Genomic DNA, 57,671 nt, shown 5'->3' with positions numbered 1-57,671 from the left:
GGTCATAAAAGGGGTCGTCCAGAGCCTGCAGGATGGAAGAGAATAGCGACCTGGCGGTGCCGGTGCTCATGAGCTTGACGATTAGGACGGGCCGGCTGCCTTCGGGAAGTTCGCCCAGGCGTTCGATGCCGTCCCGGAAATGTTCGGCTGCTGTCGTTTTGCCGGAACCGCTTTCAGCCAGGAGGGTGATGCCATATTGCCGCTCGCCACGGGTGGCGATGCCAGAGCGCCGGACCTCATCCAGCCCTGCAATGATAGTCTCTTGGCGAGGATGAACAATTTTGATCTGGCGGAACGCGCTGCGGGCATCTGCCACGCGCTGAGAGCGGGCAGCGGCTTCATTCGGCCGTACAACGGGCGGGTTTGATGTAGTGGTAGTCATGAGTTGCCTTTCGGGTAAGGGTTAGAAGTAGCTGCTGTCGTTCGAGCGCTTTTTGCGTTCACGGCGTGGTTCGGAGTCGGTGGTCGATGCGTCCGGGGTGGCTGGCGGCGCAGGAGCACGTCGGTCGCGATCCGGCATGTCCTCGGGCGTCGCCTCTCGGGCATTGGCAGCTTTCGCCTTCTGCCGGTTGCTCCGCCGTTTAGATGCGGTAGGGGCAGCTTTCTGTGGAGCGGGGCGACGAGACAGGGTGTCGGCATCGTGCATCTCGTGCTCGATCACGTCTGCATAGATGATCGGGATCTCGACCGGCTCGGGGCGCTCGCGCTGCAGGCTGGCGAGTTCACCGGTGATGCTGCGGATGCGCTTGTTTTCGTACAGCTTGGCCAGAAGCTTGCGTTCACGCTCCTTGGCTTCGGGCGTCAGCTGGTCGATGGCGTCGAGAAGCTCGGCGCGGCAGGCGTCACGCCATTCCCGTGAGTTGAAGTCGGCGGCTTCCGCCTTGGCTTTCTCACGGATCTGCTCGTGCATCCACAGGCTAATCGGCTCGTCGGTATAGCCGGCCGTCTGGCAGTACAGCTCGACGTCCTGATTGGTTTTGCGGTTGATCACCCAAATCTTGCGCAGATCGTACGGGTCATAGCGGAACGACACCGTTGCAGTGGCATTCTTCAGGCGCTGACGCTTGCCTTCCAAAGGGACAAGATCGGCGAGCAGGTCAGGCACGGCTTTATAATCGCCGAAGCGCAGGCCATTCCACTCGATGCCAGCGTGGGTCAGCCGGTGCGAATTGATCTTGGGGAGGAGGGCCTTCTCGAAGATGCGAGGGTCACGCGGTAGAACGATCCCGTACTGGGCGGTGCCCTGTTTCCAACAGAGCAGAGGCTGTTTCTCGTTCAGGCCGCCATGCGGGGTCGTGTGATAGACCGCGATGGCGAACATGATGAGTGCCTCGAGTTCGTCGAGCGTCAGCACGGCATCCACGGCGGGGTCGTAATCATACTCGCGGGAGAGGGCGATCGGCAGATGGGCGCCGGCCACCTTCGATGACACGTAATTGTGGATGGTGAGGAAGATGCGCTCAACAAGGGCTCGTTCGCGCGGCTTCTTCCGACCACTGATGCGGACCGTTGCACCGGTCGCCTTGCTCATGCTCTCCATATCGTGGCTGCGGAATTCCATGCCGCCATCCACGTGATATGTGCTGCACAGGCCGCAGACGTCCTGGGCTTCAGGGTGCTTGTTCTTGATGATCGGCGGCACGATCTTGGGCAGAACAGACCGGCGAAGCAACTCCGACACGGTGGCGTATGATGGAGCATTGAAGGACAGCATGTGCGAGAGCACGACCCTGCTGAACCCATCAACAAGTGCGGAGAAAGTGGGGCGGCCCAGGATGATGGCGCGTTCCACGTCGATGACGAGGAGAGCGGGTATGGGTGTGTGATCCATAAGCCCGAATTCCAGAGGACGCTCCGCCTCATGGCCTTTCCCTGCGCCTCGCCACCGAGAGTAGGCCGCCTGCTTGCCGTGGCGGGCCGCAACCGTCTGTTCGCACTCAAGCATTTTGATGTCGCGATATGTGGTGCTCAGGCTCACCGGGAGGAGCGGCTCCGTAGGCATCTCGTATTCGAGCGAAGTGTCATCGTTGACGCGGCTAATCTCAGCGTTGGTCAGCACATTGATATCGGTGACGCTCTTCTTCGACACATAGTAGGTCAAAGCCAGGCGCTGGCGGATTTCCATGCGGATGCCATCATCATCATGGCAATGGCGCCCCTGGGCGCTCATGGCCTCACGAGCATCGCGGTCGCCGACTTTACCGCGCTTCCGCATCCAGCGTTTCACGGTGTGCGGATTGGGTGCTTCGCCATATTTGGTGTGCAGCTCGGGGGTCCAGTGCTCGGCAAGTCCTTCAGAGATTGCCTTCACGCCGGTCATTACGCCGTTCCGATCGAGCAGCCGTAACGTTGCCAGCCGGAGCGCGCTGTCGGCGTCGAGTTCCTCGCATTCGGCAGGCGTCAGATGTGATTCAGCGATCTTGTTCTTGGCCGGCGACTGCCCACGGTCTGCCATCTGGAAGAATTGACCGTTCTGAAGTAGCGTCCGGAAGCGATCCTGGTCCATTGGACGGACGACGCCGGCGTCATCGATATATTCGACGGGCTTGCCTGTGGCGGCGTGCTCGAAGTTCAGGCGGGTGCCATATCCATGTGATGTAAAAACACAGGGTTGACCTTCGATACTGTATAGCTGATTGCGTTTGAGCTTATAGGGGAAGTAATTCACGTATCTCTCCCGAGATTTGGGCATTCTGAGGGCGCGCAAAATCCATCAGCAGTAGATATTTCTACGCTGCGAATGGCATTGCTTCTGTTGTGATGGGTGCCTGCGGGTTCGTCAGGCAGTTATGATTTCACTCTAGGTCATGGTTGAATCCTTCCTGGGGTATTTGATCTATGATCGGATGAAGCTGACAGGCATCTCATCGATGAGATGCTGCGTGAGATCGAGCGACACGATGCGCCTCACCAGCATGGCGAAAGTGATTGCCCGCCCTTGGACAAAATTTCCGGGCGCCATCAGCTCAGCGAATTCACCCAACTGCATGTCATCGCCTTTGCTGCGGAGGCTTTCGACGAGCCGCTTCTGCGACGATGAGATGGCCGTGCGGCGCATCGAGCTGGCGAGGCGTACGTTGAAGCGGTGGCGGCTGTTCTCGAAAATTTCGGAACCGAAGGTGATGCGGAACTCATGGCCTACCCGGCGGCAAATCTCTGCGACGCCGGCAAGCTTCAGCCGATATTCTGGATCTCGCAGGTCCGCATCGTCGCCTTTGACTTCGACGACCGCTAGGCGTCCATCGGCGTCCAGTATGTCGACGTCGCTTGTGTACCGCTCCTTCTTCCTCAGGATGAATTCGAAGCGGCGAGCTTCTGATTGGTAGTGGACAACATTGGGATCCGTCTCGCATCGCTCGATCAGTGCAAGCTGATGCAGGCTCTCATAATGCTGTGTGCGGCCGACCTTCACGGAAGGGTACCAGCCGCTCGCATGGTGCGTTCCGCCAGAGACTGTTCGGAGCGATCCATTGTCGTTGGCGACCACAATGCGAGCCATGGTGTTGACCAGGCTGTTGTGCTTCCTCAGCAAGGTTTCGGCGCGCAACCGGCCAGCGGAAGGCTCGTATGACGGGTTGCGCAGCATGAGGTTGATAGCGGCGCGAACGTCGATCTCAGCCAGTTCTTCATACGCGTCAGTCATGCCAGAACGTCCAACCGCGACGGTTGCTGTTGGGCCATTTGGAGCGAGAACGACTCCACGTCTTAACGCGCTGCTGTCGTTCAAAATGTCGGATGATCTCGATCAGATACTCTGTATAAACGATTGAAACGAGGTTGTTTCGATCTGCACTTCGCGGTTTAGTCGTCATCGCACTGTCTCCATGTTGGTCACGATACTGTGCATTTAGGAACGCTAAAATGACCGTGATGGCAACAGGAATGTGGTTTCAACTGCACAGTATCGTGACCAACTCACTTGACGATGCGTGCCTTACTGTTCTAATAAGTCATGGATGAACAGTAAGAAAAACGGCACGCGCGACGTTGGTTCGGACCGGTCGGCCCTCGAAACTGACGAGGAGTTGGTCAAACGGCATGCCGCTTCAGGCTTTTCTGGCGAATCAGAGTACGCCCTGTTCCTGTCTCTGGATGATTCTAAGCGGGAGGCGGTGATCGCCAGACTGAGGACGATGGACCTCTATCTTCGCGACGATGACCCCATGCCCGTGGGCGACGCGTGCAGCGCGCTCGATATGGAGCAGCGCAATTTTTACCGACTGCTGAAGAAGCTGAAGGATCTGGGCCCGACACGAGGTCTGTCACCGAGCTTCCGGGTGAAGGCTGTCGCGGCACCAGCACAGAAAGGCTTCGCACCCGTTGCCGAGCGTGCGCTGCGCTGGAAACTGCAGCATGAGCCCGCGGCTTCGCCCGCGTCGATCATACGCTGGATATTTGAATCCTGCGCGGACGCGGGCGAGGCGCCTCCGTCTGCATCCTCGATCCAGCGACGCATAAAGGTACTCCGCCGGGAAGGTGTCGCAGAGCCGGCGGCTGGGGCTGCTGGTCTTCAGATCCTGGTGGACCAGACCGCAGTCGATGTGATGGTTCAGATCAGCGGCCGGGTGGAATTGGCTACGGCTACGTTCATTGTCGATACCAGCTCTAGGATGATCCTTGGATTGGGGGTGGGCGATCCGCTGATTCCGGAAGACGGGCTCATGCGCGCTACCCGCAATATGGATGACGACCTCATGCGCCATCTCGTGCAGCACACGCAGGTGCATTTCGATCGCGTGGAGTCGATCGACTTTATCGCGCCTCCAGGCGGGGCGCGGCAGAGCAAGCAGTTGCAGAAGCGCTTTCGGGTCTTCAACCGCCGAGTGTCGTTTGACATTCATGCAGGCGGAAAGTGGCGTCACGGCACACAGCTGGTCCGCTACCTGGGCGACACGCTGGGGCCGTATCAGTTCAAACCGCGGTTTACAGAGGAGGGGGCTCCTCTCAGCAGCTCGATCAGCGAGGGGATTGAGCAGGAGATCATAGAGCGGGCGTTGCTCGTGGAGGCGATGCGCTGGAACGAAAGCCAGTGGCAGCAGGTGGAGCCGACGGTCGAAAAGTCGCAGCGCATGCGTGAAGAGCGCGCGAGCGCGATCACGGCGCTATTCCGCGATGTGGTGATGCGGCCAGAATTTTGATCGAAGCTATTAATCGGTAGTGCGGCATGGAGTGGATCAGACTGAAATGCTGTTCAACTTCATGCCCCACTCGAGTTTCTCGACCGTGATGGCCGTACATATGCGAGCTTTGAGGCTGGTAGACAGATTGTTAGGTGCTGCGTAGCCGCCGCAGGATCCTACCTAAATGTCAAAGCCATTGTGAGCCTGGGATCTCGCTAGTCCCTTTGACGGCGACAAATTCTACGCTGCCTATTTTAAGTCGGCCCCACCCGCCATCGGGATCGATGGCATTCAGGCGGTCGATAAGCGCTCGCCATTCTTGACCTGCGCTCGTTGACGGAATGGCCTGAATAACGGGCGCGTCTGAGGCATAACGCGCCTGCATCTTGCGGTTCATGGCGAGAGCGTAGGCAAAGCTGTCAATTAAGATGTCGAAATCTGACTGACTCATATGTTTTTGCTACCTTATGTATTGCGCCGGATTGCTGGAATGCCAGTTTTGGCCTCTCAATATTACTCTGCCATTTCGATAAGAAGCGCGATCGTGTGTCCCATGGCGGTCACTGTAACGGTTTCAACATCATTGATGAGGATACCGTCATTGCGGTCGGCAATCACATCGCCGACTTGCACCCTTCCGGAGAGCGGCACGACATAGCCGAAATTGCCTGCCTCAAAGCGGTAATCCGTAGCGCCGCCATCAGCCAGCACAACTCGCGATAGACGGGCGTTGGCTCGCATCGGCAGTGAATTACCTTCATTGTCGAACCCGCTGGCTAATGTAGCGAACTGGCCCTGCTCACGATCGTCAGCGAACCCCCTTACAACAGAGAAGGGCTCGCCGCCCTGATGGTTGGGTATCAGCCAGATCTGGACGAATTCGACCGGGTCGGCCTCGTCTGGATTGCCGCGCCGGATAGCGACGCCCGTACCAGCGGATATGACTTGGCAATCGCCTGCTTGAAGCGCCCCGACATTGCCCAGGCTATCTTCGTGATAGAGCATTCCGCTCGTGACGTAGGTCAGTATCTCGGTGTCGGAATGCGGAGTTTGCGGCAGTCCGGCACGGGGAGAGATCGCCTCCTGATTCCACATGATCATATCGCCCCACTGCATCGGGTGTCCGCCACAGCTTTCAGGCCCGAAATGCTGGAGGCTTTGGAAATGCTCCAGGCGGAATATGCCGAAGTCACGGGCCGGGCGTAAGGCGATCATCAGGGTTCCAGTGCGAATAGGTGTGGCTAAAGCGGGTTTGAAAAATCCCCTCAAGCTTTGGACAGGCAGTTGCTATGCAACTGCGCTGCATTTCCGGGTGGACGCGCAGCTAGACGCTGGCGTTGGGCAAAGCCTTGCCCACCCTGCGACCCAAAGCGGCCGCATGCGCAGAGAGTCCGCGCGCAAGGATGTTGATTGCATTGTTGGTGCCTCGTGGGACATCGACGCCGCAGGCACAGATGTGCCGCTCACCGTCATTGCTTTCAGAGGATGGTGATCCGCATGCATTGCACGTTGGCGCAATGCGTCTCGGATCCACAATGATGACCGCGCCGCCAGCCTTTTCAGCTTTGTAGCGGATCATTTCGAGAAGGCGCTTTGGTCTCACCTCCGCCAATACTTGACCGTTTTCCCGCGTCGCGATCGCACCGGCGCCATCTGACGGGTGTCGTGTGCGTGATGGACAGGACAATTGCCTGAGGTCGAGATCTTCGACCACGATCGTTTCAAACCGATTGGTGATCGCCGCCGAGATCTGATGCAGCCGCGTGGAACGGCAGTTTATCACGCTTTGACTGGCGCGGTCTCGGCGTTCGCGCAGCTTTTTGCTTCGGCGGGAGTCTTTCTGGCATCTCGCCAGTGCCCGGTGGGCCCGCCGCAACGCAGCATTTTGAGTCGTCCATCGGGCTGTATCGTTGAAGAGCGAGCCGTCCGATAGCGATGCCAGGTGATCTATGCCGAGATCGACGCCACACGCGCTACCAGGATTTTGGTGCTCTTGGCCGCCGGCTTTGTAATCAACCAGGATTGTGACATGCCATCGACGCGCTCTGCGGGTGAAGGTAAGTCCGGCGAGGCGAGCGTCAGCTGGCCACGGGCGATGCATGCGCACCCGCAATTTGCCCACGATGCCATCGACCGACAGGTAGCCGTCCGCGACGACACAGCCTCGTACGCCGTGGACGCCAAAACTGCGCCAACGCTCTTCGGAGCGGAAGCGCGGGAACCCGGCGTTGGGGTTGGCCGTCAGGCGATCGCGATACCTCGTCATTGCGGTATCGACGCAGCGCAAGGTCCAGTTGTTAATGCCCCAGGGCAGGGCAGTATGCTGGCGGTTGGCCATTCTATACGCAGGGAGAGACTTGGTATCGTCTTCGTATGTGAGATGAACGCCGCGTTGAAAGGCTGCACGCCGGTTTTGGAGGGCGTCATTGTACAAATTTCGCTGCAGCTGCAGGATCGACGCCAGGCGCGCATGTTGCGCCCGACTTGGCTCGATCGGAAATTTATACTGCAAGAACATGTGCTTGCATGTGACGCGCAAAAGTTAACGCAAGGTGGATGTTCGAAAATCAATCAGGCGGAAGGGGGAATGACGGTTGGTATCCCATTCAGCCAGCGCGCTGCGACAATCCCGCCTGCTGCTAAAGTGCTACCTGCTCGGGGACAGAGGTCGGGCATAGGCGACCTCAGTTAGCGTTGCTTTCGTTGGCCCCTTGGTAATCGCTTGGATCGCTGCCGCGGCTGATACGGCGGGCTCGGCCTCGCGATTGATCTGCAGGCCAGCGTGATAGCGCTCCAAAAGCAGAGCAACGGCTGGACGCACGACAGGCAGAGGCAGAGTTTCGCGAATTGCGAATGGGATTGAAGGATTGCGGCGCGGATTGAGAGGCACGCGGCCGAGCTTGGTGCCGAACATAGCAGTGAGGGCCAATCCTGGCCGACGAGAATCCACCTGAACGTCTGACTTGGCGATGCCGATCGAGCGCAACTGGGCTTTCGTGCGTAGGTCATCGACAGGAGCGTTGCGGTATATTGCCAAAGACGTGCGTGCGGGTGATGCGGAACTCATCTGTTCAGCGGCCTCGGTGACCAACTGGAGGATGTCGTCGGCAGTTGGCCTATCTGCAGTCACCACATGGGCAAGAGCGATACCACGGCTGACGTCGATGAACGCGGTGAGGACAGCGTGATAGGGGATGTTATCGGGGCCATCGACCGCCACATCGAGTGGCGACATATCGATGGCGTAGTCGGCATTCATGCCGGTGTAGGACGCGATATCGGTCACTTCCATGGGCAGATTGAGTCTCGTGCGGACTGCCCGTTTGCTTGGTGGACTTATTTTACGCTTCTCGCACAAGGCTTCGGCGGCAGACTGGATCGCCCCTGGCCGAGCGCCCGGGCCGGCGTGCGCGATGGCTTCTTCGAGAGCTGCGCTCGTTTCAGCAGGAAGCTGACGGGGGTAGTTGGACAGAACCTGATCGTTCAGCTGGAGCGAGTCCTTGTACGCCCGAATGATCTTGAAGAAGTTGCGCTCCTTATACCCCAGCCGAGTGGCGGCAGCGGTAACAGCTGCTGCCATTCGCCGACTGCCCTTCCTTGGGAGCTCTTCGACTTCTAGAGCGCGCCGGTAAGCTTCCGGCCACTGCTGAGGCGTGAAGGTCACCATGTAGTGGGCAATGCGATCTTCCATTTTTCTTCACTCCTGAGTTTCGAGGAGCGAAGCTGAGCGTATTCAGAAAATTCAGGGCGTCACTGAGGCCAGACCATTGAGGTATGTGCTGATGGACGACGCTGCGGCTGTATCAGCCCGATAGATCACCTGTTTTCCCGCACGGCGCGAGGAGACCAGGTGGGCACGCGATAGAATTCCCAGGTGGGAAGATAGCGTGTTTGCAGCGACATTGAGGTGGCGCGCAATTTCTCCCGCCGGCAGGCCTTCAGGCGCCCGGGCGAGTAGGCGGTAGATATCATGGCGAGTCGGTTGCCCTAGCGCAGCCAGGGCCTCGACCATTGCTGATGAGTCCATGGGCCAGACTATCAGCGATCCATCCCAACCGGTCAAACGGTTAGTGACGGACAGATCCGTCAGCCAAATCAAGAATGTGCCGGCTGATGTCCGTTGAGACGTCCGTTGAAACAGGAAATCGAACGCCATTCAATTCTATAATTCCAGAATCATTGAAATGAATGTACAAGTCGATAAATGGAGCGTGCGACTCGCGCAGGCTTCTCTTGAAAAGGATGGTGACAGAAAGGGTTTCGCAATGCTGACGCACGAGATGTACGAACAGAGAATAGCTGCACGGACCCAGCGCTCAGCGCTGGATTACTTCACCACTTCAGCTCTGTTGGGACGCCCTGATCCGCTGGCCAGTGATAGCCCTGACGATGTTTCATTCGACTTGACCTACAAGATGGTAGACCGCCTCGTGATCGCGGCCGTCGAAACCGGCGCTCGGTTCGAGCGTGACAGCTTGCAGTCCGATCCATTGGCTTGGCTCTATAGCTCGCAGCCTCCGTTCGGCGGGGCGCGACCGCTGGAAGCGTGCCTGACCGCGCCAGGGTTGATGAGATGCATCATGTTTCATGCCCTGGACTTGGAGCTTGGAACGCCCAGTGATCTGGTCGACCAAATCCTCCGTAGCGACGGTTACATGTCGGGGGAGGCGACGACCGGAGGGCTCTGGAATACCGGCAGGGACCGGGAGAGTGCCGGCCATGGTCGGACGCTGTACACCGCGACGATCGTCGATGTGCGGGTGGATCAGATCCACCATGTCTACCATGCGATGATGGCCTGCGATCTCGCCGAGGCGAGAGGATTGCTCAGACTTCGTTATGGAAGACAGTTGGCGGACCAGGCTGAGGTCCGCAGAGGGTACGACGCGAGCAACCCGCTGGCGGTCTCTATGGTGTCGGACGCGATGGGGGCGATCTTGGCGATGGTAGCCAGCAATCCTCAAAGTGCGTTGGCTGAAGGGCTGGACCTGCAGCTCGAATCTAGGTTCGCGCCGTAGAGAGGCGCGCAGGTCATGATGATCGTCACGATCACAATCTGGCCAGGTGGCGACGAAACAACGGCCTTCGATATCGCTCAGATGAAGATCGAGAACGAGAGTAGGCTGGCCGACGTCAGCGATTACACCGCTCGGATCGTCCAGTGCGAAAACCGCCGACTAGGGGTGCAGGGGATAGATACCCGGGTGCAAATATCGTCACATCCTCGCCGGGATGGGCCTTGGACGTTGCTCAAGAGGATACTCGATCGGGTCGATTTGCCGTCCTGAATGGGACGTTCCTAACTCCTCGCTGACGGCGAAAACCGCCTACTTCGCTAGAACCTCTAAAACCGAAACGGCCGAAATTGGCCATTCTCGCCGCTCAGAGGATCACGAAAATGAAGTAAAGGAGCAGTCTTACTGACAACCGAAACGTGATTGGCGACCCCGGCAGGATTCGAACCTGCGACCATCCGCTTAGAAGGCGGATGCTCTATCCAACTGAGCTACGGGGCCGTGCGCGGGAGCGATAGCGGGGCTTGGGCCGCGGCGCAATCTTTCGCAGCCGTTGCAATCGCCGGTCGGCGGGATATGCACCGAAGGATGAGCGACGTGGGTATACGGAAAATCGACGCGACCGTGCTGGGGGCACGGCCGCTGCGCTATTATGATTTCTTCATGGCGGCCTTCGTCGCCATATTGCTGCTGTCCAACCTGATCGGCGCGGCCAAGCTGTCGTCGCTGGGCGGTGTGACCTTCGGTGCGGGTATCCTCTTCTTTCCGCTCGGCTATGTGATCGGCGATGTGCTGACCGAGGTCTATGGCTATGCGCGGGCGCGACGCTGCGTCTGGGCGGGCTTTGCCGCGATGCTGTTCATGGCGCTGATGAGCTGGGTGGTAGTAGCCTTGCCGCCGGCCGAGGGCTGGCCCGACCAGAAAGCCTATGAGGCGGTGTTCGGCAGCACCTGGCGGATCGTCTTTGCCTCGCTCGTGGCCTTCTGGGCGGGGGAACTGGCCAACAGCTTCGTGTTGGCCAAGATGAAGATCATCACCCAGGGTCGGCATCTGTGGATGCGCACCATCGGATCGACCGTGGTGGGGCAGGGGGTGGACAGCCTGCTCTTCTACCCGCTTGCTTTCTATGGCGACTGGAGCACGGCGCAGGTGCTGACCGTGATGGTCACCAACTGGGCGATGAAGGTCGGCTGGGAAGCGGTGCTGACGCCGGTCACCTATGTGGTGGTGAACGGCCTCAAGCTGCGCGAAGGGCTCGACGTCTATGACGCAGGCACGAATTTCACTCCGTTTCGCACCAGACTCTGAAGCGCTGGCGGCAGTAAATTATGTAATCTAAAGAGAGTCTTTACCTAGTTTGGCGCAGGACGAGCGGAACAAGCCAGGAAAGAATCGTCGCTGATCGTGCCTATTGCCTCCGTCCAGTCCATCGACCCTGATCGCGATCCCGTGATGACGCCGGATGCAGTCAGCCGGATCGACCGCCTGACCCATGTCGCACGGGCGTTGAGCCAGGAAGCGCAGGCGATCCAGGCCAATCTGGCCAATGCCGAGCGCCGTTTCCAGGCGACTTTCCAGCATGCTCCCGTCGGCATCGCCCATGTCGCGCTGGACGGCACCTTCCTGACCGTCAATCCCCGCTTCGAGGAGATTACCGGCTATCCCGCCGCGATGCTGATGCGGCTGGGCTTCCAGCAGATCACCCATCCCGATGATCTGGATGCCGATGTCGCGCTGCTTGGCCGGCTGCATCGGGGCGAGTTGCAGCGTTATACGCTGGAGAAGCGCTATATCCGCGCGGATGCGTCGCTGATCTGGATCAACCTGACCGTGGCGCTGGTCCGCGACGAACGGGATCAGCCCGAATTCTATGTCGCGGTGGTGGAGGATCTGTCGGAGATGCGGCAGGCGCATTTCGATGCGGTCCATGATCCGCTGACCGGCCTGCTCAACCGCCGCGGCTTCGTGGTGCGGGCGCGGGCCTTGTTGCGGCAGGCGGCCGAGACGCATCGCGCCGTCAGCCTGATCTACCTCGACCTCGACGGGTTCAAGCAGCTCAATGACAGCCGCGGGCACAGTGCTGGCGACCGCTGTCTGGTCGATGTGGCGCGGCTGATCGAGGATATGGTCGCCACCCGCCATGTCGTGGCGCGGATGGGCGGCGACGAGTTCGTGCTGCTGGTCGACGAGGAAGGCGCCGAGCTGGGCGAGGCGCTGCGCATCGGGCTGATGACGCTGGGCGGCGCGCATGGCGGTGTCAGCGGCAGCTTTGGCCTTGTCACCCTGATCCCCGACGATGACATCGAACTGGACAGCATCGTGGCGCGTGCGGACGAGGCGATGCTGGCGGCCAAGCGCGCCGGCAAGAATCAGCTGGTGACCACCGCGCTGCTATAATCGGCGCGCACGAAATAGAGGCCGTCGGGCGGCGCGTTGAGCCCCAGCCGCGCGCGATCGCGCGCCTCCAGCGCATTGCGCAGATCCTCCGCGCTCCAGCGGCCCATGCCGACCATGGCGAGACAGCCGACCATCGAGCGGACCTGATGATGGAGGAAGGAGCGCGCCTCCGCCCGAATGGCGATGCGATCGCCCTGTCGCTCCACATCGAGCATCGCCAGCGATTTCAGCGGGCTGGCCGCCTGGCAGTGGGCCGAGCGGAAGGTGGTGAAATCATGCTGGCCGACGAGAATCTGCGCCGCGTCGTGCATCGCATCGGCGTCGAGCGGCTGGATCACGCGCCAGGCGAGGCCTGATTCCAGGGTCAGCGGCGCACGGCGGTTGGCGATGCGATAGATATAGGCGCGGCCGAGGCAGGAGAAGCGGGCATGCCAGTCGGGAGCGACTTCCTCGCAGGCGAGGATCGCGACCGGATGGGGCCGCAGCTTCGCATTGATTGCCTCCATCAGGCGGAACGGCGCCAGCGGCTTTTCGACATCGGCATGTGCGCGCATGGCAAGGCCATGGACGCCGGCATCGGTGCGGCCGGCGGCGTGCAGGATCGCGCGCTCGCCGGTGACGGCATGGATTGCATCCTCGATCGCCTGCTGGACGCTGGGGCCATGGGCCTGACGCTGCCAGCCCATGAACGGACGGCCGTCAAATTCGACGGTGAAGGCGAAACGGGCCATCGGGTCAGGCGTCGACCCGGCTGCCGGTGGGCATGTCGAAGCCGCGCAGCAATTCGCCCGCCGACATCGCCGCCTTGCCCGCGCGCTGGATCAGGGTCGGGCGGATCGCGCCATGGCCGCAGCCGATGAGCAGGCTGTGGTCGAGCAGCTCGCCCGCCGGCCCGGCATGATCCTCGACCGTGGCGGCGAGGATGCGGAAGCGTTCGCCGCCATATTCGAAAAAGGCGCCGGGGAAGGGATTGAAGGCGCGGACCTGGCGTTCGACCTGATGCGCGTCGCGGCTGAAATCGATCCGCGCCTCCGCCTTGTCGATCTTGGCGGCATAGGTGACGCCCTCTTCGGGCTGGACCACTGGCGGATGGCCGGCAAGATCGTCCAGCACATCGACCATCAGATCTGCGCCGGCCTGCGCCAGTTCGGCCGTCAGTTCGCCCGCCGTCTTGTCCTCCACCGGGGTAACATGCTTGGCGCGCATCGCGCCGGTATCGAGCCCGGCCTCCATGTCCATGATGGTGACGCCGGTGACATTGTCGCCGGAGAGGATCGCGCGCTGCACCGGCGCGGCACCGCGCCAGCGGGGCAGCAGCGAGCCGTGGATGTTGAGGCAGCCATGACGCGGCATCGCCAGGATCGCGCGCGGCAGGATCAGGCCATAGGCGGCGACCACCGCGACATCGGCATCGAACGCGGCGAATTCCACCTGCACCGCCTCATCCTTCAGCGAAACGGGTGCGCGCACCTCGATGCCCAGTTGCTCGGCACGGGCCTGCACCGGGGAGGGGCGCAGTGCCTTGCCACGGCCGGCCGGACGGGGCGGCTGGCTGTAGACGGCGACGATGTCATGCCCGGCCTTCACCAGCGCATCGAGCGCTGGAACGGCGAAATCGGGGGTACCCATATAGATGATACGCATAGTTTTTCCGCTTCCCGCACCAGCCCGCTCCCCCACCCGGCCACCCTCAAGATACTGCCGTCGGGTGGCCGGGTGGGGGAGCGGGCTGGCACCGCATTTGAAATCTGCCAGAGGCCTATTTCCAAGATCGCTCTCAAACCTCTTGTCGGGACGACTTGCAAGCCCTTATCTCGGTTCCATGGCATCCCCAGAAATCGAGACGCTGACCCAGGCGCTGTCGCGACTGCCCGGCCTTGGCCCCCGTTCGGCGCGCCGTGCGGTGCTGCATCTGCTCAAGAAGCGCGAGGGCGCGCTGGAGCCGCTGCTGCGCGCGCTGGCGGCGGTCAACGAGCGGCTCGTCACCTGCCAGGTCTGCGGCAATGTCGATACGGTCGATCCCTGCTGCATCTGCGCCGATCCGCGCCGCGATGCGCGCGGCCTGTGCGTGGTGGAAGATGTCGCGGATCTGTGGGCGCTGGACAAGTCGCGCCTCTTCCCCGGCCGCTTCCATGTGCTGGGCGGGCGGCTTTCTGCGCTGGAAGGGGTGCGGCCGGAGGATCTGAGCATCGACGCGCTGGTCGCGCGGGTCGAGGCGGGCGGCATCGACGAGGTGGTGCTGGCGATGAACGCCACGCTGGAGGGGCAGACCACCGCCCATTATCTGGCCGAGCGGCTGGAGCGCTTCCCGATCCGCCTGACCCAGTTGGCCCATGGCGTACCGGTGGGCGGCGAACTCGACTATCTGGACGAGGGCACGCTGGCCCAGGCGCTGCGCGCGCGGCGACCGCTGGGATAGGCGAAAGGCGCGGCGCAGGCGGCGTTCGCGACGCGACAGTGCGAAGTTCACAGTGTTATCGAGCCTGTTTTGGCCATCTTCATCGGTAACGCGCCGGCGAAGCGACAGGCGTGCGCCAGTTGGGTCACACTGACGCGACACTATAGGCATGCCGGCGCTACGATGACGCGACGGCGAGGCGACAATGAAGCGACAATTGAGCGACAGGCACGCCACCGTTGCCGCCCCGTCATGCGCCGGACGGGCGATTCATCGTGCGACCGGGATATCCTTGCATGCCGGGCGGAGAAGGGGGGAGGGCGGCGCTGGTTCATCGGAAGGAGAGATCAGAATCGACGCAAATAGGACAGCCGATATCCAATGCACTGGGGCGCGGCGTTCAGCCGGCCGGCTTGGCCGCTACGATGAGGGGCGTCGCTGGCGCGGCAGACTGGCCCACAAGCAGGTGATCGGGAGTCGGGGTGGATGTGCGGCCGTCATAGCGCTCGATCGTGTCCCAGACCTCATAGAACGACCGTTGATCGGTATCGGCAAGCTTAGGATTGCGTGGAAAATCAAGACGATACTTCATATCTGGCGCCTTAGATTGCCAATACGGCGGGTCGATGACATTCAGTCATGGCGCGGGCTTTGTGCGATGAAGCGAGTGTTTGGTTGCGGAGGATTGCGGAGTGATGATCGTACGGCGATGGCTTGCGTGGGTGGATTACGGACCACCTGTTTGACAGCGTCATCCCCGCAGCGGCGGGGATTGATTTCCCCAGCTTAGTGCTGGACGTAGGGGCAGGAGATGGGTTCCCGCGTTCGCGGGAATGACAAAAAGGGGGTGGTTGCAGAATGGTGGCTTTCAGCCGTTTAAGCGCTACATCCGCCCTTAGTCTTACGACAAACACGGGCCTGCATACGCCATTGCCGCAATAAACGAACAGCAGAGCGTTCACGCCGATGTCGGAACAGCTAAGCTGGCAACCAGCGCTTTCCGTCAGCGGTCCGAACGACAATATGGACAAACAAAACAAGCTGAACGGTTAGAAAGTCAGCACTGCTACCGGACTTCACCATGCGCCAGAAACGACCTGGTCACAGCCGGTAAAGTCACGAAACAAAAGCTGAATGCCGCATGACAAGGCAAATATATCGTGGACTTGAGCATTGTGAGCGGGTTTGGTCGATTGTCGCCCATCAACATTCTTAATTTTTTGTCCGCAATTGAAGCGAACTACAAGAGCGATGACCGCCAATGGTCGGTCCGACCATTGGCGGTCATTTCGAAGCACCGTCGTGGCCGTCCGCTCGCCGGCCTGCAGGCCAGCAGGTGGTGCAGCGCCGCCAGCAGCTTAGGCCCGGCATCGCGACTGCCGGTTTCAGCCCCGGTTCGGGATGCAAACCCGCCAATATCTCGGGCGACACCCCTTCGGGCGCGGCGCGGCTGTGGCACATCAGACATCGGGTGCGATAGGCTGCGCGGGTCAGGCCGGAATGATCCTCCTGCGCATGCGGCGTGATCGGCATGGCGAGCAGTACGCTCGCCATGCCGATGACAATGGCCATGCCCCGCGCGAATATCGCGCAGGGCATGACCATCTTGTTCGGCGACCTGTTTAGAATTTTTGGCCGAACCGGATGCCGAAGAATTGCGGCTTGATCGTGAAGGTGCGCGACGAACCCGAGCAGAAGTCGATCGAGCAGAATGTGTTCTTGGTCAGTTGCCCACGCTTGTCGAAGGCGTTCTGCAGGAACAGGGTGACGCTCCAATTATCCTTCTTGATCCCGCCCGAGAAATCGAAGCTGACAAAGCCCTTGGTATTGCCCAGCAGTTCGTTGCTCTCGACGTTGAGATCCTGCGTCGCGCCGGTCTGATAGAGCGCCGCGCCCTGGAGATAGGCTGCATAGTCGCCCAGGTCGGTATCGTAGCGGATAGAGGTCGTGCCTTTGAAGCGCGGCTGGCGCGGCAGGCGGGTGCCGTTGGCGGCGGCAACTTCAGGTGTGGGCGGCGACGATCCAGGAACAAATTTGTCCAAGGTACAACTGCTCAGCTGTGAGATGGACTCGGTTTGGGTATTGAGCGCGAAGTTGCAGAAATCGCCCTTCAGCTTGGCATCGTTGAACGCGCCGGAGGTGGAGATCGTCACCTTGCCCAACCGCAGGTCGGCATCATATTCGATGCCCTTGACCTCGGCCTTGCCGGCATTGCCGGTCATGCCCGCGCCCTGTGCGCCCGACACGACCACGCCATATTGGATATTGTTCCACTTCTCATAATAGACGGCGGCGTTGAAGCGGAAGATATTGTTCCAGGTGGTCTTCACGCCGACCTCGAAATTGGTCAGCGTTTCCGACTTGAACGGCGCGACATTGACGATCTTGCCCAGGCTGCGGATGCGCAGCGGCCGGTTGAACCCGCCGGGGCGGAAACCGGTCGAATAGTTGAAATAGACCATCTTGTCGGGCTGGAACTGCCAGTCGAGCGCGACCTTGTGGGTTTCGCCATCCTCCTTGTAACGGCCGGTGCCGTCCGCCGCATTGGGGTTGGTGTTGACGCAGGTCAGCCGCTCGTCATCGGGCAGCGGCGTGGTGCAGCCCACGCCCGCGGCCGAACCGGCTACGCCGGCAAAGCCCTTCACCTTATAATCGGTCCAGAAATAGCGGATGCCGCCGGTCAGCTTCAGCGTCGGCGTGATGTTGTAATGGCCTTCGGCGAACAGCGCCTTGTCATGATAGAGCTGGTCCTGCTCGACATAATAGAAGGCGTCACCCTTCACCGCCTGGGTGCCGAGCAGCATGGTGCCGAGCGGATTGCCGTTCGCATTGATTACGGTGTCGGTGAAGTAAGGCACATTATCATCGGCCGTATCGGGTATGCCATCCTGATCATAACCGATTTCATACATGGCCGGCACGCCGATCAGGCCTCCGGCCACGTCGCCACCGCCCGTCTGGGTATAGCCGGTGATCGTGTCGAGCCCGCGAATCGCATAGCTGGTGTTCAGCTCATTCTTCTGCCGCTGGTAGAAGCCGCCGACGGTCACGTCGAACGGCCAGTCCTTGGGCGTCGAGATCCGCAATTCCTGGGTGAATTTGTTGCGGTGCGTGTCGGCATGATAATATTGGGTCGGATTGATCATCTGGCACTGCTGGCTGGCGCCAGAGCCGGTGCAATTATCGAAGAATTGCAGATAGCTTTCATAGCCCGGCCCGAAGCCGTCATAGGTGACCGTGTAATAGGTATAGTCGTTTAGCGTGCGGGTGCGGCGCTTGAAATAGCCGGTGGCCGAGACGATGTCCCAGTCGCCGATATGGCCGTGGATCGACAGCGCGGCCTGATACCAGCGATCGTCATTCTTGGTCTGGTCATAGTCATGGACTTCCAGGTCGCCGACCCGCGGATCATAGCCGAAATAGCCGCGCGCCACCTGCTTCTGGGCCGTGATCTCGGGCGTGATGTCCCAGCCCTCGGTCGGCTGCCACAGCAGCTGGAAGCGGCCGCCAAATTCGCGGATGGTGTTGTAATCATCCTTGGCGATGTCGCTATTGTCGAGCGTGTAGGATGTGTTGGGGTTGTTGTCGCCCAGGCTCAGGGTCGACGAACTGCCATCGTTGAACGTGCCATTGTTGGGCGTATTGTCGATATAGCCGCCGTCGCGGCGATAATAGCCCATGGCGCGCACCGCCAGCGTCGGCGCCAGCGGCACGTTGATGTAGGATTCCAGCTGGCCGCCGAAATCGCCCTTGCCATATTTATTGGCTTCCACGTCATAGCCGAACTCGAACTTGTCGAGCTTGGGCTTGTTGGTGATCAGGCGAATGGTGCCGGCCAGCGAGCCCGCGCCATAGAGCGTGCCCTGCGGCCCGGACAGCGCCTCGACGCGCTCCAGGTCATAGGCATGGATGTCGGGCACCTCGGTGCCGGTGATCGGCATGTCATCGAGATAATAGCCGACCGAGGCATAGGCGCCGCCGGCGGGCACGATGCCGCGGAAGAAGGCGGTGTTGCGGCCGGGGCCAATGCCCTCGAACGAAACTGACGGCAGCAGGGCGGCGAAATCGCTCAGGCCCTTCACCTGTCGTTCCTGCAATTTCTCCGCGCCCAGCGCCTGCATCGAAATCGGCACCTTCTGGATGCTCTGCGCGCTGCGTGTCGCGGTGACGACGATCTCGCCCAGCCCCTGCTCGGCGTCGGCGGCGGCCGCATCGGCTGCGGCCGCATCGGCTGCGGCCGCATCGGCTGCGGCCGCCTGTGGCGGGGCGACCTGCGCCAGTGCCGGCGCGGACAGGATCATCGGTGTGAGGAACGTGCTCGTGCCAAGCGCGCAGAACGTGCGCACTCTTCGCGAGCGGAGACGAATGGCCATACGGATACCCCCTGATACGCGTTGCGACTCGTCCTCTCCCGCGAATTCGCCCGGTGATCCGGGTCTCCTTCCCTGTTCACGCGTTGCATGACCTCGCGCTCCGACGGCCGACAGGGCGAAAGACACCCGCCCGAAAGAGAGACTCTTTCGGGATCGCCGCCAGACGCTGGCCACGCTTTTTATGTGTTCCATAATCCCCGGACAGTTCGCTTTTGCAGCAATCATAACAACTGTCCTAAATTCAATACTGCCACTCGGACACGCGCTGTCAAGCGGCTGTTCGGCGACTTTTTGAAACTTTTACGACAAGCTGACTCGACGACCGCCTGCAGCCGACATAACAATTTGAGCAGTCGCACAAATATGAGGGGCTATGGGGAACGCGTCCGCCGTACCGGCAACCGACAGCATCCAGACGGCGCTGGCACAGGCCGCCGATCTTCTCGATGCCCGCCCCGATGTGGCATTGGCGCAGGCCGAGGCGATCCTGCGCCGGGCCGGCCGCCTGCCCCCCGCCGAACTGCTGATCGGCCAGGCGCTGCGCCGCCTCGGCAAGCCCAAGGCCGCACTGGCCCGACTCGGCCCCCTCGCCCGCCAGCATCCGACCGTCCCGGCGATATTGTGGGAACTGGCCCATGCCGCGCAGGCAGCCGGCGACCAGCGCCAGGCCATCGCAACCCTCGAAAGCCTGACCCGCCAGCAACCCGGCGTACCCGGCGGCTGGTTCATGCTCGCCGGACTGCTTCGCGCGACCGGGCGTGACAGCGATGCCTGGCGCGCCGACCTGTCGGGCGTCCACGCCGCCTCGCGCGATCGCGACCTGCTGGAAGCGGCAATGGCGATGAACGAAGGGCGGCTGGACGACGCGGCTGCGCTGCTGGCGGCGCGGGCCGATCGCCTGCCCGACGATCCCGCCGGCATCCGCCTGATGGGTGAGGTGCAATGGCGGCGCGGCGACATGAATGCCGCCCTCGCTCATGTCGAGCGCGCCGTCACGCTGGCGCCCGGCTTCGACCTGGCACGCGATTTCCTCATCCGCCTGCTGCTGCAGAATAACCGCCTGAGCGAGGCGCTGACCCATGCCGAAACCCTCGCCCGCTCGCCGATCCATAATCCGGGCTATGACCTCATCCGCGCATCGGTGCTGGTGCGACTGGGCGATCAGGACGCGGCGCGCGCCATCTATGAGCGGCTGCTGGCCGACCGTCCCGACCAGCCGCAGGTCTGGCAGAATCTGGGCCATGCGCTCAAGACGCTGGGTCGACAGGCGGACGCCGTCCATGCCTATCGCCAGGCGGTCCATCATCGTCCGACCATGGGCGAAGCCTGGTGGAGCCTTGCCAACCTCAAGACCGTGAAGCTGGACGCCGCCGACATCGGCACGATGGAGCGCGCGCTCGAAACGCTGGCGCGCGATGGCCAGACCGACGGCGAGGATGTCTTCCACCTCCATTTCTCGCTCGGCAAGGCGCAGGAGGATCGCAAGGCGAACGAAGCGGCCTTCCGCCATTATGACGCCGGCAATCGGCTGCGCCGCGCGATGATCCGCCATGATGCCGGTGAATTTTCCGCCGAAGTTGCGGCCACCGCCACGACCTTCAGCGCGCCCTTCATCGCCGCCATGGGCGATGGCGGCTGCCCGGCGCCCGACCCGATCTTCATCGTCGGCCTGCCGCGCGCCGGATCGACGCTGGTCGAACAGATATTGGCCAGCCACAGCCAGATCGAAGGCACGATGGAACTGCCCGAGATGATGATGATCGCCAGCCGCCTGCAATCGCGGGTGGATGAAGGCGAATTTGCCGATTTCGCGACCATGGTGGCGTCGCTCGGCCCGGACGACCGCCGGCGCTTGGGCGAGGAATATATCGAACAGACCCGCGTCCACCGCCAGAGCGGCAAGCCGCGCTTCATCGACAAGATGCCCAACAACTGGCAGCATGTCGGCCTCATCAAGCTGATCCTGCCCCATGCCAGCATCATCGACGCGCGCCGCCATCCGATGGGCTGCTGCTTTTCCGGCTGGAAACAGCATTTCGCGCGCGGCCAGGCCTTCACCTATGACCTGACCGACATCGGCCGCTATTATCGCGACTATGTCGCGCTGATGGCCGCCTATGACGCGGCCGCGCCGGGCCGGGTCCATCGCGTCATCTATGAACAGATGGTCGCCGACACGCCCGGCGAGGTCGACCGGCTGCTCGCCTATCTCGGCCTCGATTTCGAGGCGGCCTGCCTGTCCTTCTGGCAGACCGATCGGGCGGTGCGCACCGCCAGTTCCGAACAGGTGCGCCAGCCCATCTATACCGGCGGCGTCGATCATTGGCAGCGCTTCGAACCCTGGCTGGCCCCGCTGGCCGACGCGCTGGGGCCGATTGTGCAGAGCTATCCGGACCTGCCGCCGGGTTGATCCGCAAGCCGACGGGGCAGAGCGCATGAGGCGCAGCATGCCGGGGCGAGCCCTGCATCACGGTTCGGAATATGGCAGGTCATTCCGCCTCGGCACGGGGAGTTCATTGGAGACACGCATCTCCATCGAACAGGCGTGAAGTGCTGACGGAGGGCTACGTGCCTTCTGACGTTGCGCTATCGGACGGGTGCCCCTCCACCATTTGCAATGCAAATGTCGAACCGAGGCACATGGCTCGCTTCGACCCTCCCCGTACTGGGAGGAATGGCTTGTTTCCTCTATGGCAGACTCTATCGCCCCGAAGACGGAAACATCTGCCTGAGCGAGGCTGGCGCATGGCATTTGCGGATCGCGGTTTCGACATGGCGGGCGCGTTCGGCGGTCAGCGAGGCGGCGGACAAGGCGAAGCGTCGTTCATGGGCAACTTCCTCGGCGGTGAAGGGGGTGCTGCCCTGCGGCACGCTGCCGCCGCCCAGGCCGAAGACGACGAAGTTCATCATGTCGGCCAGTTGCTGATTATCCCTGATCCGGCTGAGCGCGACATTGGGCAGGCGGATGAGATAGGCGCGGGTCTGCGGCGTGCAGAGGAACCAGCCGACGCGGCCGCGCAGTTCGGGCAGAGCCGCAGGCGCGGCGCTGCCCTGGACCCCGTGGCAGCCGCCGCAATTTTCGACATAGTCGGACCGGGCAAGATCGGGATCGGTGATGGCGCTGGGCAACAGGCCCATCGGCGGCAGGGCGGCGCGGCCGATGCCGACTGCGCCGAGCAGCACCAGCGATCCGATCAGCAACGCGTGCCGCATCCCCTGCTTGCCTTAGCTGGCCGCGCCGACCAGCACGGCGGTCGAACAATGATATTCCATGCTGCTGGTGCCGAAGCACCAGATCACGTCATTGTTGAGCTGAGGCATGTAGAGCTGGGTTTCGCGGTCGGTATTGTCGCAGCCGCACTGGCCGCAGGCGGGCTTGCCGCAACAGTCGCGATAGGCGATCAGATAGGCCTTGCCATCATCCGGATTGATGCAGGTGCCGACCCAGGAGACGGGCGAGGGCTCCGAACCCGCCGGGCAGCTGTGGATGCCGCCGCCGCAACAGGTGCAGAGTGCGCCGTCGATCGCGCAATAGCGCCAATAGTCGCACTTGGTCTCGTCCTTGCTCTGCGCGGTGCGGGCAAAGGCGGTCTTGGCCTCGGGCGAACGGTCGGGCTTGGCCGCTTCGGCGCGGCTGACCGGCAGCAGCGGGAAGGCGGGCGCAGCGACCAGGGCAGCCCCCAGGCGCGAGAGCATCGAGCGGCGCGATGTCCCCCCGGCGAGGCGCCGCAGCAGCTTTTCCCCCATGGCGTCGGCGTCGAACTTCTTCATGTCACGGACCCCCTTTAACTTGCGATCAGGCCGCCTGCGCCTTGAGCGAACCGATATAATCCTGCACCGTGGCGATCCCCATTTCATGGGCGACGACAAGGCTTTCGAGATGCTCGCGGCTGTTGACCAGTCCCTTGGACAGGATGGTGCCCTCGGCATCGAGCAGCACGGCGAAGGGCAGCTTGGCGACGCCATAGGCCTGGCCCGCCTCCGGCCCGTTGACGAAGGCATGGCCCTCCAGCCCATGCTGGGCGATCATCGCGCGCTGGGCAGAGATATCATCGTCGCCGACGAAGGTCAGCGCGACCCGCTCGTCCCGCGCGAAGGACTTGGCCATCGGGATGATATTCTTGCACAGCGGGCATTGGGCGGAGACGAACATCAGTAGGCGCAGCGCCGTGCCATGGGCATGGCCGCCGATCATGACGGGTGCGCCGTCGATGGTGCGGGCGTCGATCTTGACGATGGCGTCGCCTACCGCCGGGCCGCCGCTGGTGGCGAGCGCGCCGGCGGGCGCGACCCGGATGTGCAGCACGCCGACCTGCCGCGCGACCGCCAGCAGGGCGATGCCGAGCGCGAAGATGGCGACCCAGGACAGGATCTGCGCGATGATGAGCGAGGTCAGCATAGGTCTATCTCCGGTAGGCGGCAGCGGGCGTGGCGATCAGCGCCAGGATGGCGCCAAGCAGGTGGAAGGCGAGGAACAGGGCGATGCCGCCAGCGGCCGCAGTGGCGATGTCCAGCACGGACAGCGGCGGGGTGGGCAGCAGGCGCGGCGCGACCAGCGCGACCAGCAGCAGGTTGCGGATCACCAGCGGCCAGCCGATCGGATGGCGTAATTGTGAACGTCCGCAGCCGCAGTCGATATGGCTGCGCCCGCGCGCAATGTTGATCGCCATCGCGCCGGCAAAGAGGCTAAGCAGCAGCATGGCGAGCAGCACCGGCACCGGAGCAAGGCCGGCGATCAGCGTGGCGCCGATGGCAAGCTCCGCCAGCGGCAGCAGGATGGCGGCGGGGGCTACCAGCGCCGGCGGTAGCAGCCGGTAATTGGCGATCACGCCGGGCAGCAGGATGCGGTGGCGCAGCTTCGACAGGCCCGCCTGCAACAGGATGAGGCCGATCCCGATGGCAGCCGCCAGTGCGGCGATCGCCAGGCCCTGCGCCATGATCAGGACGGGTCCGCGACCGTGATGGTGCTGCCGCCGGCCTTCTCGATCTTGTGCTTTTCTTCCCAGGTGGCGAGGTCGATGACGAGGGCAGTGCCCTTTTCGCCGTCCATGATGAGCAGCGGCTTGTCCGATTGGGTGACCTCGATATTGTTCATCGGCTCTTCCAGCGGGCGGCGCTTCACCACCTTCTGCGTGGCGAGATCGACCTCCCACACTTCCGTGCCGGACGCCTTGTGCGACCAATATTCGCCCATGTGCATCAGCACGAACAGATGGCCGGTCGCGCGGTGCAGCGCCATCGGTTGGCGCCCGCCCGGATACCAGTTCAGTTCCAGCGGCTTGGTTTCGCCCGGCCGGATGCCGGCGGCGGCCTGGATCGAGAAGGGAGCGGAGATGGTCGGCGCCGGGCCGAGCTTCGCGGTCCAGATCTGGCCGGTGTAGCTCAGCAACGTCGTTTCCTTCTTCTTCCGGTCATAGGTGAAATTGTCGAAGATCGGATCGTCGGTGGCCGAGAAGAAGGGCGCGCTATGGGTGATGTCGGCTTTGCTGCCGGTCAGCTTCACGGTCGCGAGCGATCCGTCGGCGCACAGCGCGGAAAAGCCGACGCCCGGATTGGGCATCATGCTGGCGCAGCCGGGCAGTTCGACATTGGCGACGAACTTGCGCTTCACCAGGTCGACGATGTTCACCGAGGAGGCGGGGCTGAGATTATAGACGAACCCGGTCTTGCCATCGTCGCTGATGATGAAGTTGTTCTTGCGCGATCCGATCAGGATGCGATCGGGAATGGTGATTTCGGTGATCAGCTTCAATTCGCGCGTGTCATAGACCGACACCATGTCCTGCCGCGTGCCGCGATCGCCCTTCGACCAGATGGTTTCGGCGACATAATAATATTTGCCGGCCGGATCGATCGCCATGTCGGCGAGGCGCCGGGTTTCGACCATGCCCACCATCTTGCCGCTGTCGCCGTCGAAGATGCTGGTGCCCGGCATATCCCATCCGCCGTCGACGAAGAACCAGTTGGGCTTGGGCGGTTCCATCGTTACGACATCGGACGTTTCTGGTTCCAGCGCGGCCGTGGTGTCGGCGGGCGCGGCCTGGACGGTGACGGCTGCGCACAGGGCAAAGCCCATGGCGGCGGTGGCGAAAAATCCCCTGACGGCGGCGCTCGACATCTGGCGTGATCCCCCTTGATCGGTGCGGCGGCGCTGGACTCATCTGGTCCGCGTTTCGCCGCTGGAACGAAGGCTGGACAAGTGTCAAGGATTGGTCAAGGGGTGGAAGCGCTCCCTGCAAAATATTTTTGCGCCGCAGCAAAATTACGCCCAGAGTCAGGCCCCGCGTCAGGCAATAATCTCGTTCACGCCCTCGATCCGGGGCAGGCGTAGCTTGTCCGGTGCGGTTGCCACCAGCAGCGCGAAACAGCCGCCGGTGAGGGCGACCAGCGCGCCGTCGACCAGCCCCTGTTGCCCGAGGGCGTCGGACAGCAGCGATCCTGCCACCGGCCCGGCGATCATGCCCAGGCTGTGCACGCAGGCGACGAAGCGGCGGAACAGCGGACTGCCGCCGCCCGCTGCCGTGGCAAGGCCGGAAAAGCGGATGATCGTGGCGGTCGACCCGATATTGAGCAGGCCAATCGCCAGGATGAACAGGGTCGGTGCGCCGGGGCGGGTGAGGGCGAGCGGGGCGAGCAGGCAGAAGGCGGACAGCAGGCCGGTCAGCGGCAGCGGAATGATCGTCTGTTCGCGCATCAAGGCGATCGCGGTCAGCGCGCCGATCACCGATCCGATCGCGACCGCCTCGCCGATCACGCTGTCGTCGATGCCGGCGGCCAGCGCCAGCGCGCCGGAAAAGCTCCAGATCATCATGGTGGCGGCGATGAAGCAGAACAGGGCAACGGCCAGCGCCCAGGCGCGCGGCGGGGTGGGAGCACGCTCATTGGCCTCGCTGGTCAGCGTTTGCGCCGGATCGGCGGCCGGCATCAGCAGGCTGAGTAGCAGGACGCCGATCGGCGCCAGCGCCAGCAGGCGGAGCGCAGCGGCCGGCCCGGCGCTGTCGCTGATCGCCGGCAGTGCCAGCGCGACCAAGGTGGACAGCAGCAGCTGGACCAGGAAGACGGCAGCATAGGCGCCGGTCGGGCGCTGCGAGGCGGCGGCGCTCATCGCATGGGTATAGGCGACGCCCATGCCGACGCCGAACAGGCCGCGCGCGACGATGAGCGTTGCCAGCTCGTCGAGCGCCGGCGTTATCAGGCTGGCGGCCAGGGCGATCAGCGCGGCGAGGGCCGGCGCGCCGGCGGGCAGATGGGCGCCGCCGCGCCAGACCAGGATCGCGCCGATCGCCATGCCGCCCTGGGTCGCGCCGACGATCCAGCCATGGTCGGACGGATCAAGCCCGGTGGCTGCGGTCAGCAGGGTCAGGAAAACAGGATCGATGCCAGGTTGCAGCAGCGCGAGCGCGGCGGCGGCGATGCAGGCGATGGTCCGGTTCGGTGCCCATCCGGGCAATATACGGCTTTGCGTCATGATGGCCCCCACAGCATGAACGGGCGCCGGTGGCGCCCCTGCCGTTCAGACCATCTCTCCCCCTTGGGGCGGCGTCAGGCCGCTTCTGTCATCAGCCCTGCAAGATCGCGCGAAGTCACCGTCTTGGCAAGATGCACGAACGACATCGCCGCCAGGGCGGTAAAGACCGGCATCTTGGCAGCCCAGGGCTTCTGATGGCCCAGGAATGGCGTTGATCCTTCCATCGCCGCGCTGATGAACAGGGCGACGCTATGCACCTCGTCCGGGGCGAGGGCCGGGTTGATCTGCGCCACATATTCGCCGATCACCTCATGCACCTTGCTGTAGAACAGGCGCACCCGGTCGGCGACGAACTCGCTCTGATTGGCAAGCGCCCAGAGTTCGGTGAACAAATGGGTGGTGCGCTTGGTCTGGATATCCTCCAGGCACAGGATGATGACCAGCTTGAGCCGTTCCTCGGCGGTGAGGCCCGGCTTGCGCACCATCTCCTCCAGCAGCTTGTCATAGGATTCCAGCATCTCGTCCAGCATCACCTGGATCAGCATTTCCTTGCGCGGGAAATGATAGCTGACATTGCCGACCTTCATGTCGCAGCGCGCGGCGATGCGGCGCAGGGTGAAGGCATCGGCGCCCTCGTCGATCAGCACGTCCAGCGCCGCCTTGAGGATCTGGTCCACCGTTTCGGACCCGCGGGCATAGATGCCGGGCCGTGAGGGAGCGAGTATCATATCACATCTGCCTTGGCGGCCCTCCTACCACGGCGCGGCCCGGTTCGCCACCCTTTGCGCATCGCTCGCAACGGCGGGCTTGACGAATATTTGAAGACTGTCCAGTATTCGCTCATCCACATAATCTTGGGAAGAGGCGTGAAAATCCGGTGCGGCACCCTGGCGGGGCGGCTTCCGGGGCAAACGTCCATATGTGCGGGGACATTTCAGGCGATGATTCAGGGTATCAAGCGCGTCACACTCTCTCTGCTGGCGGTCTGGGCGATCGGGCTTCCCGGCACAGCGCCGGCGACAGGTCCGCAGACCTTCGCCAACCGCTGCTCCATGTGCCACCAGCCCTCGGGCGCGGGCCTGCCGGGCCAGTTTCCGCGCCTCAATGGCCGAGTGGCGCAGATCGCGACCAGCCCGGAAGGGCGCCGCTATCTCGCCATGGTGCTGCTCTATGGCATTTACGGTCCGATCACCGTGGACGACAGGAAGATCACCGGCCTGATGCCCGGCATGGGCACGATGTCCGACCAGGATATTGCCGATGTGCTCAACCATGCGGTGTCGCTCAAGAAGGCGGCCAAGCCCGCCGCGCCCTTTACCGCGGCGGAGGTCGCCAAGGTGCGCGCTGGCGGCAAGCAGACCGCGGCGCAGGTCGCGGCCGAACGCGGCCGGCTGGCGGGCAAAGGGCTGATCCCGTCCTGATCCGGGCGGCGATCCTATAACTCTATGCTATGGGATAGTCGGTCTTGAGCGGTTAAACGGCGGTGTCGGGCTGTGGGATAAGGGGGCTCCAAGGAGATCCCCCAATGTCCAACGCCATCGCCACCGTCTCGCTGCGCGGCACGCTCGAAGAGAAATTGCGCGCCGCTGCGGCGGCCGGCTTTGTCGGGGTCGAGATATTCGAGAATGACCTGATCGGGTCGGAACTGGCGCCGCGGGACGTGCGGCGCATGCTGGACGATCTGGGCCTGGCCTGTATGCTCTACCAGCCCTTCCGCGATTTCGAGGGGATGCCGGGCGCGCTGCGCCAGCGCGCCTTCGACCGGGCCGAGCGCAAGTTCGACCTGATGGGCGAACTGGGCACCGATCGCATCCTGGTCTGCTCCAACTGCTCGCCCGCCTCTCTGGGCGAACGGGAGCGGATTGTCGACGATTTCCGGGACCTGGGCGAGCGGGCCGCCAAGCGCGGTATCCTGGTGGGCTATGAGGCGCTGGCCTGGGGCCGGCATGTGTTCGATCATCGCGATGTCTGGTCGATCGTCGAGCAGGTCGACCATCCCCATATCGGCATCATCCTAGACAGTTTCCATTCGCTGTCGCGCAAAATCCCGAGCGAGAGCATCCGCGATATTCGCGGCGACAAGATCGTCTTCGTCCAACTGGCCGACGCGCCGCTGCTCGACATGGACCTGCTCTATTGGAGCCGCCATTTCCGCAACCTGCCGGGGCAGGGCGGGCTGGATGTCGCCGGCTTCGTTGCGGAGATATTGGCCACCGGCTATGACGGGCCGTTGTCGCTGGAAATCTTCAACGACCGGTTTCGCTCCAATGCGGCGACTCTGGTGGCGGAGGACGGGCATCGTTCGCTCGACTATGTGCGCGACGCGGCGCTGCGGCAGTTGGGGCGCCCGTCGACCATGCCCGCGCCGGAGCCGGTTCTGGGCGCTGAGTTTGTGGAATTCACCACCGCCGGCGCCGATTCCGCGCGGCTGGGCCGCACGCTGGCGACTCTGGGCTTCAGCCTTGCCGGCGAGCATCGCCAGAAGAAGGTGACGCGATGGCGCCAGGGCGGCGTCAACCTGGTGGTCAATGCCGAGCCCAAGGGCTTTGCCAGCGCCTATCGTGCGGCACATGGATCGTCCATCTGCGCGATCGGCGTGCGGGTGAAGGACAAGGCGGCGGTGCAGGCGCGCGCGGCGGCGCTGGGGATCAAGGCCTATAGCGCGGAAGGCCGCCCCGGCCGGATGGCGATGCCGGCGCTGCGCGGGGTCGGCGGCAGCCTGGTCTATCTGATCGACGATAATGAGGTGGAAGGGCTGTGGGCGCGCGAATTCCAAGCGATCGAGGCGGAGCCCGACACGCCGGTCCATGCCCATGGCTTCGACCATCTCGCCGCCGTCGTCCATAATGACGAGTTCCTGTCCTGGCAGCTTTACTGGCGCGCGCTGTTCGGGCTGGAGGCGAAGGCGGCGCAGGACGTGATCGATCCGTCGGGGCTGGTGCATAGCCAGGCCTTGCAGGCGCCCGACGGCGCCTTCCGCGTGACGCTCAATGCGTCGGACGCGCGCGAGACGCTGTCGTCCCGCTTCCTCGACCAGGGGATTGGCGGCGGCTATCAGCATGTGGCGCTGGCGACCGACGATATCTTCGCGACCGCGCAGACCCTGCGGGATGAGGGCGCGGCGGTGCTGACGATCCCGGCCAATTATTATGCGGACATCGCCGCCCGCTTCGGCTTTGACGACGCGCTGGTGGCGCGGATGCAGGCGCTGGGCATCCTCTATGACGAGGATGCCGATGGTCACGGCTTCTGGCAGCTCTACAGCCGCGCCTTCGACAAGCTGTTTTTCTTCGAGTTCGTCCAGCGCGCGGGCGGCTATACGGGCTATGGCGCACCCAATGCCGGCGTCCGGCTGGCCGCACAGAACCGGTTCCGCGACGAGAACCCGGTCGATTGAGCGGGGTCAGAGGATCAGCTTGATCGTCATGCCGGCCACCACCGCATCGGGATAGCGGCTCGTCGCCCCGACGCGGTGGATATATTGGAGGTTGGGGCGCAGCAGCAGGGCGCGGGTCGCCTGCCAGCCATAGAAGATTTCGCCGCTTGCTTCCCAGCGCTGCGGATCGACATCCTGTCCCAGCATCTGCTGGTCGCGCTGGCGATCGGCGATGCGCGGATTGACCCTGGCATAGACGAGGCCGAGGCCTAAATTGTCCCTGGGCCGATTGTCCCACAGCCCGCGCGCGACGAAGCCGCCGCTCAGGAACAAGGGCACGCGCGCGGTCGCCCGGTCGGACAGGGTCATGGTGCCGAACAGCGACAGGCCGCGCTCGCCGGGGCCGAAGCGGGCGATCATCTTTTCCGCCATGGCCCAGGCGCTCCACCGTTCGCGCCGGGTGGCCGGGGCGAGGCCGGACAGGGCGTAGGAATCGCCATTGGCATCGGCATAGACATCGGGCTTGTCGGTCGTGTCGATCAGGCCGCCGACCCGGACCAGAGCGGGCAATTGCCCTGCGCCCTGGCCAGACTTCCAGCCCAGTTCGACCGGCAGCACGACGCTGTCGAAACGCGGCGCCAGTTGCCAGCCATTGCCGGTCTGGGCGCGGATGCTGTTCACTTCGAAGGCGGCGACGCTGATGCTCAGCCCATGGCCGATGTCCTGCCGGGCGCGCATGCCCCAGCGCGGGATCGGGAAGCCGGAAAAGCCGCTATTGTAGAAGAGCGTGGTCGGACGCGGGCAGAAGGCGAAATTCTGGAACTGGCAGCCCGAGGGCAAGGTCGCGAAATCGTCGCCCGTATGATAGAGGCCGATCTTGAGCGCGGTCCTGCCGCCATTCAGCTGCTGCTCATAGCTGAGTTCCGCCGGCCGCAGATCCTGCCCGCCGCCGAACAGTTCCTGCACCTCGAACAGATTGCCGATGCGGGTGGCGGTCAGATCCTGCCCTTTGCGATGGATGATCGTCGCGATGATCTTGCCGCCTGCAAGGCCGAACGCCTTGCCGGTGTCGACGACTGCCGATGCCAGCAATTGCTGGGTATAGGCCGCGCCCTGATCGCGGCCGCCGCTGATCGATGCGGCGCTTTCGGAGACATAGGAGAAGGTGAGGTTGACGCCCCTGTCCTTGAGTCGCGTGCGCCAGCCGGCCTGGGGCGCGGCCGGTAGCGGGGGTGGGGGCGTCTGTGGTCCGGCGGGCGGCCCCTGCAATTGCGGCGCGGGTTTCACCGCTTCTGCGACCTGGACGGGCAGGACGATGGCGGGTGGGCTGTCTGCGATCATGGCGCGACAGCCGCATCGGTGGCGCGGGCGAAGTCCGCCAGCATGCGGTCGCTGTCCGGTGCGACCCCTGTGAACAGGGCGAAGGCATGGGCCGCCTGCATCACCGCCATGCCGCCGCCGGTCAGTATGGCGCAGCCCTTCGTCTGCGCCGCCATCAGCAACGGGGTGTGCAGCGGGAAATAGATGATGTCCGACACCCATTGATGGGGCGTCAGCAGATCGGGATCGAAGGGTAGGCCGGGATGGCTGAGCATGCCGATCGGGGAGGTCTGGACCACGCCATCGACGTCCGCGATGGCATCGGCCGCATGGGCGATGGCCTGCACCTGTGCTGCCGGGTAGAGCGCGCCAAGCCGATCGGCCAGCGCCGCCGCGCGGTCCTGTGCCGGATCGACGATGGCGAGATGCGTCGCGCCGAGGTCGAGATGGGCATAGCCGACCGCTGCCGCCGCGCCGCCTGCGCCGATCATTGCGATCCGGCCGCGCGGGCGATCCGCAAGGCTGGCGAGGAAATGGGCGCGATAGCCCGACCAGTCCGTATTGTCGCCATGGGCCTGGCCATTGCGGAACAATATGGTGTTGACCGCGCCCAATGCCCGTGCGGCATCCGACAGGCTGTCGAGCAAGGGAATGACCGCCTGCTTGAAGGGATGGGTGACGTTGATCCCGTCAAAGCCCATCGCGCCCAGCATCGGCAGCAGGCGGGGCAGGTCGTCCGCGCCATAGCCCATCCGATCGGCATCGAGGATGCGGTAGACGAGGGTCAGGCCGAGCGCCTTTGCCTCCGTCTCGTGCATCTGCGGGCTGCGCGATCCGGCGATGCCCTGGCCGATCAGGCCGCAGAGAATGGACGCGAGGGGGCGATCCGCGACGGGCGCGGGGGACTGGAACATGGCATTATCCTTGGAAGAGGGGCGGTCAGTCGGCCTTGGGCAGGCGGATCATCGCGGCACAGATGCCCGCGATGACGGCCGGCACGGCGAAGACACCGAAAATGACAGGCAGTGAGACTTTCGCCGCGAGCAGGAAGCCGCCCAGCATCGGCCCGATCACCGCGCCGATCCGGCCGACGCCCATGGCCCAGCCGATGCCGGTGCCGCGTGCTTCGGGCGGATAGAGGCTGGCGGCGAGCGGATAGCAGCCGTTGAAGCCGCCCTGGACGAACACGCCGATGAAGAAGGCGGTGGTGAGCGTCGCGACCAGCGGCATGGCGACCGACCCGAACAGGACCAGCGTGACGGCGGCGGCGGACATATAGCCCAGGATCAGGCGGCGCAGGTCGAAATGGGTGCCGGCGATGCCGATCAGGGTCACGCCGACAAAGGCGCCGATATTGTAGATGGCGCCGGCATAGATGGCGTCCTTGGCCGGCAGGCCGGCTTCGACCGCCAGCTTGGGAATCCAGCTGATGACGAAATAGAGCGTCATGAAGCCCGAGATGGTGGCCATCCACAGCAGGATGGTGCCGGTCGCGCGTCCGTCCGCCAGCAGGCCGCGCACGCCGGCCTTGTGGGCTTCATGCACCTTCTTGGCGGGCAGCGCATCGACCGCCGGCTGGCCCATCGAGCGGAGCAGGCGGTTGGCCTTCTCCAGTGCGCCCCTGGGCTGGCGGGTCAGCAGGAAATCGATGCTTTCGGGCAGCAGCAGCCAGACGAAGGGCAGGGACAGGGCGCAGAGGATCGCCGCGCCCAGCAGCATCGCCTGCCAGCCATAGATGGGCAGCAGGTTGGCGACGACGAAGCCGGTGATGGTCGCGCCGACCGGATAGCCGGCCTGGAGAAAGCCGACCGCGAAGGTGCGGTGCCGGGGTGGGGCATATTCGGCGGTCAGCGCCGCCATGCTGGCGAGCACCGTGCCGATGCCGATGCCGACGATGAAGCGGCTGACGATCAGTTCGCCGATATTGGCGGCCATGGCGGAGCCGAACATGGCGCCGGCCATCATGACGAGCGAGGCGAGGATCAGCTTGCGGCGACCGAACCTGTCCGCCATCGGCGCGATCAGCAGGCCGCCGGCGGCCATGCCGGCCAGCCCGGCGCTGAAGACCACGCCCAGCCGTTCGGGTGTCACCTGCCAGTCGGTCGACAGGGCGGGGGCGATATAGGACAGGATCAGCACGTCCATGCCGTCGAGCATGTTGAGGATGAAGCAGATGGCGACGACCAGTATCTGGCGCGCGGTCCACTGGCTGTCCGATGCGACGGGCGCAGCCTGGCCGTCAACGGTCACATAGGGCCGCACGGACACGCTGCCGGTGGCGGAATAGCTGGCCATTTCGAATAATGCCTTTCATCCTCTCGCGGCGCCCTGCGCCCTTGCCTTGCTGATCCGGTGGCCTGTCGGCTTCTATTCTGCGGATGCCTATGCCTCATCCATTCAATAGGTAATTTCCACCGATCCAGATGCGCTTCGCTATATCGCTATGTTATGGCTTTGGCGGGCGTGGCAGGGCAAGCATCGCGCTGCGGGCAATCTCCTCGAACGTCTCGCCGATGATGGCGCGCGGCGATTCCAGATTGCGGTTGATATAGACCGGCAGCACGCCGGGGTCTTCAAATTCCAGGAAACGGACAGTGTCGGCATGAGGTTGCATCGCGGTGAAGCTGTCGACCAGCGCCACGCCCATGCCGTTGGCGACGAAGGCGACGGCGGTTTCGGCGAAACGGATATAGGTGGAAACGTCCGCTTCCTGGCCGGCGCGGGCGAACATGTCGGCGATGATCCGGCCATGGGGCGTGTCGGGGCGGAAGGATTGCAACTGCGCGCCGGCGAGGTCCGCGACGCCGATCCGGTCGCGATCCGCCAGCGGATGATGGCTGGGCACGGCGCAGACCATGCGCCCGACGCCGATCCGGCTGGACAGGATGTTGGGATGGTCGATCGGAAAGACGGTTAGCGCATATTCGCCGCGCTGGAGGGCAAGATAATCGATCGCCTGCTCGACCGAGAGAATGTCGAACTGGATGGTGAGGCCGGGATAATTGGCGCTGAGGCGGGCCAGCATCTGGGGCAGGATCGAATGGCCGAGCGATGGCGAGGCGCCGACGCGAAAGGTCTTGTCCTCCCCCTTGGCCAGTCGGCGGATGACATGGGCGAGATCGTCGAAACCCTTGTAGATGCGCTCGATCTCCTCGAACAGCACGCCGGCTTCCTGGGTCGGCACCAGCCGGCCGCGGGTGCGGTCGAACAGGCGGAACTGCAGCCGGTCCTCCATATGGCCGAGCATCCGGCTGAGGCCGGGCTGGGACGTGCCGAGCATCCGCGCGGCGCCGCTGACCGTCTTGGTGATCATGACGGCGCGGAAAATTTCTATCTGTCGAACCGTGAGCATCGAACGTCCATGATCCTGCACCGGATGGAAAGCGCGTGCTAGCCCAGCGGGGCGGCGCATGAAAGCCCGCCGCGTGGTTGCCGGTCGTTCGAAGGCGGGTTTTCAATGTGCGCGGGCAGGGGGCAAGGGGGTGCCCGCGCACATCGGTCAGCCAGGGATCAGAAGCGAACCTTGGCACCGACCGTCATGTAACGGCCGATCGTGTCATAGTGGATCGCGCCATAGGTGGTCAGCGGCGGATCGCGGTCGAACAGGTTGTTGACGTTGGCGAACAGGGTGAACTTGTCGACATTCACCTGGGCACCCAGGTCGACATAGACGCGGGCAGCGATGTCGTTGTTGGCGATGTCCAGCGCATGGTTGAACTTGCCGCCGCCGACATAGCGGACGCGGGCGTCGACCGAGACGTCCTGGCTGCTGTAGTTGATCGACCCGGTGGCGCGCCAGTGCGGCGTGCCGAAGCTGACATTGTCGCCCACGTCGCCGGCACGGTCGACGATGGTCTTGCCATCGTTGATCAGCACCTTGTCGACATAGGTGGCGAGGCCACGGAAGCGCATCGTACCGTTCATGCCGCCGCTGACCTTGTTGAGCGGCAGGGTGTAGCTGGCTTCGAAGTCCACACCGCTGGTCTTATATTCGGCCAGGTTGATATAGGTGGTATAGATGGTCGTGGGCGCACCGTCGCTGTCGCGAACGATCTGACTGCACAGATTGTCGTTGCCACCGGCACAACCGCTGATCACGTCCTGCGCAGCCAGCGAGGTGATCGCGTCCTTCAGCTTGATGTTATAATAGTCGACCGACAGATTGAAGCCGGGCAGGAAGGTCGGCGTGAACACCGCGCCCAAGGTCAGCGTGCTGCCGATTTCGGGCTTCAGGTTCGCGTTGCCGCCGCCGTAGCGGGTAATGGAATAGGTGTGGCTCTCACCCTCATCATCGATTTCGGCAACCGTGGTGAAGCTGGTCGTGCTGGTGGTGTAGAGTTCGGCCAGGCTGCCTGAGCGGATGTCCCGCGAACGCGACACGCGAATCAGCAGATTGTCGAAGATACGGTCGGTCAGGCCCAGCTTCCACGACCAGATGCCGCCGCTGGTGCTGTAGCGGCTGTACCGGGCCGCGCCATTGACGTCGAGCTTGCTGAAGGGCTGATCCAGCAGCGGGATGGCGACTTCGGCGAAGCCTTCCTGCACGTTGAACCCACCATTAAGCGGCGAGAAGTTGAAGCGGCTGAAACCGCCGGCTGCCGAGGTGGCGTCCAGGCTGTTGGTAACCTGCTCTTCCCAGCGCGCTTCGGCGCCGACGGCGACCGAAACGGGACCGGCCCAGGTTTCGAACAGGTCGCCACGCAGGCTGGTGCCGGCGCTGTCCATCTTGGTCGTGTAGACGACGCGGGCGGTGTTGCCGAACACATAGTCGATCGCGGCCTGGCTGGCGGTGCCGGTGCCCAGGATGTTGAGCGGACGGCAGGCGGTCGACGGATCGGTCAGGGCGACGCGGCAGACGATGTTGCCGCTCGAATCCTTCACCGCGTCGAGCGCGTTGGTCAGGTTCGTGCCGGTGATCTGGTTGTCATAGCTCTGCATGTTGCGGTTTTCGCCATGGCTGTAATAGGCCGAAAAGCGCCACTTGCCGTCCGCGAAGCTGCCGTCGACGCCGATCGCGCCTTCCACATTCTGGCGATAATAGCCGAAGGTGCGATAGCCATAATCCTCGAACACGCGGCCGATCTTGACGGTGGTTTCACCTGCAGCGGCCAACTGGTTCTGGATGTCCGACGACAGATAGGGGTTGGTGGCCGACAGCGTGTAGGTGCCGCTTTCCGCATAGAAGGGATATTTTGCCCAGATGCGGCTGTAGCTGCCGTCCGCCCAGAAGGTGGCGTCGCCCACTTCAAAGCTGGCGCGGGCATAGCTGTTGACGCGCTGATAGGGGTTGGTCAGCGAATATTCGTCGTTGGTGGCCACGCCTTCGCCGCCGACCATGGTCGTGCCGCTGATCTGGCTGCCATATTGGAAGGCGCGCAGCGTGCCGTCGCTGTTGAAGGTCTGGCCCTTGAGCGAGCCCGCATTGATGAGGCCGCCCAGGCTGGTGTTGGACGCGTTGACGTCGCGCACCAGGATATAGTCATGGTCGCCCGTGGTCGGCGAGAAGAGGTTGGCGCTGCCGACATTCTTGCGCGAGTTGCGGTCGAGAATGCCTTCGTCATTCTGATATTCGGCGCCGATCATGAAGTGGCCGCGGCCGTCGGCGAAGTGGGTGCCGAAAGTGCCGTCGAAGCTGTAGCGATAGCCGTCGCCGCGCGACGACACGCCGTTCTGCGCGCCGATGGTCAGGCCTTCCAGATCATCGTCGAGCATGATGTTGACGACGCCGCCGATCGCGCCCGAGCCCCAGGCTGCGCTGGCGCCGCCGGTGACGATCTCGACCCGCTTCACCAGGCCCTGCGGCACGGTGTTGAGGTCCGACGAACCGGTGAAGCGGCGGTTGTTGAGCAGGGTCAGGGTGCGGGTGACGCCCAGGCCGCGAAGGTCCATCGCCGAGGAGGAGGAATTGGTGTTGGCGACGGTGCTGGCCGGCGACTGGGTCGCACGGAATTGCGGCAGATCGTTCAGCACCTGCGCGATGCTGGGGCGTGCGCCCTGGCGCAGTTCGCTTTCGCCCACGACGGTGGTCGGGGTCGGCGCGTCGAAGCCCTTGCGGTCGATGCGCGAACCGGTGACGACGATCGAACCGGCGTCATCGTCGGCGGCGGGCGTGCTGTCCTGTGCCATGGCGACCTGCGCCGTGGCGAGCGACAGGACCAGGGCGGCCCCGGCGCTGCCCGCCATCAGCAGGCGGCGAAATCCAGTGTCTTCAATACGCATTTCCAATAGTCCCCTTTTGCTCTTGCTTTGTTGTGGCCGCGACCCGAGCGGCTCTTGTGTGATGGCTGAAAATCAGTCGGCGACGCGGCGGAAGGCGACGTCGTAGGCACGCCCTTCGCCAAAGCGCAGCGCGGTGACCGCGCCCGATGCGTCGCGTTCGAACTTGACGGTGATGCGGCCGGCGCCCGGCGCGGCCTCGCCGGTGAAGACGTCGGCATAGGCGGGGCTGAGCGGCGTGTCGTACCAGCGCGGGCCGCTATAGGTCAGCGTGTCGCCCTGCTGCTTGAAGCTGAGGCAGGCGAAGGTGTCGACGCCGCAGAAGCGGCCGACATAGGGCTTGGCGTCGAAGGCGGTGACGGCATCGACCTTGCGATAGGCGATCTTCTCGCCCTCGCGATGTTCCAGCGTCAGGCCGGTCTTGCCGAAGGCGAAGATATCCTCGCGCTGCGCCCAGCGGCCCGGCCCCACCGGGGTCAGCACCCGGCCGTCGGCGCGCAGATTGCCCTTGTCGTCGCTGTCGAAGCGGACCGGGAAGCCGGTCATGCCATCGGCATAGAGGCCCGAGGGCAGCGGCCCCTTGGGCGTATAGGCCCTGGCCTTGTAGGCGGGCAGGAAGATGTCGGCGACATCGCGGCCCAGCATCGGCGTATCGGCATTGCCGCTATTGCAGAGCAGCGACACGGCGAGCTTGTGCTGCGGATAGCGGGCCATCCAGGCGCGGTATCCGCCGGTCGAGCCGCTGTGGCTGACTTCCTGCTGGCCATGATGGTCGAGGTTCACCAGCGCCAGCGCATAGGCGATCGGCGTGCCGTCATTGAGCTTGGTCGGCGTCTGCATCTGCGCGGTGAAGCCGGTGCCGAACGTGTCGGCATCGAGCGCCGCCTGCCACTTCACCAGATCGCCGACCGTGGTCAGCAGGCCGCCATTGCCATATGCGTCCTCGATCACCTGGTCGTTGCGATAGACGCCATCGTCGAATTCATAGGCGCCGGTGCGGCCCGGCACGACATCGCCATGATCGTCGCGCCAGCGGGTGTGGGTCATGCCCAGCGGCGTGAAGATATGGTCCTGGGTGAAGTCTGCGAGCGACTGGCCGCTGACCCGCGCGACGATAATGGCGAGCAGGTTATAGTTGCTGTTGCTGTAGAGATAATGGCTGCCGGGCGCGAAGTTCAGTTCCTTCTGGCGCGCGACGATGTTCAGCATGTCCTGATTGTCGGCGGTGCGGCTGTTGCGCGGCCAGCCCTCGATCGCGGCGACCGAGCCCCAGTCGCGCAGGCCGCTGGTGTGGTGCAGCAGGTGGCGGATGGTGACCGGTGTGCCGTAATCGGGCATTTCCGGCACGACCTTGCGGATGTCATCGTCCAGCGACAGCTTGCCGGCATGTGCCAGCATCAGGGTCGCGGCGGCGGTGAACTGCTTGGAGTCCGATCCGGCCTCGAAGATGCTGTCCGGGGTGAGGGGGACGCCCAGTTCCAGGCTGGCCATGCCATAGGCGCGGGTGGCGATCGCCTGGCCATTGCGCGAGACGGCGATGGCGCAGCCGGGGGCGGTCTTGCTGTTCCAGCGCGCGAACAGCGCGTCGAGGCGGGCGAGCGATGCGGCATCAGCCGGGACTGGGCTGGCCGATTGCGCCATGGCGGCAGCGGGCAGTGCCGCAGCCATGCAGATGAGCGCCCCCGCAAGCGAGGACCGAACGGTCGTCATAACTATTTCCCCTTGTGCGCCCGAAGCGCTCTTGCCGCGCTGCGATCTGTTTTTTCTGGCGGCGCGTACGGCGGAAAATCCGTCGTCGTCCGTCTTTCCTGGCGAGTCCTAACCGGAGTCGCTGTCACGAACCTGACACAGAGAGGGGTGAGGCGACCGATCTTGCAATCAACGGCAAGATAAGGGCTTTTTATTTGGTATTTGCATTCCTGCTGTGGATGCGTATCGCAATTTAATGTCGATCGAGGGTGCCTGCCGGGATCGGTAGGAGTGCTGTAATGCGTTTGTTGCTGGTGGAAGATGATGAGCGTCTGGCGCGGGGGATCATGGCCTCGCTGGAAGGCGCGGGCTTTGCCGTCGACATATTGACCAGCGGCGAGGATGCGCTGCGACTGGCCGATCAGGAACCCTATAGCGCGATCATCCTGGACCTGGGCCTGCCCGACCTGGACGGCCTGGAAGTGCTGAGCCGGCTGCGCGCGCGGGGCGCACGGACGCCGATCATCATCCTGACCGCACGCGACATGATCGACGACCGGATCAATGGTCTGGATCGCGGGGCCGACGATTATATGGCCAAGCCGTTCGACCCGCGCGAACTGGAATCGCGGGTTCGCGCGCTGGTGCGGCGCAGCCAGGGCACGCTCGATCCGGTGCTGCGCATCGGCACGCTGAGCTTCGACCGTTCCAGCCGCACCGTCTATCTGGAAGGCAGCATGATCGACCTGCGCCGCCGCGAACTGGCGGTGCTGGAGACGCTGATGGGCCGGCCGGGCAAGGTGGTGGCCAAGGAAAGGCTGTCGGCCGAGGTGTTCAACTTCGACGATGCGGTCACGCCCAACGCGCTGGAAGTCTATGTCGGCCGCCTGCGCCGCAAGTTGCAGCCTTCAGGTCCGTCGATCCGCACGATCCGCGGCCTGGGCTATATGATCGAAGCGGCCTGAGCGCCGGACTGATCGACAGCCACACATATGCGCAGATTGTCTTCCTCGCTGCGGCTGCGCCTGACCGGCGCGGTGATGATGCCGCTGACGGCGCTGGTGCTGGTCTTTTCCGTCATCACCGCACTGGTCAATCACAATACCGAGGCGGACACGGTCGATCGGGTGCTGGTGGGGTCGGTCCGGACGCTCAGCCTTGCCTATAACAGCCCGCCGGCCGATCAGAAGCGGCTGGTGCCGCTGGTCATCCACCTGCTCCAGCGCCGCGCCCGGCCGGTGGTCCATTACAGCGTTTATCGCGGCGACAGGCTGGTCGCCGGCGATCCCAGCCTGAAGCCACCCGCTGACTATCGCGCCGACTGGGACGGCGTGACCGATCGCCATCCGCCCGCGACCTTCAAGAATGCCTATCGCAAGACGCCGCTGGTGCGCGGCTATCTCGATCCGGCGGACGCCCATTATGTCACCCAGGCGGCCTATCTGCGCAGCGGTACGCTGCACGGCAAGCCGGTGCGGATCGCGACCGAGATGCGCCGCGCCTATGGCGATGACAGGCTGATCGCGATCCAGATTGCCGACTATCTGGATGACCGGTCCGCCTATGAACGGCTGTTTCTGCGCCAGGTGCTGCTGGTCGGCGTCGCGGTGCTGCTGGTCACCGGGCTGCTCTTCTGGTGGGCGATCCGCTGGGGGCTGCGGCCGCTGTCGGACCTGACGGGCCAAGTGGAGGCCGCCCGGCGCGAGGCGTCGCCGGCCTTCCGTATCGAAATGGCCGAAGCCACGCCGGTCGAGATCAAGCCCTTCGTTGCGGCCTTCAACGGGCTGATGGCGCGGCTGGAGCGGGCGACCAATTCGCTGCGGCAGTTCACCTCCAACGCCTCGCACCAGATGCGCACGCCGCTGGCGGTTGCGCGGGTCCATCTCGACGTGCTCGATCGCTATGGCGCGACCTCGCTGCAGGGCAAGGCAGCGTTGCAGGACATCCCCCACGCTATCGACAGCCTGGAGCAATTGCTGCGCCAGTTGATCGCGCTCGCCCGCAGCGAGGAGGATGGCGACATGCGCATGGGGCCGTTCGACCTGTCCGAAGTCGCCGCGGACGTGATCGCCGATCGCGCGGCCCAGGCGCCGGCCGATATCGAAATCGGCTATGACAAGGCGATGGTCGGCCCGGCCATGGCGGTCGGCCAGCCGGGGCTTGCGGCGGAGCTGATCGGCAATCTGCTCGACAATGCGATCCGCTACAATCGGCCGGGGGGCACGGTCACCGTCCACCTCTATCGTCGCGAGGGGCAGGCGATGGTCGATATCGACGATGATGGTCCGGGCATTCCCGAGGCGCAGCGCGAAAAGGTGTGGGACCGTTTCTACCGCATGCCGGGCAACAGCGCGACGCCGGGCACCGGCCTTGGCCTGCCGATCGCGCGTGCATTGGCGGACCGAATGGGCGCGCAGATCAGCCTGGCCGACGGACGGACCGGCCGGGGACTGTGCGTCACCATCGCATTTCGCGCCGAATAGCGCCGCTGAACAGAAAAGCCCGCCCCGGCGACAGGTTCATGTCAGCCCGACCGGCTATCCCCGACACAAAGTTACAAAGGGGAAGTCCGTTGATGCTGTCCAAGATTCTTCGCCGCCGCGCGGTCCGCAGCCTGTCGCTGGCCGGCGCCGCGCTGATGCTGACCGCGCCGATCGCGGCCCATGCCGAGGAAGAGGAAAGCGGCGGCCAGCTGTCGACCAACCGCGTGCCGACCAGCCCGATAGCCGGCGATTTCAGCTTCGCGGCGGTCGGCGACCTCATCTATCTGCGGCCGATGCTGGCGACGATCGAGCAGCAGTCACCCGACATGCTGCGCATCCTGCGCGGCGCGGACGTGACCTTCGGCAATTTCGAGACGACTGCGCTCGACCTCAAGACCTTCAAGGGTTCGCCCCAAGCGGAGTCGGGTGGCACCTGGATGCTGGCCGATCCCGCCGTCCCGGCCGATGTGGCGAAGATGGGCATCGACATTGTCGGCCACGCGAACAACCACGCCACCGACTGGGGCGTGGAGGGGCTGTATGACACGCTGGCGCTGCTGGACGACGCGCATGTCGTCCATGCCGGCACCGGCCGTTCGATGACCGCGGCCCGTGCCCCGGCCTATTATGACGGACCGCATGGCCGCGTCGGGCTGGTGTCGGCCACCACCAGCTTCACGCCGATGTCGCCGGCCTCCGATCCGCTGGGCCAGGTGCCCGGACGCGGCGGCGCCAATGCCATCCGCAGCGTCGAGGTCGGCCTGGTGTCCGACACCGATCTGGCAACGATCGCGCGGCTGGCCGGCACCAAGGCTGACGCGCCAGTCAAGATGAAGGGGCGCGAATATCGGTCGACCGCAACCCCGACCGCGCCGATGACGATCGAATATGATCTCAATGCCAGGGATGTCGCCGCCAACATGCTGGCCGTGCGCCAGGCCAAGCAGAACGGCAATTTCGCCGTCTTCTCGCTGCATAATCATGAGCCCGGCAATGCCAGCCAGACGCCCGCCAATTTCGCCCAGGGTCTGGCGCATCAGGCGATCGATGCCGGCGCGGACGCCTATGTCGGTCATGGCCCGCACCAGTTGCGCGGGATCGAGATCTACAAGGGCAAGCCGATCTTCTATTCGCTCGGCAACTTCGCGATGATGAACAACAGCCTGGATGACCTGCCGGCCGACATGTACGACCAGTTCGGCATCACGCCGGGCAGTGTGACCGCGCCCGAACTGCTGCAGGCACGCGGCGCGAAGGAGTTCGGCGATCCCAACCTCTACGAAACGGTGATCGCGGTCAGCCATTATAAGGATGGGCAGCTTAGCGAAATCCGCCTCTATCCCGTCGACCTGGGCGTCAATGCGACGGGCGCGGGCAAGGGCGTGCCGCACCTGGCCGATGCCAGCGTCGGCGCGCGCATCCTGGAGCGGCTGCAGCGCCTGTCCGTGCCGTTCGGTACGAAGATCGAGACGGTCAAGGGCGTTGGCCTGATCCGCGTGGCGACGACCCGTCCCTGATCGAATAGCGGGAAGGAAGCGTTCACCGCTTTGGGGCGTTGCGGCCCGAAGCGGTGCGTAAATTGGGGTGGTGCGGCGTGAGGCTTTCCTGCTCCAGCATCAGCTCGTAATTGGCGAGCACTTCCCAGAGAGGATAGATCGCGCTGTCCGCCGGTGGCGCATCGGCCTTGCGCAACGCCATGGCGCGGGGCACGCCCTGCGCAATGAGCGTCGCAGAATCCATGAGATGGGGATGCAGGCGCAGCCCGTGATCGGCCAGCGCCTTTTCCAGATGCCTGAAAATACGGATGCCGCCGCCATCCATATCGCCCCAGTGGAGCAGCGGCGCATCGGCGGCGGCCGCCAAACGGACAATCTGTTGTAGATGGGCGTGGGAGGGGAAACCCCCGGTATAGATGATCAGGGCGTCGAGATTGGCATTGATCTCCCGGACATGCCGCACGAAAGAGACGTAATTTTCGATGGTCAGCACATAGGCGACCGGCCCTGCCAGGGCGATGTCGGCCGCCTGCTCCGGTGGTATGCCATAATAGCTTAGCCGAGGCAGCGATTGGTCGCCCAACATGAGCGAACCGCTGAGCAGAAGGGGCTGGGGCATCCGAACGACGCCCAGACCGGTCAGCCAATGTTTCGGCGACCAACTGCCTTCGGGCGCATGATCGGGATGGAGATAGGCGAAGAGCCGCGCCACGATCGGTGTCAGCCGTTCGAGCGCTTTGCTGTCGGTCCCCGCTGATCGCGAGAAGCTGCGATAATCGATCAGGCTGGCGTCGCCCGCGTTCATCCGCGCGGCAAGTGCCTGCACCAGTTCGAGCGCGTCGGCGAGGCCGGTCACATCATGGGGAGTAAGGCCGAAACATCCTACGCCACGCGCCCAGCTTTCGGCAATCTGCTCAAGCAGGGCGATCATTTGTGCTGACGGGCCAGCGCGCGCACGGATCGTCGCCAGCCTTGCATCGACATCGCTACGGGCTGGCCGGCGTCCGACATGGGCGTAAAGGGCGGCGGGCTCTGCCAGGCGGACATGAGCAATGTCCGCCTTGTCCCTTGTCTGCTTGATGCGGAGGCCACCAGTCGCTTCTGCGGCTTTCAGTGCTTGCAGGAAGCGGTCCCGTGCTTCGACGCTGGAAAATGCCTCCTCGTCGACATAGGCCCGCAAGCTGATCGCATGTGGCAGCATCTCATGGCGGTCGAGAAGGTCGTGGATCATCCGACCGACATCACTGAACCGCCTCTTGGTCATTGAGGATCATCCAGCGCGAAGAGGTCGAGCCGTTCGGCCAGCGCGGCATCGTCCAGATGCTGCGGGTTGGCGGCGCGCATCTGGGTGCGGGCATGGGGCTTGATGCGGACGGCTTCGGCGCTGGCATTGTCGCCATGGCGGAACACGTCGATCACGCTGTCGAGATTTTCATAGACGACCGCGCGCTTCTCCGATGGCGCAGCGATCACCACCTGCAGCCCGATATCGTCGTAAAATTCGAGCAGGGTGCGCTGGTTGGGGCCGTCCATCTTGCTGAACGCCTCGTCGAACACGGCAAGGCCCAGGCCCAGCTCCGCGCGCTCATATTGCCGGCGCGCACCATGATAGATGCTGGCCAGCGCCGCGCCGATCACCACATAATAGGGCACCTGCCGCTCCGCGCCGCTCGCCGTGCCCTTGCGCTTGTCATAGCTGGTGGTGCGGCCCTTGTTCACATCCTCCATGCGCAGGTCGAAGGTGAAGTAGTTGCGGTAATCCTGATAGGCCGAGAAATCGAGCGACTCGTCGCTCAGCAGCCGTTCGACCTCCGCCAGCGCCCGGGCATGTTCGGCGTCGCGCGGGGCGGCCCGGCCAAAGAGGGCGTCGAAGGTCAGTTCGTCATGCTCGCTCTCACGCGCGAGCCGGTGGAGCGCGGCGAATTCCTCCTTGGGGCGGGCATGGAGCGTGTAGATCTCACCATGGAGCGGTCGCATCCGCAGCGCGCGGGTGAGGTTGTCCAGTTCCGAGCGCAGATCGTTGAAGCGGGCGTTCAGCTCATGGATGAAGGCGGTGCGGAAGAGCTGGCCGATCTGCTCGGCGGCTTCGTCGGCCTGGCGCCGATACTGGATCAGCTCATTCTCCTCCAGCGCCGCGATATTGGCGGCGAGCCAGGGCTTTACCTCGGTCGCGATCGCGCCGGGCAGGGCAATGGGCGCGCTATTGTCGAAATCGGCGCGATAATGGCCCAGCGTCTCGCGAATTTCGCCCTGCAACGCCTGATAGGCGTCGCGGGCCTCGTCCGCGCGCTTCATCATCTCCTGCACCAGCCGGGGCAGGGGGCGTCCGCGCTGCTGGCGATAGACCTCGCGCAGGATCGATAGGCCGGCCGATGAGCGCACCCGATCCTTGAACAGGGCGCGCCGTGAGCGCAGGCAGAGCCAGGAGCCGGGCTGGGCATCGCCCGCATCCAGCCGTCGCTGGATTTCGATCCTGGCCTGGCCAAGCTGGCCGCGCCGGCCGATCAGCTCTTCCTTTTCCTCGGTGGCGCTGCGCAGTTGCAGCTTCACCTTGTCCAGATTGTGCTGGATTGCCGGGTCGACCGTCATCGCGATCTTGTCGAGCCGGTGCTGCAATTCGGTGCGGCTTTCCTCATGCTGGTCGATCGCGGCGACCAGCAGGTCGAGCCGGTCGGCCGGATCGACATCGCCCATCAGCGGCAGCAGCTTGCGATGAATATCGTCGTGGAACCGCTCGCTTTCGGTATGGACGGCGATCAGCGCCTGCCGATCCTCGATCCGGGCGAGCAGTTCGGCCTCCATCAGCGGGGCTGCGGCGCGGCCGATCTTGAGGTCGCGGGTGCGCAGCACCTCGACCACGATGCCGCTATTATAGGCGCCATCGCGCATGATCGCGCGGCCGCCGGCCAGCAATTCCGCCTGGGTGCCGGCGAGCCGCACCTGGCCGGTGCGGAAGCGGAGGAAGGCGATAGCCAATGGGTCGTCGCTGGCAAAGACGGTGGCCAGCGAATCCGTGTCGAAGCCGGGTGGCTGTTCGGCGAGGCGGCGGCTGTTGATGACCCGGCATCCGCGGAAGCCATCGCGGTTGGCGCGCACGATCTCGACCGCGCGGGACGCATGTTCGGGATCGACCAGGATCGCCTCGCGGTCGCGGCCGAGCAGCGCCTCGGCCGCTTCGCGCCATTGCGGATCGATGATTTCGGCCACCTGGCAGAGCGTGCGCGGGCGCATATTCTCCCGCTCCAGCGCGGCCATCAGCCGCACGGTGCGATCATCCAGGCTCACCTGGCCGGCGCGGGCCTTGTCGCGGCGCGCGACCAGATCGGCCAGTTCGTCCTGCAGACCGCGCCGCTGGGCGATGGCCTGGTCGCGTCGTTCCTGGATTTTTTCGACGGTGTCGATCGCGCTGCGGCGGGCGGTGGCGATCAGTTCCTCCATCGCCAGCGGATCGCGTGGCCATGTCGGCGGCTCCAGCCCGTCGCTCTGCTGCCGCAGCGCCTCCAGCGCCTGGAACAGGGCGCCGAGCTTCAGCGGAGCGAGCCGCTCGCGATGATCGAGCAGACTGGCGCCGAGCGCAGCGGCACGGAAGCGGGCTTCGAGCCGTTGCACCACGCCGGTTCGGGCGAGATCCACGGCCTTGAGTTCACTGGCGACCACGGCGCGCTTGCCGGCCGCACCCTCCGCCACGGACTGGGCGAGCAGGCTGTCCTGCCTGTCGCCAAGCGCCGCGATCTCCGCATCGCAGCGGCCGATGTCGTGCTGGATGTCGTCCAGCGCCGCCAGCGTATCGCGTTGCTCGCGCAGATTGGCGATCAGCGCGGCCCCCGCCTCGATCATGGCGGCGAGGCGGGCCGTGCCGCGGGCGACATCCTCCCGTTCCAGCAAGGTGACGAAGCGGGATACGAGTTCGGCCAGCGCCCGCAGCGCGTCGAGCCGTCGCTCCAGTTCATGCACATCCTTCTGGATGTCGCGATAGCGCTGGATGCCCTCGCGCAGTTCGCCGATGTCGATGTCGTTCCGGGCGAGCAGGAAATTATGCACGAAGCCCTCGACCGAGCGCATATCCTCGAACGACAGGGCCATGATGAAGGCGCGAATGAAACGTTCCGGGTCGCTATGGCGCCGGCCGGTGAACAGCTGGCGCATATATTCGCGGATATGGTTGCGCGGGCCGTCGGGGCGAATGAGCTGGGTGCCGGCCGCGGCGCATGCCTGCTCCAGCCGTTCGCGCACCAGATTCCAGGGCGCCGAGCGCTGCTGCCCGCCATCCAGATGCTCGATCAGCAGTTCGCTATCCACTCGCACGCCGGGCGCGATATAGCGGCCGACCACCTGCGCATCCTCGATCGCGGACGCCTCGACGCACAGGCCCACACTCACCGGCGGGCCCACACCATCGGGGTCGTCGAACGTCAGCACGATGTGGGTGACGGATTCCTGGCGCAGAAATTCATGTTCATTGAGCTGGCCGAGGCAATAGCCGCGCAGCGTGCGTTCCGACTTGCGGCTGCCGGTTTCGCCGGCGGAACGATTGAACTGATACCAGCGCCGCGAGCCGCCGGTCATCACTGCCTGGATGAGGTCGATCAGCGTCGATTTGCCGGAGCGGTTCTGGCCCAGCACGGCGGTGTCGCCGCCGACGGCCAGGTCCTCGCGACCGAACAGATGCCATTGCACCAGTGCGATATGGGCAAGCTGCATCATGCGACCTCCTCCTCGTCGGCGTCATCCAGGTTGATGACGGGCTCCTCCGTCTCGCTTTCCTGATAGTCGCCGCCGGCCAGCAATTGTTCGAGATGGGCCATGAACTCCTCGCCGGCGACGGTGGCGATCAGCGCGCGGATGGTGATCGGCATGTCCTCCAGCTCTTCGTCGATGTCGCCCATATGGACGATCGCCCGGCGGTCGAGCGCGGTGACCAGCGCCTTGAACTCGTTGATGCCCAGCGTCGCGCGGCGGGCACGGGCGACCATGTCCTGATAGGCATCATAGGCGGCGTTGAGCGTCACCATCACGCTGCCATAGCGCTCGACATCGCCTTCCTGGATGCCCTCTTCCCACAATCGGCGGAACAGCAGCAGCACCAGCGTCTCATCGATCCGCATGCGCGGATGGCCGATCTGTTCGGTGTCGGGCAGGATGCCGGCCCAGCCTTCGCTTTCGCGCACCACCAGCCGATAGCCCGCAACTTCGAAATAATCCGCCACCAGCCGCTCGACATCGGGGCGGAGCAGGACTTCGAGCAGGGCCGATGAGCCGCGATCCTGCACATGCAGGAACTGATGGCGCAGCAACTGGCTGATCGCCTGGGTCACGCGGTGCATCCGGCGCGGATCGCGCGCCTCCAGGGTCTGAAATTCACTGAGCATCTTGTATCTCTGGGGTCACGGTGTCGCCGATGCGCGAGACGGTGAAGCCCGCGCAGTGCAGCCAGTCATTGTCGATGGTCGATCCGATATCGACCGAGAAGCGGAAATGGGGCGCCAGATGGTTGGCGATGGCATTGCCCCGGCCGTCGGCATCGGCGGCCAGCACGGACAGGCGCAGGGCTTCGAGCGTGAGGAAATCATCGACCGTCTCGATCGGAAAGCGGCTGGCCTCGCCCGATCCGAAGGGCGCCACGCGCCGTTCGAGGAAGCGGCTGACCTGTTCGGGCGTGACGGCCAGGCGGGCCAGATAGTCCCGGTCCAGCCGCTTGCGCCATTCGCGCAGGGGATCGGGCGGCGGCAGGACCAGCAGCCCGCCCGAAACCGTCGAACGATAGGTGCGCGGCCGCGCGAGCAGGGCGGGGGACCAATAGGACCGGCGCGGTTCCAGCAGGCCGGACATGGACGGCGCCATATCCTGCTCATCCGTGCGGGCGAGCAGCCGGTCGAGTTGCAGCAGCATCGGCTCGCTGCGCTGGAGAAAGCTGTTGCCGCGCCGTCCGGCATAGCGGACGGTGTTGCGCAGCCGCGTTTCCAGCCGGCTGCGATGCTGCTGGATGCGCTCGAAAGCCTCCTCTATCTGGTCGAACACGCGCCGCACCTTGTGCAGATCGTCATAGACCAGATCACGGGCGGCAGACGGATCGGGCGCCAGCCGGGCCTCATGATAGGCTTCGGCGATGGCGGCGACGTCGGCGATCGAATCCTCGATCGCGTCGAGCGCGGTAAAGATGCGATGGCGGAAGCGATAGGGATGGGACGTGGTCGAGATGGCCGCATAATCCTGCAGCAGCAGCTTCTCGACGAAATCCTCGAAATAATGGCGCAGCCGGCGGCCGACGCTGTCGCTTTCCACCACCCGCTTGTCGATGTCGCGCAGCGCGCTCAGCACGCTGCGCAGATAGCGGCCGAAGCTGGCGGCGTCGCGCGCCGCCTTGTGCAGGCCGGGGGCATTTTCCCGCGCATTGCGCTGCAGCGCTTCCAGCTCGTTCTTGACCTGGATGACAAGACCGCCAAGCTGGTCGGACAGGCCTTCGCGCAGGCTGCAGAGAAATTCGGCCAGGCGCATGGCGCCGGCCGGCATGTCGACCGTGACCTTCAGGCCATAGCGGCTTTCCTCGATCCAGCCGGTTGCCTGCAGCCGGTTGTAGATGTGCCGGGCGCGCATCATCGCCGCGCTGGTCGCCTGTGCGTCGGCGGCTTCCAGCTTGCGCCGGCGCACGCGGCGGCCGGGGCGCGCGGCCAGCTTGTCCAGCACCACCGGGCTTTCATCCTCGCGCCACAGCTCCGCATTGTCGCCCAGCAGCGTGTAGATCAGCTGGACGACCTCACCCTGGGTCGGGAAATGCAGGTCGGAACGGTAGAAGCCCTCATAGAGGCCGATCAGCACGCGCTCGTAGAGAAAGCGGTTCGACCCGGCGAACAGCGCGAAAATGTCGGAATGGAGTTGGCCGAAGAGCATCAGGCGGCAAGGCTCATCGCGGGGGATGGCATGCTATCCGGCATGGGCGCGACGATCGGGATATCGCCGGCGCACTGCGTGTCGGACAGGAACGGGTAACGGGCAGGCTGGCGCATTGTCCTCGGCAATGCCGGCGAAGCGCCTGACGAAGGCCGGTGCGCGGCGTCGCGCAAGGCCATCGACAGGGGCTTGTCCAGCAAAAATATGGGTTCGGGCGGCGCAGATGCCATGTTCGAGCGAGCCGGGCAAGCCGATGGCGGAATTGCGGGAAACGCGATGATTTTGATGTATAACTTGTAAAACACATCCTGTTCCTGACGATATTTTCTGTAATTTCATATATTAAGGGCGATCCTGTTGTGCGGGATGGATCGTCATTTTGCGAACAGAAGAAGCAATTTGCCCTTAACCATTATAAAATGCTTCTATGGCCTAATAATGCCATGGACGAGGCCGGTCTCCTTAATGATTTGAACAGTTGTTCGCGGACCGTTCGCAACGAAGCGCCCTGTGCGTCTTCCTGCGCTATTTCCGCCTATATTCCCGCGGCCTTGCTGATGCTGGCCGGATTGGTCGGGTTGGCGGCGGCGTGGATCATGAGCGGCAGCGGTTCGGGGCGCTATCTGGTGATCGCGCCGTGGGGGGCGTCGCGGGCCGATGCCATCAACCTGGTCCGGGCGGCCGACGGCGGTCTGGTCGGCATGGGGCGCCTGTCCAACATCATCATTGCCGGGTCGACCCGGCCGGATTTCGCGGCGGCGTTGCGCAAGGCGGGGGCCTGGGGCGTGATCGCAACGCCGTCGCGGATCGAATGCGGCGAACCATTGCCGGGGGGGCAGACATCATGATTATCGAGCTGGACAAGTTGCGTTTCCACTTTGGCCGCTTCCTCGTGCCGCTCTTCTGGGCGCATGTCCCGTTGCTGGCGACCATTGCCCTTCTGACCGGCCATTCGCCGATCGGTGCAGCGTTGGGCGGCACATTGCTGGCGGGCGCCTATCATCTGACCTGGTGGCGTCAGGGCATTGCCCCTGCGACCCGCTATCTGTCCGCCGTCGCGCTGATGGGCGAACCGGCGATGCTGCTGTTCCTGCTGCGCGGCCACGCCTGGCAGATGGACATGCACATGTATTTCTTCGCCATGCTGGCGCTGACGATCGCATGGTGCGACAAGCGCGCCATCCTGGCGGCGGCGACGGCGACGGCGCTGCATCATCTGCTGCTGCTCTATCTGCTGCCCTATGCGGTGTTTCCGGGGCAGGGCAATCTGGAACGGGTGCTGCTGCACGCGGGCATCGTCGCCTTCCAGACGGCGGTGCTGGTCTGGCTGAGCGACAAGCTGGTGGAGAGCTTCCAGCGCAACCAGAAGATGGGCGAGGAGATATTGGCCAAGAATCAGGCGTTGGAGGCGCGGACCCGCGAGGCGGAGGAGGCCAATCGCGCGAAGAGCCTGTTCCTGGCCAATATGAGCCATGAAATCCGCACGCCGATGAATGCCATATTGGGCTTTTGCCATCTGGTCGCCCGGACCGACCTCGACCCCAAGCAGCAGGATTATATCGGCAAGATCAACCAGGCCGGCGTGTCGCTGTTGCGGCTGATCAACGACATCCTTGATTTCTCGAAGAATGAAGCGGGCAAGCTGACGCTGGAGGCGCATCCCTTCACCCTGCGGAGTGCGATCGAGAACCAGATTCAACTGGTCGCGGCCAATGCCGAGGCGAAGCAGGTCAGGGTCGTCTCGCGGGTCGACGCCGATGTGCCCCAGCGGCTGATCGGCGACGAAATGCGCTTCTGTCAGGTGGTGCTTAACCTGATGAGCAATGCCGTCAAATTTTCCGAGGAAGGCACCGTCACCATCGGCCTGTCGGCGTCCGAGCAGAATGGCCGGGTACGGCTGAAGCTGACGGTGCGCGACACCGGCATCGGCATGACCCCCGAGCAGCAGAAATCGCTGTTCCATTCCTTCACCCAGGCGGACAGTTCGACCACACGGCGGTTCGGTGGCACCGGCCTTGGCCTTGCCATCTGCCGGCAGATTGTGGAGCAGATGGGCGGCGACATCGCGGTCGAGAGCGCACCCGGCCAGGGCAGCACCTTCATCTGCCACATGCTGATGGACGCGGACGACCGGGCGATGGGACTGGAAATGCCGATGTCGGCGCATGTCCGCCGGCTGCGCGTGCTGGCAGCAGACGATAATCCGGCCTCGCGCCAGATCATCCATGATGTCTTTGCCGGCTGGGGCATGGCGGTGGACCTGGTGGCGTCGGGCGGCGAGGCGATCGCCGCGATCGAACATGCCGACGAACGGGGCGAACCCTATGATCTGGCCCTGCTCGACTGGAAGATGCCCGGCCTGGACGGCATGGAGACGGTCGATGCGCTGCGCACCAAGGCGCTGCGGCATCCCTGTCCCAAGGCGCTGATCATTACCGCCTATGGCGCCGACGATCTGTTGCACGGCGTCGATACCGACAAGGTTGCCGCCTTCCTGACCAAGCCGGTCGTCCCCAAGCTGTTGCTGGACACGATCACCGAGATTTTCGCCGAGGAACATGCGCCCGTCGTCCATGTCGCCGCGCCGGCCGTGCCCGCCCTGCCGATGGTGGCAGAAGAATTGCGCGGGCTGCGCGTGCTGCTGGTCGAGGATAATGAGATCAACCGCGAGATTGCGGCCGAACTGCTGGACGATGCCGGGCTGAAGGTGGATTTCGCGGAAAATGGCCGCATCGCCTGCGACATGGTGCGCGAGAAGGGGGCGGGCTATGCCGCCGTGCTGATGGACGTGCAGATGCCCGAAATGGACGGCATCAGCGCCACCCGCATCATCCGCGAGCAATGGAGCGCCGAGGATCTGCCGATCATCGCGATGACGGCCCATGCCTATGAGGAGGAAAAGCAGCGCTGCAGGACTGCGGGGATGAACGATCATATCGCCAAGCCGGTCGAACCACCGGTGTTGGTCCGGGTGCTGGATCGCTGGCTGAAGGCCGGGCGGTCGGTCGCGGAGCCAACGCCGCCGGTTGCGCCATCGGTTGCAACCCCGTCGCTGCCCGATCGACTGCCGCCTTTCGACCTGCCCGCCGCACTGGCGCGGGTCAATGGCAAGACCGGACTGCTGCGCAAGCTGATCGTCACCTTCGGTGACAGCTATGACCATGTCGCGCGGGATTTGCGGGCGCATATGGCGGCCGGATTGCTGCCCGATGCGCGGCGCCTGGCCCATAGCCTGAAGGGTGTGGCCGGATCGCTGGAACTGCCCGGCGTCCAGCAGATCGCGTCGGACATCGAACGGATGCTGGCGGCGGGGGAGACCGGGGCGGCGCTGGTCGCGATCGTCGATCTGGAGGCCGCCATCGCGCCGGCCATCGCCGCAGCGCGCAGCCTGACGGGCAGCGATCAGGCGCCGGATGTCGCGATCATCGCCGTGCAGGATAGCGGTGCCGTTGAACAGGCGCGCGCCGAACTACGCGGCCTGATCGCGCGCCGGAGCCTGAGCGCACGCGCCGGGTTCGAGCGGCTGGCTCAGGTGATGGGTCTGACGCCGGATCAGCGCGCGCGCCATCCGGTGCAGCGGGCGCTGGAGCAACTGGATTATGAAACCGCCCTCGCACTGATTGATACCGATGCGTCGGACGCGGACACAGCAGCCCAGTCGGTCGACCGGGCAGGAGCGACATCATGAGCAAGGCCACCATCCTGATCGTCGATGACGAGATTTCGAACATCGAAATCATGAATGCCGTGCTGGAGGATGATTATGAAATCTGCTTCGCCACCTCTGGCCAGCAGGCGCTGGACATCGCGCGCACGGTGCAGCCCGACCTGATCCTGCTGGACGTGCTGATGCCGGGGATCGACGGCTTCGAAGTCTGTCGCCAGATCAAGGCGGACAGCATGCTGGCCGACATGCCGATCATCTTCACCACCGGGCTTGGCGATACCGAGGACGAGATGCGCGGCCTGTCGCTGGGGGCCATCGATTATGTGACGAAGCCGATCCAGCCGGCGATATTGCGCGCACGGGTCGGCAATCATGTCGAACTCAAGCGCCTGCGCGATCAATTGGCAGCCATGGCCGTCACCGATGCGCTGACGGGGCTCAGCAATCGTCGTCATATGGAGCGGTCGTTGCAGACGGAGTCCGCACGACTGGCCCGGACCGGCGAATGGCTGTCGGTAATCATGCTCGACATCGATTTCTTCAAACAGTTCAACGACACCTATGGCCACCCGGCCGGGGATCGCTGCATTGCCATGGTCGGTGCCGCGCTGACCCGTGCGGTCAAGCGCGCGACCGACCTGCCGGCGCGCTATGGCGGCGAGGAGTTCGCCTGCATCCTGCCCGGCGCGGACCCACAGGGGGCCGAAATGGTCGCGCAGGAAATCAGGCTGCAAATCCAGTCGCTGAACATCCCCCATGCCCAGTCGCAGGTCAGCCCCTTCATCACCGTCAGCATCGGCGTAGCCAGCGCTCGCTGCCATGCTGATATGGCTGCCGATCTCTGGATGGCCGAGGCGGATCGCCAGCTTTACGCGAGCAAGCAGCGCGGGCGCGATTGCATCACGACGACGCAATTCGATGGGCAGACGTGCGAAGGCTATTCCTTGGCCGCCAACGAGTAGGCGCTATCAGGCGCACATGACCTGACCCATGGCCGTCTGATCAGAAAATGACCGTCACCAGCACCGTGTCCGAATAGCTGCCGGGCGCGACATTCTGCCCTGCCGGGATACGGCCATAGACGGTCGTGGTCTGATCCAGACTAAACAGCGCGATGAAATTGCTGGTCACCGTCTGCGATCCGCCGGTCCCATCGCCCCAGACCTGATTGCGCGCGTTGCTGGTGTAGAGATTATAGGCGAGCGTCGAGCCGCCGCTGGTCAGGACGCGCGGCGCATAGGTGGACGATGTCCCCTTGCTCAGCTGGATCGTGTAGCTGCCGCCCAGCGCGACCACCAGCGAGCAGCGCACGCGCACCGTTCCCGATGAATCATTATCCCCGCTGGCGACCGGGTTGTAATTGCCGAAGCTCAGGCCGCTCGCCGATACGGTGCAGGTGCAGAGGGCCAGGGGATCGCACGCCGCCTGCGCGGGTGCCGCCATGAACAGGGCCGTCAGCGCGGCCGCAACGGCGTAGAGGGCATGGCCGACGCGCATCCTCATCCTCCTTATGGCACGCATGTCAGCGGCCCGATCACTGGTAGCATTTCGTCCGGCACGGCGTCGACCCGAACATGACAGGGGCCGTCCCCCGTATCGACGGTCAGAATCATGCCGGGATGAAGGTTGCGGATGAAGACGGCGCCATCATTGCCGACGAAGGATTTTTCATTTTCCGCGGTGACGCTGGCGCCAATTTCCGCCGGCGCGCCGTCCGGCATGACGATACGCAATGTCGCCGGATGCTCCCGGACCGCAACGAAACGCACGCTGACGGCACCACGGTAGCGTGGCACCACCCTGATCTGGTCATTGGGCATCCGGATGTCGATCGGCACGTCCGCCGCCGCGATGCTGAGGCGATTGACTTCATAGGGGCGCAGGTCGGGAATGACGGCCATGCCATGGGCGTCGGTCCGGGCGACCAGTCGGTTTTCCTGATAGATGCGCACATCGGCCTGGCCGGGCACGCGCACCACGGCAAAGCCGCTTTCCACCCGGCGGGTCGGGAACAGCGCGCCATCGGCCAGCAACAGGCCGCCCTGGCCGGTGACGCGCCCGCCGGTTTGTCCACCGGCACGGTCCACCTGCGCGGTCATCTCCGCCGCATTGCCGCGCCACAAAAGCTCGCCCTGTTGCTGCGCATTGCTGCCGGTCGAAATCGCTGCCCGATAGCCCCAGCCTCCACTTTGCGGCGGGGTGCTGCGCATTTCCGCCCGCACGCCACCCCGGTCGGCCTGGAGATAGGCGCTGCTGCGCGGGCCGAAGGGGATGGTCAGATTGAAGCCGATGCTGTTTTCATGGCCGCTTTCCGAAAAGTGGCTGCGGATCGCGTAGGCGCTGACAAAGGCCTTGTCGCGCAGGGACAGGCTGTAATTGCCCGACAGGACGCGGGCGGACTGGCTGTCGGCATAGGTCAGGCTGGTATAGGATGCGCCGATCGTGCCCATGGTGCCCAGGCTCCATCCGGCAGAGCCTTGCACCTGTTCCACGATCCGCTCGCTGTCGCGCTCAACACCGATTTCGCGATAGCGGTTCGAGGCCCGCTGGTAACTGAGAGCGACGTTCCAGGTCGGCGCGTTGCGGGCAAAGGCCGCGCGATACAATAGGCCCTCACCGGCCTGGCTTGCCGATCCCGCTGCCGCAAGGCTGATCTCGCCGATCGGAACGATGATCATGTTGACGCCGCCGCCGGCCATGGTGACGTCGGCGCTGGCTTCGGCCCGTCCCTCGATCGTCAGCCGGTCGGTCAGGCCACGGCGATAGGTGCCGGCCAGGAAGGGATTGTCATAGCCGAAGCTGCGCAGCCCATAGCCCCGCCGTTCGGCGCCTGCTTCCATCGACCATGACGCCAGGCCCGCGCGCAGCAGATGGGAACTGACATAATAGCTGGAGGTGACGCGCCGCTCCACGCCCAGTGGATCGCGGATCACCAGCGTCACCTGGCCGGCACCCGTGACCAGCGGCACCTGGTTGATGGAAAATGGCCCTTGGCCGACGTCGGTCTGGAAGCGTTGGGTGCCGTTCACCAGCAGCTCCACGTTCGACGGCACGGCGGCGCTGCCGGCAAGGGACGGCGTCGGAAAGGTCAGGAGGCTTGGCTGCAGGGCGAACTCGGTGCCGAAGCGCATGCCGCCAAAGCGGATCTGCCGCGTCCAGTCGCGTGCGTCTGTCACGCCATCGCCGATGACGAGGCGTGTCAGGTTGATCGGATCGTCACGCAGATAATAGCTGTCCAGCCGGGTCGCCCGGCCATAGACCGTGCCGTTGCCCAGCAGCATGCTGTTCGACACCACGCCCCAGTCATCGGACAGCCCCGCCTCCACGAAGGCGCCCAGGCGCGCCTTGCCGGCATATTCGGCCGAAATGTCATAGTTGAGGAAGGCAGCGAGCATATTGTCGCTGGGCGCCGCGACGGCGCTGGCAGGCGCAACGCTGGTCGCCTCGAAGGCTTCGGGCGACACCGTCAGCAATAAGGCCTGGTTAGGCTCGTCAAAGGCGGCCGCGACACCGCCGAGCGCGGACAGCGCGACAAAGGCGTCGCCATCGATCATCGTTGCCGTGCCGGTCGACGGGCGCATCCGCCAGGCCGCCAGATCCGTCACGCGCACCAGGAACGCGCCGGCGCGCCGCGCAAGCAGATAGTCGCCTGGCAACAATCGCCCGTTGAGCGTGACCGAGGCCAGTATCATTGCCGGTGTCGCCGTTGCGTCTGCCGTCGTTGCAACTGCGCCTGCCGCCGGCGCGCGGTCCTGCGCGCGGGCA

47 protein-coding genes and 1 tRNA gene (2 of these 48 cut by a window edge) are annotated in these 57,671 nt (G+C 64.1%); 15 read left to right on the top strand and 33 right to left on the bottom strand.

The window, feature by feature from the left end; translation table 11 throughout:
* The 3 genes from GGQ90_RS17550 to GGQ90_RS17540 all read right to left on the bottom strand — a co-directional run.
* On the bottom strand, positions 1-316 hold the 5' end (the start) of the coding sequence (locus GGQ90_RS17550) for an ATP-binding protein (RefSeq protein ID WP_343053868.1). It extends 569 nt beyond the left edge of the window; the window shows 316 of its 885 coding nt (coding positions 1-316); the start codon lies at positions 314-316; its stop codon lies off the left edge, out of view.
* Between the two features lie 87 nt (positions 317-403).
* A complete protein-coding gene (locus GGQ90_RS17545) occupies positions 404-2,668 on the bottom strand; it encodes a Mu transposase C-terminal domain-containing protein (protein WP_188083268.1) in 2,265 nt (754 codons plus the stop codon).
* A gap of 168 nt (positions 2,669-2,836) precedes the next feature.
* Complete coding sequence (locus GGQ90_RS17540; protein ID WP_188083267.1) at positions 2,837-3,643, bottom strand: hypothetical protein; 807 nt, start codon at positions 3,641-3,643, stop codon at positions 2,837-2,839.
* Positions 3,644-3,956: 313 nt separating this feature from the next.
* Between GGQ90_RS17540 and GGQ90_RS17535 the strand changes: the two genes are divergently transcribed.
* Entirely contained in the window at positions 3,957-5,138 is a 1,182-nt protein-coding gene (locus GGQ90_RS17535; protein ID WP_188083266.1) for a hypothetical protein, read from the top strand.
* 169 nt (positions 5,139-5,307) lie between these two features.
* Here the strand turns inward: GGQ90_RS17535 and GGQ90_RS17530 are convergent, their stop codons facing one another.
* The 5 genes from GGQ90_RS17530 to GGQ90_RS17510 form a co-directional block, all read right to left on the bottom strand.
* Positions 5,308-5,571 carry a hypothetical protein gene (locus GGQ90_RS17530; RefSeq protein ID WP_120249365.1) on the bottom strand — a complete coding sequence of 88 codons (264 nt, stop codon included), beginning with the start codon at positions 5,569-5,571 and terminating at the stop codon, positions 5,308-5,310.
* Between the two features lie 62 nt (positions 5,572-5,633).
* The gene (locus tag GGQ90_RS17525; protein WP_188083265.1) at positions 5,634-6,335 is read right to left on the bottom strand and encodes a pirin family protein; all 702 of its coding nucleotides are present in this window, start codon (positions 6,333-6,335) and stop codon (positions 5,634-5,636) included.
* Between the two features lie 109 nt (positions 6,336-6,444).
* Entirely contained in the window at positions 6,445-7,638 is a 1,194-nt protein-coding gene (locus GGQ90_RS17520) for an RNA-guided endonuclease InsQ/TnpB family protein (protein ID WP_246428288.1), read from the bottom strand.
* A gap of 129 nt (positions 7,639-7,767) precedes the next feature.
* A complete protein-coding gene (locus GGQ90_RS17515) occupies positions 7,768-8,811 on the bottom strand; it encodes a hypothetical protein (protein WP_188083263.1) in 1,044 nt (347 codons plus the stop codon).
* Positions 8,812-8,862: 51 nt separating this feature from the next.
* Complete coding sequence (locus tag GGQ90_RS17510; RefSeq protein WP_223178313.1) at positions 8,863-9,276, bottom strand: ArsR/SmtB family transcription factor; 414 nt, start codon at positions 9,274-9,276, stop codon at positions 8,863-8,865.
* A 28-nt stretch (positions 9,277-9,304) separates the two neighbouring features.
* Between GGQ90_RS17510 and GGQ90_RS17505 the strand changes: the two genes are divergently transcribed.
* Together GGQ90_RS17505 and GGQ90_RS17500 are read left to right on the top strand one after the other, a co-directional pair.
* Positions 9,305-10,138: a hypothetical protein gene (locus GGQ90_RS17505; protein WP_228167293.1), complete on the top strand. Its 834-nt coding sequence runs from the start codon at positions 9,305-9,307 to the stop codon at positions 10,136-10,138.
* A 15-nt stretch (positions 10,139-10,153) separates the two neighbouring features.
* Positions 10,154-10,408, top strand: coding sequence for a hypothetical protein (locus GGQ90_RS17500; RefSeq protein ID WP_188083262.1), 255 nt, complete (start codon positions 10,154-10,156; stop codon positions 10,406-10,408).
* Positions 10,409-10,559: 151 nt separating this feature from the next.
* Here the strand turns inward: GGQ90_RS17500 and GGQ90_RS17495 are convergent.
* Positions 10,560-10,636: transfer RNA gene (locus tag GGQ90_RS17495), tRNA-Arg, on the bottom strand.
* A gap of 96 nt (positions 10,637-10,732) precedes the next feature.
* Between GGQ90_RS17495 and GGQ90_RS17490 the strand changes: the two genes are divergently transcribed.
* Both GGQ90_RS17490 and GGQ90_RS17485 read left to right on the top strand, forming a co-directional pair.
* The gene (locus GGQ90_RS17490; RefSeq protein ID WP_188083261.1) at positions 10,733-11,443 is read left to right on the top strand and encodes a queuosine precursor transporter; all 711 of its coding nucleotides are present in this window, start codon (positions 10,733-10,735) and stop codon (positions 11,441-11,443) included.
* A gap of 144 nt (positions 11,444-11,587) precedes the next feature.
* Positions 11,588-12,532 carry a GGDEF domain-containing protein gene (locus GGQ90_RS17485; RefSeq protein ID WP_188083283.1) on the top strand — a complete coding sequence of 315 codons (945 nt, stop codon included), beginning with the start codon at positions 11,588-11,590 and terminating at the stop codon, positions 12,530-12,532.
* On the opposite strand, the gene truA is transcribed toward GGQ90_RS17485, so the two are convergent.
* Both truA and fmt read right to left on the bottom strand, forming a co-directional pair.
* The gene (gene truA / locus GGQ90_RS17480; protein WP_188083260.1) at positions 12,505-13,263 is read right to left on the bottom strand and encodes a tRNA pseudouridine(38-40) synthase TruA; all 759 of its coding nucleotides are present in this window, start codon (positions 13,261-13,263) and stop codon (positions 12,505-12,507) included. The genes GGQ90_RS17485 and truA overlap by 28 nt on opposite strands.
* 4 nt (positions 13,264-13,267) lie before the next feature.
* Positions 13,268-14,176 (bottom strand): methionyl-tRNA formyltransferase, encoded by a 909-nt coding sequence (fmt, locus tag GGQ90_RS17475; protein ID WP_188083259.1) that lies wholly within the window; start codon positions 14,174-14,176, stop codon positions 13,268-13,270.
* Between the two features lie 178 nt (positions 14,177-14,354).
* Here fmt and recR point away from each other — a divergent pair, with 178 nt between their 5' ends.
* A complete protein-coding gene (gene recR / locus GGQ90_RS17470) occupies positions 14,355-14,951 on the top strand; it encodes a recombination mediator RecR (RefSeq protein WP_188083258.1) in 597 nt (198 codons plus the stop codon).
* Between the two features lie 379 nt (positions 14,952-15,330).
* Here the strand turns inward: recR and GGQ90_RS17465 are convergent, their stop codons facing one another.
* From GGQ90_RS17465 to GGQ90_RS17455, 3 genes are all read right to left on the bottom strand, one after another.
* Positions 15,331-15,522: a hypothetical protein gene (locus tag GGQ90_RS17465; RefSeq protein WP_188083257.1), complete on the bottom strand. Its 192-nt coding sequence runs from the start codon at positions 15,520-15,522 to the stop codon at positions 15,331-15,333.
* A 692-nt stretch (positions 15,523-16,214) separates the two neighbouring features.
* Positions 16,215-16,502, bottom strand: coding sequence for a hypothetical protein (locus GGQ90_RS17460; RefSeq protein WP_246428287.1), 288 nt, complete (start codon positions 16,500-16,502; stop codon positions 16,215-16,217).
* Between the two features lie 50 nt (positions 16,503-16,552).
* A complete protein-coding gene (locus tag GGQ90_RS17455; RefSeq protein ID WP_188083282.1) occupies positions 16,553-19,231 on the bottom strand; it encodes a TonB-dependent receptor in 2,679 nt (892 codons plus the stop codon).
* A 445-nt stretch (positions 19,232-19,676) separates the two neighbouring features.
* On the opposite strand from GGQ90_RS17455, the gene GGQ90_RS17450 reads away from it, so the two are divergent.
* Positions 19,677-21,713, top strand: a complete 2,037-nt coding sequence (locus GGQ90_RS17450; protein WP_188083255.1) for a tetratricopeptide repeat-containing sulfotransferase family protein — start codon at positions 19,677-19,679, stop codon at positions 21,711-21,713.
* A gap of 290 nt (positions 21,714-22,003) precedes the next feature.
* On the opposite strand, the gene GGQ90_RS17445 is transcribed toward GGQ90_RS17450, so the two are convergent.
* From GGQ90_RS17445 to GGQ90_RS17415, 7 genes are all read right to left on the bottom strand, one after another.
* Positions 22,004-22,516 (bottom strand): c-type cytochrome, encoded by a 513-nt coding sequence (locus tag GGQ90_RS17445; RefSeq protein WP_188083254.1) that lies wholly within the window; start codon positions 22,514-22,516, stop codon positions 22,004-22,006.
* A gap of 12 nt (positions 22,517-22,528) precedes the next feature.
* Entirely contained in the window at positions 22,529-23,074 is a 546-nt protein-coding gene (locus GGQ90_RS17440) for a methylamine dehydrogenase light chain (RefSeq protein ID WP_004208334.1), read from the bottom strand.
* 25 nt (positions 23,075-23,099) lie between these two features.
* Complete coding sequence (locus GGQ90_RS17435) at positions 23,100-23,702, bottom strand: thioredoxin domain-containing protein (RefSeq protein WP_188083253.1); 603 nt, start codon at positions 23,700-23,702, stop codon at positions 23,100-23,102.
* Between the two features lie 4 nt (positions 23,703-23,706).
* Positions 23,707-24,240 (bottom strand): MauE/DoxX family redox-associated membrane protein, encoded by a 534-nt coding sequence (locus GGQ90_RS17430; protein WP_188083252.1) that lies wholly within the window; start codon positions 24,238-24,240, stop codon positions 23,707-23,709.
* Between the two features lie 2 nt (positions 24,241-24,242).
* Complete coding sequence (locus tag GGQ90_RS17425) at positions 24,243-25,421, bottom strand: amine dehydrogenase large subunit (RefSeq protein ID WP_188083251.1); 1,179 nt, start codon at positions 25,419-25,421, stop codon at positions 24,243-24,245.
* Positions 25,422-25,589: 168 nt separating this feature from the next.
* Entirely contained in the window at positions 25,590-26,771 is a 1,182-nt protein-coding gene (locus GGQ90_RS17420) for an MFS transporter (protein ID WP_188083250.1), read from the bottom strand.
* A 74-nt stretch (positions 26,772-26,845) separates the two neighbouring features.
* Positions 26,846-27,499, bottom strand: a complete 654-nt coding sequence (locus GGQ90_RS17415) for a TetR/AcrR family transcriptional regulator (RefSeq protein ID WP_188083249.1) — start codon at positions 27,497-27,499, stop codon at positions 26,846-26,848.
* A 213-nt stretch (positions 27,500-27,712) separates the two neighbouring features.
* On the opposite strand from GGQ90_RS17415, the gene GGQ90_RS17410 reads away from it, so the two are divergent.
* Positions 27,713-28,192: a c-type cytochrome gene (locus tag GGQ90_RS17410; RefSeq protein WP_188083248.1), complete on the top strand. Its 480-nt coding sequence runs from the start codon at positions 27,713-27,715 to the stop codon at positions 28,190-28,192.
* Between the two features lie 104 nt (positions 28,193-28,296).
* Complete coding sequence (locus GGQ90_RS17405) at positions 28,297-30,168, top strand: bifunctional sugar phosphate isomerase/epimerase/4-hydroxyphenylpyruvate dioxygenase family protein (RefSeq protein ID WP_188083247.1); 1,872 nt, start codon at positions 28,297-28,299, stop codon at positions 30,166-30,168.
* Positions 30,169-30,174: 6 nt separating this feature from the next.
* Here GGQ90_RS17405 and GGQ90_RS17400 read toward each other — a convergent pair whose 3' ends face one another.
* The 6 genes from GGQ90_RS17400 to GGQ90_RS17375 form a co-directional block, all read right to left on the bottom strand.
* Positions 30,175-31,488 (bottom strand): carbohydrate porin, encoded by a 1,314-nt coding sequence (locus GGQ90_RS17400; protein ID WP_188083246.1) that lies wholly within the window; start codon positions 31,486-31,488, stop codon positions 30,175-30,177.
* A complete protein-coding gene (locus GGQ90_RS17395; RefSeq protein WP_188083245.1) occupies positions 31,485-32,381 on the bottom strand; it encodes a shikimate dehydrogenase in 897 nt (298 codons plus the stop codon). The genes GGQ90_RS17400 and GGQ90_RS17395 overlap by 4 nt, the downstream gene beginning before the upstream one ends.
* Positions 32,382-32,406: 25 nt before the next feature.
* Positions 32,407-33,762 (bottom strand): MFS transporter, encoded by a 1,356-nt coding sequence (locus tag GGQ90_RS17390; protein WP_188083244.1) that lies wholly within the window; start codon positions 33,760-33,762, stop codon positions 32,407-32,409.
* 151 nt (positions 33,763-33,913) lie between these two features.
* Entirely contained in the window at positions 33,914-34,819 is a 906-nt protein-coding gene (locus tag GGQ90_RS17385) for a LysR family transcriptional regulator (protein ID WP_188083243.1), read from the bottom strand.
* Positions 34,820-34,977: 158 nt separating this feature from the next.
* Positions 34,978-37,686, bottom strand: a complete 2,709-nt coding sequence (locus GGQ90_RS17380) for a TonB-dependent receptor domain-containing protein (RefSeq protein ID WP_188083242.1) — start codon at positions 37,684-37,686, stop codon at positions 34,978-34,980.
* Positions 37,687-37,758: 72 nt separating this feature from the next.
* Positions 37,759-39,393 carry a serine hydrolase domain-containing protein gene (locus tag GGQ90_RS17375; protein ID WP_188083241.1) on the bottom strand — a complete coding sequence of 545 codons (1,635 nt, stop codon included), beginning with the start codon at positions 39,391-39,393 and terminating at the stop codon, positions 37,759-37,761.
* A 278-nt stretch (positions 39,394-39,671) separates the two neighbouring features.
* Here GGQ90_RS17375 and GGQ90_RS17370 point away from each other — a divergent pair, with 278 nt between their 5' ends.
* From GGQ90_RS17370 to GGQ90_RS17360, 3 genes are all read left to right on the top strand, one after another.
* Positions 39,672-40,337, top strand: a complete 666-nt coding sequence (locus GGQ90_RS17370) for a response regulator (protein ID WP_004208320.1) — start codon at positions 39,672-39,674, stop codon at positions 40,335-40,337.
* A gap of 27 nt (positions 40,338-40,364) precedes the next feature.
* Entirely contained in the window at positions 40,365-41,855 is a 1,491-nt protein-coding gene (locus tag GGQ90_RS17365) for a sensor histidine kinase (protein WP_188083240.1), read from the top strand.
* A gap of 92 nt (positions 41,856-41,947) precedes the next feature.
* Positions 41,948-43,372 (top strand): CapA family protein, encoded by a 1,425-nt coding sequence (locus GGQ90_RS17360; protein WP_188083239.1) that lies wholly within the window; start codon positions 41,948-41,950, stop codon positions 43,370-43,372.
* A gap of 22 nt (positions 43,373-43,394) precedes the next feature.
* Here GGQ90_RS17360 and GGQ90_RS17355 read toward each other — a convergent pair whose 3' ends face one another.
* From GGQ90_RS17355 to GGQ90_RS17340, 4 genes are read right to left on the bottom strand one after another with little or no spacing between them, the layout of a single operon-like run.
* Positions 43,395-44,582, bottom strand: a complete 1,188-nt coding sequence (locus GGQ90_RS17355; protein WP_223178312.1) for a Wadjet anti-phage system protein JetD domain-containing protein — start codon at positions 44,580-44,582, stop codon at positions 43,395-43,397.
* Positions 44,583-44,611: 29 nt separating this feature from the next.
* A complete protein-coding gene (locus GGQ90_RS17350; RefSeq protein WP_188083237.1) occupies positions 44,612-48,055 on the bottom strand; it encodes an SbcC/MukB-like Walker B domain-containing protein in 3,444 nt (1,147 codons plus the stop codon).
* The gene (locus GGQ90_RS17345) at positions 48,052-48,720 is read right to left on the bottom strand and encodes a DUF4194 domain-containing protein (RefSeq protein ID WP_188083236.1); all 669 of its coding nucleotides are present in this window, start codon (positions 48,718-48,720) and stop codon (positions 48,052-48,054) included. The genes GGQ90_RS17350 and GGQ90_RS17345 overlap by 4 nt, the downstream gene beginning before the upstream one ends.
* Complete coding sequence (locus GGQ90_RS17340) at positions 48,710-50,239, bottom strand: Wadjet anti-phage system protein JetA family protein (RefSeq protein WP_188083235.1); 1,530 nt, start codon at positions 50,237-50,239, stop codon at positions 48,710-48,712. The genes GGQ90_RS17345 and GGQ90_RS17340 overlap by 11 nt, the downstream gene beginning before the upstream one ends.
* 557 nt (positions 50,240-50,796) lie before the next feature.
* On the opposite strand from GGQ90_RS17340, the gene GGQ90_RS17335 reads away from it, so the two are divergent.
* From GGQ90_RS17335 to GGQ90_RS17325, 3 genes are read left to right on the top strand one after another with little or no spacing between them, the layout of a single operon-like run.
* The gene (locus GGQ90_RS17335; RefSeq protein ID WP_246428295.1) at positions 50,797-51,087 is read left to right on the top strand and encodes a hypothetical protein; all 291 of its coding nucleotides are present in this window, start codon (positions 50,797-50,799) and stop codon (positions 51,085-51,087) included.
* The gene (locus tag GGQ90_RS17330; protein WP_188083233.1) at positions 51,084-53,927 is read left to right on the top strand and encodes a response regulator; all 2,844 of its coding nucleotides are present in this window, start codon (positions 51,084-51,086) and stop codon (positions 53,925-53,927) included. Before GGQ90_RS17335 ends, GGQ90_RS17330 begins: the two co-directional genes overlap by 4 nt.
* Complete coding sequence (locus GGQ90_RS17325; protein WP_188083232.1) at positions 53,924-54,868, top strand: diguanylate cyclase; 945 nt, start codon at positions 53,924-53,926, stop codon at positions 54,866-54,868. The genes GGQ90_RS17330 and GGQ90_RS17325 overlap by 4 nt, the downstream gene beginning before the upstream one ends.
* A 40-nt stretch (positions 54,869-54,908) precedes the next feature.
* Here the strand turns inward: GGQ90_RS17325 and GGQ90_RS17320 are convergent, their stop codons facing one another.
* Positions 54,909-55,403 (bottom strand): Csu type fimbrial protein, encoded by a 495-nt coding sequence (locus tag GGQ90_RS17320; RefSeq protein WP_188083231.1) that lies wholly within the window; start codon positions 55,401-55,403, stop codon positions 54,909-54,911.
* A gap of 11 nt (positions 55,404-55,414) precedes the next feature.
* A protein-coding gene (locus tag GGQ90_RS17315) for a fimbria/pilus outer membrane usher protein (RefSeq protein ID WP_246428285.1) crosses the window boundary here: on the bottom strand, positions 55,415-57,671 show its 3' portion. It continues 62 nt past the right edge of the window; the window shows 2,257 of its 2,319 coding nt (coding positions 63-2,319); its start codon lies beyond the right edge, outside the window — the gene reads right to left on this strand; the stop codon is at positions 55,415-55,417.

It is taken from the genome of Sphingobium scionense, assembly GCF_014197035.1.
In the GTDB taxonomy this organism is placed as follows: Bacteria; Pseudomonadota; Alphaproteobacteria; order Sphingomonadales; family Sphingomonadaceae; genus Sphingobium; species Sphingobium scionense.
The sequence above is the reverse complement of the archived record's forward strand: the minus strand, read 5'-3'. Positions and strand labels throughout refer to the sequence as shown.

What these genes read in the sequence shown, in the direction of transcription:
- GGQ90_RS17540 (WP_188083267.1), bottom strand. Translation starts at nt 3,643, where the DNA reads ATGACTGACGCGTATGAAGAACTGGCTGAGATCGACGTTCGCGCCGCT.
- GGQ90_RS17535 (WP_188083266.1), top strand. Translation starts at nt 3,957, where the DNA reads ATGAACAGTAAGAAAAACGGCACGCGCGACGTTGGTTCGGACCGGTCG.
- GGQ90_RS17530 (WP_120249365.1), bottom strand. Translation starts at nt 5,571, where the DNA reads ATGAGTCAGTCAGATTTCGACATCTTAATTGACAGCTTTGCCTACGCT.
- GGQ90_RS17525 (WP_188083265.1), bottom strand. Translation starts at nt 6,335, where the DNA reads ATGATCGCCTTACGCCCGGCCCGTGACTTCGGCATATTCCGCCTGGAG.
- GGQ90_RS17520 (WP_246428288.1), bottom strand. Translation starts at nt 7,638, where the DNA reads ATGTTCTTGCAGTATAAATTTCCGATCGAGCCAAGTCGGGCGCAACAT.
- GGQ90_RS17515 (WP_188083263.1), bottom strand. Translation starts at nt 8,811, where the DNA reads ATGGAAGATCGCATTGCCCACTACATGGTGACCTTCACGCCTCAGCAG.
- GGQ90_RS17510 (WP_223178313.1), bottom strand. Translation starts at nt 9,276, where the DNA reads ATGGCGTTCGATTTCCTGTTTCAACGGACGTCTCAACGGACATCAGCC.
- GGQ90_RS17505 (WP_228167293.1), top strand. Translation starts at nt 9,305, where the DNA reads ATGAATGTACAAGTCGATAAATGGAGCGTGCGACTCGCGCAGGCTTCT.
- GGQ90_RS17500 (WP_188083262.1), top strand. Translation starts at nt 10,154, where the DNA reads ATGATGATCGTCACGATCACAATCTGGCCAGGTGGCGACGAAACAACG.
- GGQ90_RS17485 (WP_188083283.1), top strand. Translation starts at nt 11,588, where the DNA reads ATGACGCCGGATGCAGTCAGCCGGATCGACCGCCTGACCCATGTCGCA.
- truA (WP_188083260.1), bottom strand. Translation starts at nt 13,263, where the DNA reads ATGGCCCGTTTCGCCTTCACCGTCGAATTTGACGGCCGTCCGTTCATG.
- fmt (WP_188083259.1), bottom strand. Translation starts at nt 14,176, where the DNA reads ATGCGTATCATCTATATGGGTACCCCCGATTTCGCCGTTCCAGCGCTC.
- recR (WP_188083258.1), top strand. Translation starts at nt 14,355, where the DNA reads ATGGCATCCCCAGAAATCGAGACGCTGACCCAGGCGCTGTCGCGACTG.
- GGQ90_RS17465 (WP_188083257.1), bottom strand. Translation starts at nt 15,522, where the DNA reads ATGAAGTATCGTCTTGATTTTCCACGCAATCCTAAGCTTGCCGATACC.
- GGQ90_RS17460 (WP_246428287.1), bottom strand. Translation starts at nt 16,502, where the DNA reads ATGGCCATTGTCATCGGCATGGCGAGCGTACTGCTCGCCATGCCGATC.
- GGQ90_RS17455 (WP_188083282.1), bottom strand. Translation starts at nt 19,231, where the DNA reads ATGATCCTGTCCGCGCCGGCACTGGCGCAGGTCGCCCCGCCACAGGCG.
- GGQ90_RS17450 (WP_188083255.1), top strand. Translation starts at nt 19,677, where the DNA reads ATGGGGAACGCGTCCGCCGTACCGGCAACCGACAGCATCCAGACGGCG.
- GGQ90_RS17445 (WP_188083254.1), bottom strand. Translation starts at nt 22,516, where the DNA reads ATGCGGCACGCGTTGCTGATCGGATCGCTGGTGCTGCTCGGCGCAGTC.
- GGQ90_RS17440 (WP_004208334.1), bottom strand. Translation starts at nt 23,074, where the DNA reads ATGAAGAAGTTCGACGCCGACGCCATGGGGGAAAAGCTGCTGCGGCGC.
- GGQ90_RS17435 (WP_188083253.1), bottom strand. Translation starts at nt 23,702, where the DNA reads ATGCTGACCTCGCTCATCATCGCGCAGATCCTGTCCTGGGTCGCCATC.
- GGQ90_RS17430 (WP_188083252.1), bottom strand. Translation starts at nt 24,240, where the DNA reads ATGGCGCAGGGCCTGGCGATCGCCGCACTGGCGGCTGCCATCGGGATC.
- GGQ90_RS17425 (WP_188083251.1), bottom strand. Translation starts at nt 25,421, where the DNA reads ATGTCGAGCGCCGCCGTCAGGGGATTTTTCGCCACCGCCGCCATGGGC.
- GGQ90_RS17420 (WP_188083250.1), bottom strand. Translation starts at nt 26,771, where the DNA reads ATGACGCAAAGCCGTATATTGCCCGGATGGGCACCGAACCGGACCATC.
- GGQ90_RS17415 (WP_188083249.1), bottom strand. Translation starts at nt 27,499, where the DNA reads ATGATACTCGCTCCCTCACGGCCCGGCATCTATGCCCGCGGGTCCGAA.
- GGQ90_RS17410 (WP_188083248.1), top strand. Translation starts at nt 27,713, where the DNA reads ATGATTCAGGGTATCAAGCGCGTCACACTCTCTCTGCTGGCGGTCTGG.
- GGQ90_RS17405 (WP_188083247.1), top strand. Translation starts at nt 28,297, where the DNA reads ATGTCCAACGCCATCGCCACCGTCTCGCTGCGCGGCACGCTCGAAGAG.
- GGQ90_RS17400 (WP_188083246.1), bottom strand. Translation starts at nt 31,488, where the DNA reads ATGATCGCAGACAGCCCACCCGCCATCGTCCTGCCCGTCCAGGTCGCA.
- GGQ90_RS17395 (WP_188083245.1), bottom strand. Translation starts at nt 32,381, where the DNA reads ATGTTCCAGTCCCCCGCGCCCGTCGCGGATCGCCCCCTCGCGTCCATT.
- GGQ90_RS17390 (WP_188083244.1), bottom strand. Translation starts at nt 33,762, where the DNA reads ATGGCCAGCTATTCCGCCACCGGCAGCGTGTCCGTGCGGCCCTATGTG.
- GGQ90_RS17385 (WP_188083243.1), bottom strand. Translation starts at nt 34,819, where the DNA reads ATGCTCACGGTTCGACAGATAGAAATTTTCCGCGCCGTCATGATCACC.
- GGQ90_RS17380 (WP_188083242.1), bottom strand. Translation starts at nt 37,686, where the DNA reads ATGCGTATTGAAGACACTGGATTTCGCCGCCTGCTGATGGCGGGCAGC.
- GGQ90_RS17375 (WP_188083241.1), bottom strand. Translation starts at nt 39,393, where the DNA reads ATGACGACCGTTCGGTCCTCGCTTGCGGGGGCGCTCATCTGCATGGCT.
- GGQ90_RS17370 (WP_004208320.1), top strand. Translation starts at nt 39,672, where the DNA reads ATGCGTTTGTTGCTGGTGGAAGATGATGAGCGTCTGGCGCGGGGGATC.
- GGQ90_RS17365 (WP_188083240.1), top strand. Translation starts at nt 40,365, where the DNA reads ATGCGCAGATTGTCTTCCTCGCTGCGGCTGCGCCTGACCGGCGCGGTG.
- GGQ90_RS17360 (WP_188083239.1), top strand. Translation starts at nt 41,948, where the DNA reads ATGCTGTCCAAGATTCTTCGCCGCCGCGCGGTCCGCAGCCTGTCGCTG.
- GGQ90_RS17355 (WP_223178312.1), bottom strand. Translation starts at nt 44,582, where the DNA reads ATGATCCACGACCTTCTCGACCGCCATGAGATGCTGCCACATGCGATC.
- GGQ90_RS17350 (WP_188083237.1), bottom strand. Translation starts at nt 48,055, where the DNA reads ATGATGCAGCTTGCCCATATCGCACTGGTGCAATGGCATCTGTTCGGT.
- GGQ90_RS17345 (WP_188083236.1), bottom strand. Translation starts at nt 48,720, where the DNA reads ATGCTCAGTGAATTTCAGACCCTGGAGGCGCGCGATCCGCGCCGGATG.
- GGQ90_RS17340 (WP_188083235.1), bottom strand. Translation starts at nt 50,239, where the DNA reads ATGCTCTTCGGCCAACTCCATTCCGACATTTTCGCGCTGTTCGCCGGG.
- GGQ90_RS17335 (WP_246428295.1), top strand. Translation starts at nt 50,797, where the DNA reads ATGCTGGCCGGATTGGTCGGGTTGGCGGCGGCGTGGATCATGAGCGGC.
- GGQ90_RS17330 (WP_188083233.1), top strand. Translation starts at nt 51,084, where the DNA reads ATGATTATCGAGCTGGACAAGTTGCGTTTCCACTTTGGCCGCTTCCTC.
- GGQ90_RS17325 (WP_188083232.1), top strand. Translation starts at nt 53,924, where the DNA reads ATGAGCAAGGCCACCATCCTGATCGTCGATGACGAGATTTCGAACATC.
- GGQ90_RS17320 (WP_188083231.1), bottom strand. Translation starts at nt 55,403, where the DNA reads ATGCGCGTCGGCCATGCCCTCTACGCCGTTGCGGCCGCGCTGACGGCC.